General features: G+C 65.0%; 45 protein-coding genes and 10 pseudogenes (2 of these 55 running past the window's edge). 23 read left to right on the top strand and 32 right to left on the bottom strand.

Going from position 1 to position 57410, the window contains the following annotated elements:
* A protein-coding gene (locus FOM02_RS42220) for a TonB-dependent receptor (RefSeq protein ID WP_051378474.1) crosses the window boundary here: on the bottom strand, positions 1-1336 show its 5' portion. It extends 596 nt beyond the left edge of the window; 1336 of the gene's 1932 nt are visible here — the first part of the coding sequence; its start codon is at positions 1334-1336; its stop codon lies off the left edge, out of view.
* Positions 1337-1625: 289 nt separating this feature from the next.
* Here FOM02_RS42220 and FOM02_RS42215 point away from each other — a divergent pair, with 289 nt between their 5' ends.
* On the top strand, positions 1626-1829 hold the full coding sequence (locus FOM02_RS42215; protein ID WP_159073914.1) for a hypothetical protein: 204 nt from the start codon (positions 1626-1628) through the stop codon (positions 1827-1829).
* 180 nt (positions 1830-2009) lie between these two features.
* Here the strand turns inward: FOM02_RS42215 and FOM02_RS42210 are convergent, their stop codons facing one another.
* Together FOM02_RS42210 and ndk are read right to left on the bottom strand one after the other, a co-directional pair.
* Positions 2010-2870, bottom strand: a complete 861-nt coding sequence (locus FOM02_RS42210; protein WP_027557607.1) for a TerC family protein — start codon at positions 2868-2870, stop codon at positions 2010-2012.
* Between the two features lie 47 nt (positions 2871-2917).
* The gene (gene ndk / locus FOM02_RS42205) at positions 2918-3340 is read right to left on the bottom strand and encodes a nucleoside-diphosphate kinase (RefSeq protein WP_027557606.1); all 423 of its coding nucleotides are present in this window, start codon (positions 3338-3340) and stop codon (positions 2918-2920) included.
* Positions 3341-3666: 326 nt separating this feature from the next.
* Here ndk and FOM02_RS42200 point away from each other — a divergent pair, with 326 nt between their 5' ends.
* From FOM02_RS42200 to FOM02_RS42190, 3 genes are all read left to right on the top strand, one after another.
* Positions 3667-3921 (top strand): hypothetical protein, encoded by a 255-nt coding sequence (locus FOM02_RS42200; RefSeq protein WP_027557605.1) that lies wholly within the window; start codon positions 3667-3669, stop codon positions 3919-3921.
* A 246-nt stretch (positions 3922-4167) separates the two neighbouring features.
* Positions 4168-4341, top strand: coding sequence for a hypothetical protein (locus FOM02_RS42195; RefSeq protein WP_167336514.1), 174 nt, complete (start codon positions 4168-4170; stop codon positions 4339-4341).
* A gap of 70 nt (positions 4342-4411) precedes the next feature.
* Complete coding sequence (locus FOM02_RS42190; protein WP_265441052.1) at positions 4412-6274, top strand: ABC-F family ATP-binding cassette domain-containing protein; 1863 nt, start codon at positions 4412-4414, stop codon at positions 6272-6274.
* A gap of 71 nt (positions 6275-6345) precedes the next feature.
* Here FOM02_RS42190 and FOM02_RS42185 read toward each other — a convergent pair whose 3' ends face one another.
* From FOM02_RS42185 to FOM02_RS42150, 7 genes and pseudogenes are all read right to left on the bottom strand, one after another.
* Entirely contained in the window at positions 6346-7797 is a 1452-nt protein-coding gene (locus FOM02_RS42185) for an HlyD family type I secretion periplasmic adaptor subunit (RefSeq protein ID WP_027557603.1), read from the bottom strand.
* Positions 7784-9916, bottom strand: coding sequence for a type I secretion system permease/ATPase (locus FOM02_RS42180; protein WP_027557602.1), 2133 nt, complete (start codon positions 9914-9916; stop codon positions 7784-7786). The genes FOM02_RS42185 and FOM02_RS42180 overlap by 14 nt, the downstream gene beginning before the upstream one ends.
* A 150-nt stretch (positions 9917-10066) precedes the next feature.
* Positions 10067-12912: pseudogene (locus tag FOM02_RS47425) on the bottom strand (beta strand repeat-containing protein).
* 301 nt (positions 12913-13213) lie between these two features.
* Entirely contained in the window at positions 13214-13495 is a 282-nt protein-coding gene (locus FOM02_RS42165) for a GNAT family N-acetyltransferase (RefSeq protein WP_199820226.1), read from the bottom strand.
* Positions 13496-13733: 238 nt separating this feature from the next.
* Positions 13734-14263 (bottom strand): annotated as a pseudogene (locus tag FOM02_RS42160) (hypothetical protein).
* Between the two features lie 127 nt (positions 14264-14390).
* A complete protein-coding gene (locus FOM02_RS42155; RefSeq protein WP_027557599.1) occupies positions 14391-14843 on the bottom strand; it encodes a DNA polymerase III subunit chi in 453 nt (150 codons plus the stop codon).
* 6 nt (positions 14844-14849) lie between these two features.
* A pseudogene (locus FOM02_RS42150) lies at positions 14850-16348 on the bottom strand (leucyl aminopeptidase).
* A 337-nt stretch (positions 16349-16685) separates the two neighbouring features.
* Between FOM02_RS42150 and lptF the strand changes: the two are divergent.
* From lptF to pdxA, 5 genes and pseudogenes are all read left to right on the top strand, one after another.
* A pseudogene (gene lptF, locus FOM02_RS42145) lies at positions 16686-17854 on the top strand (LPS export ABC transporter permease LptF).
* Positions 17851-18948 carry an LPS export ABC transporter permease LptG gene (gene lptG / locus FOM02_RS42140; RefSeq protein WP_027557596.1) on the top strand — a complete coding sequence of 366 codons (1098 nt, stop codon included), beginning with the start codon at positions 17851-17853 and terminating at the stop codon, positions 18946-18948. The pseudogene lptF and the gene lptG overlap by 4 nt, the downstream one beginning before the upstream one ends.
* A gap of 77 nt (positions 18949-19025) precedes the next feature.
* The gene (locus tag FOM02_RS42135; RefSeq protein WP_231164347.1) at positions 19026-21434 is read left to right on the top strand and encodes an LPS-assembly protein LptD; all 2409 of its coding nucleotides are present in this window, start codon (positions 19026-19028) and stop codon (positions 21432-21434) included.
* A 68-nt stretch (positions 21435-21502) separates the two neighbouring features.
* Positions 21503-22438, top strand: a complete 936-nt coding sequence (locus FOM02_RS42130) for a SurA N-terminal domain-containing protein (RefSeq protein ID WP_027557594.1) — start codon at positions 21503-21505, stop codon at positions 22436-22438.
* Positions 22438-22629, top strand: a pseudogene (pdxA, locus tag FOM02_RS42125) (4-hydroxythreonine-4-phosphate dehydrogenase); the annotation flags it as partial. The gene FOM02_RS42130 and the pseudogene pdxA, both read left to right, overlap by 1 nt.
* Positions 22630-22724: 95 nt before the next feature.
* On the opposite strand, the pseudogene FOM02_RS42120 reads toward pdxA, so the two are convergent.
* Positions 22725-23438: pseudogene (locus FOM02_RS42120) on the bottom strand (thiolase domain-containing protein); the annotation flags it as partial.
* Positions 23439-24494: 1056 nt separating this feature from the next.
* Positions 24495-27986 carry an indolepyruvate ferredoxin oxidoreductase family protein gene (locus FOM02_RS42115; protein WP_027564360.1) on the bottom strand — a complete coding sequence of 1164 codons (3492 nt, stop codon included), beginning with the start codon at positions 27984-27986 and terminating at the stop codon, positions 24495-24497.
* Positions 27987-28280: 294 nt separating this feature from the next.
* On the opposite strand from FOM02_RS42115, the gene FOM02_RS42110 reads away from it, so the two are divergent.
* The gene (locus tag FOM02_RS42110) at positions 28281-29483 is read left to right on the top strand and encodes a c-type cytochrome (protein ID WP_265441048.1); all 1203 of its coding nucleotides are present in this window, start codon (positions 28281-28283) and stop codon (positions 29481-29483) included.
* Between the two features lie 65 nt (positions 29484-29548).
* Here FOM02_RS42110 and FOM02_RS42105 read toward each other — a convergent pair whose 3' ends face one another.
* Entirely contained in the window at positions 29549-30193 is a 645-nt protein-coding gene (locus FOM02_RS42105) for a trimeric intracellular cation channel family protein (protein ID WP_027564362.1), read from the bottom strand.
* A 166-nt stretch (positions 30194-30359) separates the two neighbouring features.
* On the opposite strand from FOM02_RS42105, the gene FOM02_RS42100 reads away from it, so the two are divergent.
* The gene (locus tag FOM02_RS42100; protein ID WP_027564363.1) at positions 30360-30785 is read left to right on the top strand and encodes a hypothetical protein; all 426 of its coding nucleotides are present in this window, start codon (positions 30360-30362) and stop codon (positions 30783-30785) included.
* Between the two features lie 171 nt (positions 30786-30956).
* Here FOM02_RS42100 and FOM02_RS42095 read toward each other — a convergent pair.
* The 3 genes and pseudogenes from FOM02_RS42095 to FOM02_RS42085 all read right to left on the bottom strand — a co-directional run bounded on the left by FOM02_RS42095 (position 30957) and on the right by FOM02_RS42085 (position 32500).
* Positions 30957-31765, bottom strand: a pseudogene (locus FOM02_RS42095) (isocitrate lyase/PEP mutase family protein).
* 51 nt (positions 31766-31816) lie between these two features.
* Entirely contained in the window at positions 31817-32167 is a 351-nt protein-coding gene (locus FOM02_RS42090; RefSeq protein WP_027564365.1) for an antibiotic biosynthesis monooxygenase family protein, read from the bottom strand.
* Between the two features lie 24 nt (positions 32168-32191).
* Positions 32192-32500, bottom strand: coding sequence for an NIPSNAP family protein (locus tag FOM02_RS42085; protein WP_027564366.1), 309 nt, complete (start codon positions 32498-32500; stop codon positions 32192-32194).
* 216 nt (positions 32501-32716) lie between these two features.
* On the opposite strand from FOM02_RS42085, the gene FOM02_RS42080 reads away from it, so the two are divergent.
* Positions 32717-33415 carry an ArsR/SmtB family transcription factor gene (locus tag FOM02_RS42080; protein ID WP_027564367.1) on the top strand — a complete coding sequence of 233 codons (699 nt, stop codon included), beginning with the start codon at positions 32717-32719 and terminating at the stop codon, positions 33413-33415.
* A 425-nt stretch (positions 33416-33840) separates the two neighbouring features.
* A pseudogene (locus FOM02_RS47420) lies at positions 33841-34115 on the top strand (GCG_CRPN prefix-to-repeats domain-containing protein).
* Between the two features lie 155 nt (positions 34116-34270).
* Here the strand turns inward: FOM02_RS47420 and FOM02_RS42075 are convergent.
* On the bottom strand, positions 34271-34564 hold the full coding sequence (locus FOM02_RS42075; protein ID WP_027564370.1) for a twin-arginine translocation signal domain-containing protein: 294 nt from the start codon (positions 34562-34564) through the stop codon (positions 34271-34273).
* A 115-nt stretch (positions 34565-34679) separates the two neighbouring features.
* Entirely contained in the window at positions 34680-34994 is a 315-nt protein-coding gene (locus FOM02_RS42070) for a hypothetical protein (protein ID WP_027564371.1), read from the bottom strand.
* Positions 34995-35101: 107 nt separating this feature from the next.
* Here FOM02_RS42070 and FOM02_RS42065 point away from each other — a divergent pair, with 107 nt between their 5' ends.
* From FOM02_RS42065 to FOM02_RS42045, 5 genes are all read left to right on the top strand, one after another.
* The gene (locus tag FOM02_RS42065; RefSeq protein WP_027564372.1) at positions 35102-37060 is read left to right on the top strand and encodes an alpha/beta hydrolase domain-containing protein; all 1959 of its coding nucleotides are present in this window, start codon (positions 35102-35104) and stop codon (positions 37058-37060) included.
* 176 nt (positions 37061-37236) lie between these two features.
* A complete protein-coding gene (locus tag FOM02_RS42060; RefSeq protein WP_027564373.1) occupies positions 37237-37887 on the top strand; it encodes a glutathione S-transferase family protein in 651 nt (216 codons plus the stop codon).
* Between the two features lie 347 nt (positions 37888-38234).
* On the top strand, positions 38235-38879 hold the full coding sequence (locus FOM02_RS42055) for a DUF1326 domain-containing protein (RefSeq protein ID WP_027564374.1): 645 nt from the start codon (positions 38235-38237) through the stop codon (positions 38877-38879).
* 51 nt (positions 38880-38930) lie between these two features.
* On the top strand, positions 38931-39752 hold the full coding sequence (locus FOM02_RS42050; RefSeq protein WP_027564375.1) for a DUF2182 domain-containing protein: 822 nt from the start codon (positions 38931-38933) through the stop codon (positions 39750-39752).
* A 109-nt stretch (positions 39753-39861) separates the two neighbouring features.
* Complete coding sequence (locus FOM02_RS42045) at positions 39862-40014, top strand: hypothetical protein (RefSeq protein ID WP_167336495.1); 153 nt, start codon at positions 39862-39864, stop codon at positions 40012-40014.
* Between the two features lie 9 nt (positions 40015-40023).
* Here FOM02_RS42045 and FOM02_RS42040 read toward each other — a convergent pair whose 3' ends face one another.
* Entirely contained in the window at positions 40024-40371 is a 348-nt protein-coding gene (locus FOM02_RS42040) for a hypothetical protein (RefSeq protein WP_027564376.1), read from the bottom strand.
* A gap of 122 nt (positions 40372-40493) precedes the next feature.
* On the bottom strand, positions 40494-42026 hold the full coding sequence (locus FOM02_RS42035; protein ID WP_027564377.1) for an acyl-CoA carboxylase subunit beta: 1533 nt from the start codon (positions 42024-42026) through the stop codon (positions 40494-40496).
* A 149-nt stretch (positions 42027-42175) separates the two neighbouring features.
* Between FOM02_RS42035 and FOM02_RS42030 the strand changes: the two genes are divergently transcribed.
* Both FOM02_RS42030 and FOM02_RS42025 read left to right on the top strand, forming a co-directional pair.
* Positions 42176-42580, top strand: a complete 405-nt coding sequence (locus FOM02_RS42030) for a DUF4260 domain-containing protein (protein WP_027564378.1) — start codon at positions 42176-42178, stop codon at positions 42578-42580.
* A gap of 130 nt (positions 42581-42710) precedes the next feature.
* Positions 42711-43304: a hypothetical protein gene (locus tag FOM02_RS42025; protein WP_027564379.1), complete on the top strand. Its 594-nt coding sequence runs from the start codon at positions 42711-42713 to the stop codon at positions 43302-43304.
* A gap of 236 nt (positions 43305-43540) precedes the next feature.
* Here FOM02_RS42025 and FOM02_RS42020 read toward each other — a convergent pair whose 3' ends face one another.
* The 5 genes and pseudogenes from FOM02_RS42020 to FOM02_RS42000 form a co-directional block, all read right to left on the bottom strand.
* Positions 43541-44197, bottom strand: a complete 657-nt coding sequence (locus FOM02_RS42020) for a carboxymuconolactone decarboxylase family protein (RefSeq protein ID WP_027564380.1) — start codon at positions 44195-44197, stop codon at positions 43541-43543.
* A 66-nt stretch (positions 44198-44263) separates the two neighbouring features.
* A complete protein-coding gene (gene blaOXA, locus FOM02_RS42015; RefSeq protein WP_035729596.1) occupies positions 44264-45082 on the bottom strand; it encodes a class D beta-lactamase in 819 nt (272 codons plus the stop codon).
* 75 nt (positions 45083-45157) lie between these two features.
* On the bottom strand, positions 45158-45421 hold the full coding sequence (locus tag FOM02_RS42010) for an EscU/YscU/HrcU family type III secretion system export apparatus switch protein (RefSeq protein WP_011088117.1): 264 nt from the start codon (positions 45419-45421) through the stop codon (positions 45158-45160).
* Positions 45418-46721: pseudogene (locus tag FOM02_RS42005) on the bottom strand (flagellar hook-length control protein FliK). The gene FOM02_RS42010 and the pseudogene FOM02_RS42005 overlap by 4 nt, the downstream one beginning before the upstream one ends.
* 54 nt (positions 46722-46775) lie before the next feature.
* Complete coding sequence (locus FOM02_RS42000; protein ID WP_027564383.1) at positions 46776-47570, bottom strand: ATP12 family chaperone protein; 795 nt, start codon at positions 47568-47570, stop codon at positions 46776-46778.
* An 88-nt stretch (positions 47571-47658) separates the two neighbouring features.
* Between FOM02_RS42000 and FOM02_RS41995 the strand changes: the two genes are divergently transcribed.
* On the top strand, positions 47659-48105 hold the full coding sequence (locus FOM02_RS41995) for a hypothetical protein (RefSeq protein WP_027564384.1): 447 nt from the start codon (positions 47659-47661) through the stop codon (positions 48103-48105).
* A gap of 124 nt (positions 48106-48229) precedes the next feature.
* Here the strand turns inward: FOM02_RS41995 and FOM02_RS41990 are convergent, their stop codons facing one another.
* The 3 genes and pseudogenes from FOM02_RS41990 to FOM02_RS41980 form a co-directional block, all read right to left on the bottom strand.
* A complete protein-coding gene (locus FOM02_RS41990; protein ID WP_027564385.1) occupies positions 48230-49468 on the bottom strand; it encodes an RluA family pseudouridine synthase in 1239 nt (412 codons plus the stop codon).
* 52 nt (positions 49469-49520) lie between these two features.
* Positions 49521-50872: pseudogene (locus tag FOM02_RS41985) on the bottom strand (replication-associated recombination protein A).
* On the bottom strand, positions 50869-52278 hold the full coding sequence (locus tag FOM02_RS41980) for a DegQ family serine endoprotease (protein WP_027564387.1): 1410 nt from the start codon (positions 52276-52278) through the stop codon (positions 50869-50871). Before FOM02_RS41980 ends, FOM02_RS41985 begins: the two are co-directional and overlap by 4 nt.
* Positions 52279-52590: 312 nt before the next feature.
* Between FOM02_RS41980 and FOM02_RS41975 the strand changes: the two genes are divergently transcribed.
* Positions 52591-54222, top strand: a complete 1632-nt coding sequence (locus FOM02_RS41975) for an OprO/OprP family phosphate-selective porin (protein WP_027564388.1) — start codon at positions 52591-52593, stop codon at positions 54220-54222.
* 174 nt (positions 54223-54396) lie between these two features.
* Here the strand turns inward: FOM02_RS41975 and FOM02_RS41970 are convergent, their stop codons facing one another.
* A complete protein-coding gene (locus FOM02_RS41970; protein ID WP_027564389.1) occupies positions 54397-54774 on the bottom strand; it encodes a winged helix-turn-helix transcriptional regulator in 378 nt (125 codons plus the stop codon).
* A gap of 133 nt (positions 54775-54907) precedes the next feature.
* Here FOM02_RS41970 and FOM02_RS41965 point away from each other — a divergent pair, with 133 nt between their 5' ends.
* Positions 54908-55921, top strand: a complete 1014-nt coding sequence (locus FOM02_RS41965) for a zinc-binding alcohol dehydrogenase family protein (RefSeq protein WP_027564390.1) — start codon at positions 54908-54910, stop codon at positions 55919-55921.
* Positions 55922-56026: 105 nt separating this feature from the next.
* On the opposite strand, the gene FOM02_RS41960 is transcribed toward FOM02_RS41965, so the two are convergent.
* The 3 genes from FOM02_RS41960 to FOM02_RS41950 all read right to left on the bottom strand — a co-directional run.
* Positions 56027-56320: a DUF1330 domain-containing protein gene (locus FOM02_RS41960; protein WP_027564391.1), complete on the bottom strand. Its 294-nt coding sequence runs from the start codon at positions 56318-56320 to the stop codon at positions 56027-56029.
* Positions 56321-56329: 9 nt separating this feature from the next.
* Complete coding sequence (locus FOM02_RS41955) at positions 56330-57118, bottom strand: SDR family NAD(P)-dependent oxidoreductase (protein WP_027564392.1); 789 nt, start codon at positions 57116-57118, stop codon at positions 56330-56332.
* A 155-nt stretch (positions 57119-57273) separates the two neighbouring features.
* On the bottom strand, positions 57274-57410 hold the end of the coding sequence (locus FOM02_RS41950; RefSeq protein ID WP_028146250.1) for a c-type cytochrome. 700 nt of this gene lie beyond the right edge of the window; the window shows 137 of its 837 coding nt (coding positions 701-837); the start codon falls outside the window, past its right edge; the stop codon is at positions 57274-57276.

Genomic DNA, 57410 nt, shown 5'->3' with positions numbered 1-57410 from the left:
CTCCGGAATTGCTCGCCGTCGTCGGTGCGATGTCGCCTTTGCTCAGCCCTTCGATGTAGTTGGCGTAGAGCGAAACGTTGCTCCAGGGCTTGACGACGACGCCGACCATCGGCGTGAACGCCGTCTGATCGTAGGAGGCGGTGACGGCGCCTGTCGTGGTGTTGTAATTGTTCGACTTGACGCCCTGCTGCCGCACGCCAACGGTCAGCTGAAGACGCTCCTGGAAAACTGACAACGTGTCTGCCAGCGCAAGGCCGGTCAATTCGGTGTCCGACAGCTTCGGAACGGTCGCGGGCGCTGGAACGAGCTGCTCGGGACGGGCGATCGGCGCATAGGTATTGGACAGCACCGGCGTCCCGGACACAGAGCCCCGTCCGATCTGGTCTGTGTAATAGCTCCCCTGGAAAGTCACGGCGTGACTGATCGCGGCGGTGTCGAACCGGGCCCGCACACCGGCGTCGGCCACGTCCCTGTCGATGTCGAATTTGAAGTGCCCCGGTGTCGACGTGGTGTTGCCGGCCGCGTTCAGGATCGTCGGCGTGCCGAACAAGCGATCGACCTGGGTCCGGCCGCCACCGCCATCGGCGAACACCGTCACGGAATCCGTCACGTCGTATTCGGCCCGCGCCAGCAGCGAGTTGTCATGAACCTTGGCCCATTCCCAGGCCTGCGTGACATTGCGCCTGCCAACTGGCGCGGTCGGGACGGCGACGCCTGTTGCGACCAGAAACGGCCTGGTGGGCGCGTCGAACTTTTCCTCCTGATCGATGAAGTCGAGCGACGCCCTGAATCTCTCACCGCGATAGTCGAACGCCGCGGAGCCGACATGTGCCTCCCGGCTCTGATTGTCGAGCGGCGTATCGCCATTGTGATAGCTGCCGTTGACGCGAATGCCGAATTCGCGGTTCTCGCCGAACCGGCGGCTGACGTCGAGATGGGTACCGAACTGCGAGCTCGTCGCGTAGTCAGTCGTCACGCGCGTGAGATCGACATCCCCGGCACGCTTCGGAACGATGTTGATGGTGCCGCCGACGCTGCTGTTTGGGGCCATGCCGTACAGCAGTGCGGTCGGCCCCTTGATGATCTCGATCCGTTCGACGTAGTCGGTGAACACGCGGTAGTTCGGCGCGACACCATAGACGCCGTTGAAGGCTATTTCTCCGACATTGCCCTCGCCGATAGGAAATCCGCGGATGAAGAAGGAGTCGAGAATGCCGCCGGTCTGCCCCGTGAAGCGAACCGAGGGGTCGTTGCTGATGACGTCGGCGACCGTCGTGGCCTGTTGATCCTCGATCTTCTTGGCGGTGTAACTCGTGATGTTGAACGGCGTATCCATGAAGTCCTTGTTGCCGAGCAGGCCGACCTGGCCCCCGCGGGCGACCTGCCCGCCTGCGTAGGACTGCGGGAGTGCGCCCGGTTTCGGCGCGGCGGGATTTCCTTCCGCCTGAACCGCTGGCCGCTCAGTTGCGCGCGAACCGGCGCGAGCCGCCGTCCGGCCCGGATTGGAGCGGGGACGCGCGCGCTGCTTCGGCGCATCGCCGACAACGGTCACCGCCGGTAGCGCGGTCTCGCGCTCCGCCGCGGGCGCCGCGCCCTGCGCGTTGACGTGCTGCGGCAGGCCGGCAGTGAACAAGGCGATGGTGGCGACTGAGGCCGCGAAGGCTGTCGGTCTGGAGAACCTCGGAAGCACGGTGACGGTGGACGCAAGAACAGCAATGGGACGGCAAATGACTCGCGATGGCATCGCACCAGCTTCCGATTTCATGAACATGAACGACGGAGCGACGTGCCGCGGGCAGCATTATCGAGTCAACGAAAGTGGCTTTTGATTTCAGCAGTTTATAATGAGATAAACTCTAGATCGCCCGGAGGTTGCGAACATTGTGATTCACGCTGCGACATGTCGAAGCGCGTCACGCGAGACTGCTTGACGGGAGAGTTCGCGGGGAGCTGCGGTGCTCGCCGGCGCGTGAGCCGGCAAAACCGATCACGCAACTACGCTTGGGGGATTATTCAGCCGACGCCTTGGCGTGGCGCTCGGAGGATTCGAGCGCGGCCTGGCCGAGGCTGCGCCGGCGCCAGATGGTGCCGACGACCAGCACGACGACGACGCCGAGCGCTGCGCAGAGATACTCGCCGCCACTTCCGCCATGGCCGAATTGCAGCGGGATGCGCATGCCGGTGAGCATCTTGTCCAGGGAGGCGCCGAGCGGCCCCTCGAACAGCGTGTGCAGCCTGGGCGCGACGCCGGGATCGGTCGCGATCACCTCGCCCGCGATCCAGCCGAGCAGCGCAGCACCAGCCCACACCAGCACCGGCAGCTTGGCCAGCAGCGCCATGATCAGCGCCGCACCGGCGACGATCAGGGGAACGCTGATGGCAAGGCCGAGGATCAGCAGCGGCACGCTGCCATTGGCCGCCGCCGCGACCGCAATGACGTTGTCGAGGCTCATGACGATGTCGGCGACGACGACGATCTGCACGGCCTGCCACAGATGCGAGGCGGACTCGACGCCCTCCTCGTCCTCATTTTCAGGCACGAGCAGCTTGGCCGCGATCACGATCAGCGCGAGACCGCCGACGAGCTTGAGATAGGGCAGCTCCATCAGGCTGGCGACGATGCCGGTGAAGATGATCCGCAGCAGCACGGCCGCGCCGGCGCCGAGGATCATGCCCCAGAGCCGGTGCCGCGGCTTCAGGCCGCGGCAGGCGAGCGCGATCACCAGCGCGTTGTCGCCGGAGAGCAGGATGTTGATCCAGATGATCTTGCCGACCGCAATCCAGAAGGTCGGTTCGGCCATCTCATTGCGGAACTGGGTGAAGAATGCCCCGATCGTAGCGGGATCGAAGATCTGCCAGAGCCAGTTCACAATACGTCCTTTCGCCCCGTCGCCTTGTTAACGCGTCAGCCGAGAGATCAGCCGACGATCTCGTTGCCCGAGAAGAACTGCGCGATCTCGATCGCGGCGGTCTCCGCGGCGTCCGAGCCGTGGGCCGAGTTCTCGCCGATCGACTTTGCGTAGAGCTTGCGGATGGTGCCGTCGGCGGCCTTGGACGGATCCGTCGCACCCATCGCGTCGCGGTACTTGGCGATCGCGTTCTCGCCTTCCAGCACCTGCACGACCACCGGGCCCGAGGTCATGAACTCGACGAGCTCGCCGAAGAACGGGCGGGCCTTGTGGACGGCATAGAAGGTCTCGGCCTGTTCCTTGGTCATGCGGATGCGCTTCTGCGCGACGATGCGCAGGCCCGCCTTCTCGATCACGGCGTTGACCGCACCGGTCAGGTTACGCGCGGTCGCATCGGGCTTGATGATCGAGAAAGTGCGTTCGATGGCCATAATCTTGTCCTTGAAGAAGAAAGCGGAGGTTTTCGAGTTGCGGGGCTTATATCGGCGCCTTCGCGTTACGGCAAGCGACCGCCCAAACGGCCGCACAGGCGCTTCGCCGCAGGGCCGGTCCCCAGGATTTAAGCATGGATTACAACAATTTCACCCAGATGAACCCAATCTGAAACCCCCGTCAGGATTGGGTTCAGCTTCGCCGGCGTAAGGTCGGGCCTATCGAAACCGAAGCCTGATCCCAAAGCCGATCATTTGGCAGACCGTTTCGGCGGCCCTTTCATCGACGCGATAGCCCCGCGCCGGCAGTCTTTGAGGAGATCACCATGTTGAGGAAACTTTCGCTTGCCGCCGTCGCTGCGGTCGCGCTGGGTGCCGCGCTGGCACCGACCTCCGCCTCCGCTCACTGGCATGGCGGCTGGGGCTGGCACGGCGGTGGTGGCGGCTGGCACCACGGCTACGGCTGGGGCGGCCCGCGCTTCTATGCCCCCGTCTCTTACGGTTATGGCGGCTGCTACGTGCGCCGGCTGGTCCCGACCCCCTGGGGACCCCGCTGGCGACTGATCAACCGCTGCTACTGAGCCCGACAGCACCTTAAGCCCAAGTAAAGCCCCAAGCACCTTCCCCCTAGGTACCTTCCCCCCAGGGTACCTTCCAAGCGAAGCCCCGGCGTCCCCCCCTGCGCCGGGGCTTTGTATTGATCGGATAGCGTGCGCATTCATACAATTTTTACTAGAATGCCGGGCATTCCCCACGGCCAGCGAAACAATTTGGGGGGCCAAGGACTTGGTACCGTGTCTTTACTTTGAGAACACGGAACCTCTGCGATGGCTGGGCCTTCTGCCAATGACAGCGAACAGATCGACCGGCGCACCAGCCGCTCGATTTGCGATGCCGTGGGCGAACGGCTCCAGCAGAGCATCCGCCCCGAACCGCGGCTGCCGACGCATCTCGAGCATCTCCTCGACGAGCTGAGGCGGCGCGACCGCGATCCGCATTGATTTGATTCGGACCGCTTGTGGTCACGGAAAAACGGGTTGCGTTCGAGGCGCCTTGCGGTGACAAGGCCACATGCTTTCCATCACCGACCTCTCCATCCGCCTCGCCGGACGCCTTCTGATTGACCAGAGTTCCGTGCAGATCACGCCGGGCTCACGCGTCGGCATGGTCGGACGCAACGGCACCGGCAAGTCGACGCTGTTCAAGGTGATCCGCGGCGAGCTCGCGGCCGAGCACGGCACAGTGACCCTGCCGCCGCGCTGGCGTGTGGGCAGCCTCGCGCAGGAAGCCCCGAACGGCCCGGAGAGCCTGATCTCCGTCGTGCTCAAGGCCGATCTCGAACGCGACGCGCTGCTTCACGAAGCCGAAAGCGCAACCGATCCGCACCGCATCGCCGAGATCCAGACCCGGCTCGTCGATATCGACGCGCATTCGGCGCCCGCACGCGCGGCCGCGATCCTCTCCGGCCTCGGCTTCTCCGCCGCCGACCAGCTGCGTCCCTGCGCCGAATTCTCCGGCGGCTGGCGCATGCGCGTCGCCCTTGCCGCGACGCTATTCGCCGTCCCTGACCTCTTGCTGCTCGACGAGCCCACCAACTATCTCGACCTCGAAGGCACGCTGTGGCTGGAGGATCATCTCGCGCATTATCCGCGCACGGTGATCGTGATCAGCCATGACCGCGACCTGCTCGATAGTTCGGTCGACCAGATCCTGCATTTGGAGCGCGGCAAGCTCACGCTCTACAAGGGCACCTATTCCTCCTTCGAGGAGCAGCGCGCCGCGCGCGAGCTGCTGGATGCCAAGGCCGTCAAGCGCCAGGAAGCCGAATGCGCGCGCCTGCAAGCCTTTGTCGACCGCTTCAAGGCCAAGGCCTCGAAGGCCCGGCAGGCGCAGTCCCGCGTCAAGATGCTGGAGCGGCTGAAGCCGATCACGGCGCTGGTCACCGAAGACGTGCGCGAGATCAGCTTTCCCGCGCCGGAGAAAATCCTCTCGCCGCCGATCATCGCCGTCGACAACGCCTCCGTCGGTTACGACCCGGCAGCACCGGTGCTCGGCCGAGTCACCTTGCGCATCGACAATGACGACCGCATCGCGCTGCTCGGCGCCAACGGCAACGGCAAGTCGACACTTGTAAAACTGCTCGCCGGGCGCCTTGCGCCCTTCTCCGGCAAGGTGACGCGCGCCGACAAGCTGTCGATCGCCTATTTCGCGCAGCACCAGCTCGACGAATTGAACGAAGACGCCTCAGCCTACGACCACGTCCGCAAGCTGATGGGTGATGCGCCCGAGGCAAAAGTGCGGGCGCGCGCCGGCGCGATCGGCTTCTCCGGCAAGGCCGCCGACACCAAGGCCGGCAAATTGTCGGGCGGCGAGAAGGCGCGCCTCCTGCTGGGCCTTGCGACCTTTTTCGGCCCCAACATGATCATCCTGGACGAGCCGACCAACCATCTCGACATCGACAGCCGCGCGGCACTGGCCGAAGCCATCAATGAATTCCCCGGTGCCGTCATCATGGTCTCGCACGACCGCTATCTGATCGAGGCCTGCGCCGACCGGCTCTGGATCGTCGCCGACCGCACCGTCACCAATTACGACGGCGATCTCGACGAGTACCGCCGCCTGGTGCTGTCCGCGCGCAATGCCGAAGAGCCGGCGCGCGAGCGCAATGCGCCGAGTGAAAAGCCGCAGCGTCCGAAGTCGGACAATCGCGGCTCGCTGAAGAAGCGCATCGCCGAAGCCGAGGCCGAGATCGCGCGCGTCACCGACATCATCGCCAAGATCGACACCGCCCTCGCTTTGCCCGACATTTTCACCCGCGATCCCAAGCAGGCCGCCCAACTCTCGAAGGCGCGCGCCAACGCCGCGGACGCGCTGGCGCGGGCGGAGGAGCAATGGCTCGAGGCGAGCACGCAGTTCGACGAAGCCGCCACCTGACTTCAAGGCCCGCAAAACAACCCCATGCACGGTACCGAAGCCATTGAATAGGCTTAGCTAAACGGAAAGGCCTAGCGTTCTCGCATGATCTCATGCCGGTAGCGCTGCAATGGCGACAAAAGGTAACTGAGTATGGTGCGTGAGCCGGTCTGGATCTCCACCGTCACGGCCATTCCCGGCGACAGGCTGACCAGGCGGTCGTCCACCTGCATCTGGGTGCGATCGAGCGAGATGCGGGCGCTGTAGCTGAGCTCCTGCCCGGTGGGCTCGCTGCTGTCATGCTGCTGCCCGAGCGCGCGGTCGCCGCGCTCCGGCGGGCGGTCGCGGATAATGGCGTCCTGCGAGACGCTCAGCACGCGGCCTTCCAGCAGGCCGTAGCGGGTAAAGTTGAAAGTGTCGATCTTGATCGCGGCGCCCTGCCCGGCCTCGACGAAGCCGATGTCGCGGTTGGAGATCATCGCCTCGACCTCGAGCCGCGTATCCGACGGCACGATCACCAGCAGCGATTGCGCCGGCGTGACGACGCCGCCGACGGTGTGGACCGCAAGCTGCTGCACGACACCGTCAACCGGTGATGCCAGTTGCTGCAAGCTGGTCCGCTGCTCCGCCTTGATCAGGTCGCGCGCAACGCTATTGGCCTTCTGCTCGCTCTTGGCGAGCTCGTCGGAGATGGTCTTCCTGTACTCGGCCACGGCTTGCGTGCGGGTCTCGCGGATCGCGGCGACAGCGGACTCAGCTTCCTTCAAGCGGCTGTTCTGGACGCGAAGCTCCTCCTGCTGCTCGATCTGGAGCTGAAGCGTCTCGTAATAGGTCAGCTTCGAGCCGATCTCCTTCTCCATCAGCGTCTTGCGGATCTCGACGCGCTGCTGCGTGACCGGGAGCAACGCATCGAGCTTGTGGATCGTCGCCGCGATGGTCTGATGCTCGGCGTCCTTCTGCGCCTCCTGGCGCGCAAGCGCCGCGAGCTTGGCACGATGCTCGCCGACCTGGCTCGCGAGCAGCTGCCGCTGCGTCGCGACCAGCGCGGGGTCGGCGTCCGCGGGTACGACGAGATCAACCGAAGCATCTTCGCCAGCCGTCAGCGCGGCGCGCAGGCGCGCGATATTGAGACGCTCGGCCATGAGATCGTCATGCAGGCGATCGCGCTCGGCGGCATTCACGGTTGGATCGAGCTCGATCAGCACATCGCCGGATTTGACCGCCTGCCCGTCCTGCACGTGGATCGCACGCACCACGCCGGTCTCGAACGGCTGGACCACCTTGCTGCGCCCGCTCGACACGACCTTCCCGGTCGCGGACGCCACGATGTCGATCGTGCCCCAGGCGGACCACGCCAGCGCAGCGCAGACCAGAAGCATCAGGGCGATCGCGATGGCGCGGCCGATCGGCGACGGCGGTGTCTCGGTGATCTCCAGCGCCGCCGGCAGGAACGCGATTTCCTCGCCGCGCCGGGTATTTGCTTTCCTGAAGGGAACGATGGTCTGTTCCGACTTTCGGGCCGGCACGGTGCTAACCGACCTCATAGAGGCCTCCCTGAAGGCGGTGCAGGGCTGCATAGCGGCCGCCGGTCTTGATCAAGGCGTCATGCGTGCCGTCCTCGACCAGACGTCCCCGCTCCAGCGTGAAGATGCGGTCGGCGCCGCGCACGGTGGACAGGCGATGCGCGATGATCAGAACCGTGCGGCCCTTCGCGATCTCCTTCATGTTGTCGTGGATGATCCGCTCGCTCTCATAGTCGAGCGCGCTGGTGGCCTCATCGAAGATCAGGATGCGGGGATTGCTCACCAGTGCGCGGGCGATCGCGATGCGCTGGCGCTGCCCGCCCGACAGCGTCGAGCCGCGCTCACCCACCACGGTGTCGTAGCCTTCGGGGAGCTCCAGAATGAAGTCGTGCGCGCCCGCAAGCCTTGCCGCCGCCATGATGCGCTCCATCGGCAGGGCCGGATCGGCCAGCGCGATGTTGTCCCGCACCGAACGGTTGAACAGCGTGTTCTCCTGCAGCACGACGCCGATCTGCCGCCGCAGCCAGGCCGGATCGGTCATGACGAGGTCCATGCCGTCGATCAGCACGCGGCCGCCCTGCGGCAGGTAGAGCCGCTGCACCAGCTTTGCGAAGGTGCTCTTGCCCGAGCCCGACGAGCCGACGATGCCGACGGTCTGGCCCGCCGGAATGTCGAACGAGACGTCGTGCAGGATTTCCGGTCCATCGACCCGGTAGCGGAACGCGACGTGCTCGAAGCGGATGTTGCCCTGAAGCGGCGGCAGCCCGGCACGGCCGGCGGAGTAAGCCGGCTCCGCCGCGCTGTTGAGGATGTCGCCGAGCCGCGCGATCGAGAGCCGTGCCTGGTGGAAATCCTGCCAGACCTGCGCCAGTCGCAGCACCGGCGCCGAGACTCTGCCTGCAAAGATGTTGAAGGCGACGAGCTCGCCGACGGTCAAGGCGTCACCGATCACGAGCCGCGCGCCGACATAGAGGATGGCGGCGGTGACGACCTTGCTGACGAACTGCACGAGCTGGCTCGCGGTGTTGCCGAGGCTGCTGACGCCAAAGCTCGCCGAGACGTAGCCGGCGAGCTGCTCTTCCCAGCGCCGCTGCATCTGCGGCTCGACCGCCATCGCCTTCAACGTCTCGATGCCGCTGACGCTTTCGACCAGGAACGCCTGGTTCTCGGCGCCGCGGCGGAATTTCTCCTCCAGCCTGCGGCGGAACAACGGCGTCGCCACCGCCGAGATCGCGATGTAGAACGGGAACGAGCCCAGCACGATGCAGGTCATGACAGGCGAATAGGCGAACATCACCGCCAGAAACACCGAGGTGAAGACCAGGTCGATGAGCAACGTCAGCGACGATGAGGTGATGAAATTGCGGATATTCTCGAGCTCGCGCACCCGTGCCACGGAATCGCCGACGCGCCTTGCCTGGAACCAGGCCATCGGCAGCGCCAGCAGATGGTGGAACAGCCGCGCGCCGAGCTCGACGTCGATGCGGTTGGTGGTGTGCGCGAACAGATAGTTGCGCAGGATCCCGAGCACCGTGTCGAACAGCGAGACGACGACGAGGCCGATCACCAGCACGTCGAGCGTGGACAATGAGCGGTGCACCAGCACCTTGTCGATCACGACCTGGAAGAACAGCGGCGAGACCAGCGCGAACAGCTGAAGGAAGAACGAGGCGGCCACCACCTCGCCCAGCAGCCGCCGATACTTGCCGATCGCGCCGATGAACCAGGTGATGTCGAAGCGGCGTCCAAGGTCGGAGAGCCCAGCGCGCCGGGCCATCAGGATCAAGCTGCCGTCCCAGAGCGCGACAAGCTCGTCGCGCTCCATGAACACCGGCCGCTGCGCCTGCGGCGACTGCACCAGCACCTTGTCGGCCGTGGCTTTGGCGATGACCATGAAGCTGCCGTCACGCAGCATCGCGATCGCCGGCAGCGGGGTATCCGACAGACGCTTCCATTCCGTTCGATAGGTTCGCGCCTTCAGTCCGAGCGACCTGGCGCAGCGGACGATGTCCGCTGCGCCGAAACGTGTCGTACCAAGCCGGTGCCTGAGCTGGTCGCGGTCCGCCGCGACACCCTGCAGATGCAGCAGGGTGAGCAGCGCGTCGAGACCCGTGTCAGGCAAGACCATGTTCGTCGTCATGGGTGTTCTCCGGAGCGGAGCAGCTGGAGCGGGATGTCTATGGGTTGAGTTGAATTTGGCCTGCAGCAGCGCTTTCCCCGTTCCCTCCCCCCTTGCGGGGGAGGGAACGCACCTTCGTCGACGCGCTAGTTGAGGCTCACCCGATCGCTGTCAGGCGTGCTGCGGCGGGGCTAGCGTCTGGGTCTGCGCCGTGTGCGGATCGGCCAGCGGCATCTCGCCGTGGCCGTCGCCTGCGGGAGCGAAGCTTGCCGCCATGGCCTGGTTGAGCAGCATCGCTGCGGCGAATGCTCCGCCCTGGATCACGACATTGCTACCGCTGCCGCCGTCGAGGACGTCAGCACCTCCGCCGCCGATCAGGACGTCATCGCCTGCCCCGCCGGTCAACGTGTCGTTGCCGGAACCGCCGATCAGGACGTCGTCGCCGTTGCCGCCATTGGCGACGAGCTGGATGCCGCCGTGCAGGCCCGAGGCCGTGATGACATCGTCGCCGTCGAGACCGTTGATGACGATCCTGTCGCCCGCACCGGCATCGGTGATGTTGATGTCCTGGCCAAGCCCCGACACCGTGATGATGCCGTCGTGCTCGGTCACCGTGATGACGTCACTGCCGCTGGTGCCGTTGATGTTCACCGTGTCGGCGGCACCGTCATTGGCGCCGAGGTCGAGGTTGATCTGGTTCACGCCGGTCCCGGAGAGATCGCCGACCGTGATGTTGTCGGCGCCACCCAGGGCGTTGAAGTTGATGTGCTCGACGCCGTTGAGATCCATCGCGATGGCGGCGACGTCGCGGGTGAACAGCACCCGGCCGCCATTGGCCGAGATGTTGATGTTCTCGCTGATATTGGCACCGTTGAACTGCAGGGTGTCGGTGCCCTTGCCGCCTTCGACGACGTCGCTGCCGTCGCCGGGATTCCAGACGAAGGTGTCGTCGCCGGCTCCGAGATTGGCGACATCGTTGCCGCGGCCGCCGTTCACGATGTCATTGCCGGCGCTGCCGGTGATCGTGTCGTTGCCGTCGCCGCCGTTGATGTCGAGGCTGAACGGCTGCCCCGCCTTGATCGTGGACGCGTTGATGACGTCGTTGCCCGCACCGCCGTTGACGCTGAGCACGTCACCGGCATCGGAGTGAGCGATCGTCACCTGCGCCGCAAGGCCGTTGACCACGATCGAGCTGCCCGAGGTCGTCACCGAGATGTTGTCGTCTCCGGCACTGCCGTCCACCGTGACGCGGTCGGCAGCTCCATCGCCGCTGGTGCTGCCGGGGCCGGCGCTGAGGTCGATGGCGACCTGGGTCACCCCGGTCCCGGTCAGGTCGTTGACGGTGATATTGTCGGCCCCGCCGGCAGCCGCGATCTGCACGTGCTCGACGCCATCCAGATCCATGACGATGGCACCGACGTCGCGGGTGAGCAGCGTACGGGTTCCGTTCGCCGAGATCGACATGTTCTCGGCCACATTGGAGCCGTTGAAAACCAGCGTATCCGTACCTGCGCCGCCCTCAACGGTGTCGCTGCCATCGCCGGGATTCCACGTGAAGAGATCGTCACCCGCACCGAGATCGGCGACGTCGTTGCCGCGGCCGCCGGTGACCTTGTCGTTGCCGTCACCACCGATCAGGAGATCGCGCCCTGGCTGCCGGTGATGGTGTCGTTGCCCGCACCGCCGTCGATGGTCAGTCCGATCACCGCGGGAAGCGCGGACGCGTCGATGACGTCGTTGCCGCCGAGCTCCTGGATCACCAGACGGTCGTTGGCCCCTTCCGCATTCGCGATCGTCACGACTTCCGGCAGGCCTGTCACCGTGACCGTGGTGCCCACGGCCGTGACCGTGATGTGCTGGTTGCCGTTGGTGCCGTTGACGGTCACTGTATCGGCCGCGCCGTCGCCTTGCGTGCCCCCGGGCGTGGCTCCGAGATCGACCAGCACCTGCTTGACGCCGGTGCCGGTGAGATCGCCGACGTTGATGTTGTCGGCGCCGCCGCGCGCATCGAATTCGATCTGCTCGACGCTGTTGAGGTCCATCGTGATGTTGGCGACGTCGCGGGTGAAACGCACCCTTCCGCCATTTGCCGAAATGTCGATCTTCTCGTTGATGTTGGCACCGTTGAACAGCAGCTTGTCGTTGCCCGATCCGCCTTCGACCGTGTCGCTGCCGTCGCCTGGATTCCAGATGAAGGTGTCGTCGCCCGATCCGAGCTGGGCGACATCGTTACCGCGTCCGCCATTGGCGATGTCGTCACCGGAGCCGCCGATCAGCAGGTCGTTGCCGTCGCCGCCGGTGATCCTGTCGTTGCCGGCGCCGCCGTCGAGCGTCAGCGAGATCAGTGGAGCGAGCCCGTTGCCCGCGGTGATGACGTCGTCGCCGCCGCCGGCGTGCAGCACCAGATTCTCCGTCGTCCCGATGTCGAGCGAAAACGGCGCAGCACCGGTGCCGTCAAATCGCACGCGCGTGCCGTTCGCCACAATCGTGAACGTCTCGGAATCATTGCTGCCGTTGACCTGCGCCGTGTCGATGCCGTCACCACCCTCGAACAGATTGGTGCCGCCGCCGGGATTCCAGATCATGAGGTCGTTGCCAGCTTCGCCGAACAACTGGTTGTCGCCGCTACCGCCGTCGAGCGTGTCGTTGCCCGCTCCGCCGAACAGCAGATCGTTGCCGCCGCCGCCCTTGATCGTATCGTCACCGGCCTGGCCGAACAGGAGATCGGCACCCGAGCCGCCCGTAATCTTGTCGTTGCCGTCGCCGCCGAAGACGTGCACCGCCGGCATCGGGCCGTTGGATTCGTTGACGGTGATCGTGTCGTCGCCGCCTTGACCGAAGACGTCGATCTCGTTGGTGTTGGCGACGGTGGGATCGCCACCGGCCGTTTTCACAGAGCCGTTGTTGACCAGGATGCGACCGGACTTGTCGCGGCCGATCACAACGCCGTTATTCGTACCGTCGCCGAAGATGGTGAGCTGGCCCGTAACCGGGGAAAAAACAGAGGTAACAGACATCCAAATGATCCTTCAAATGATCCTTCGATCGATCTCGCCCCTCATCTCAATGCGTAGCAGCCGCACATGTGACAATCCTGAAGCGTCGCTTGAGACGCGCGTGATTATTCTGGAGATTTCCTCCAGTTTTGCTTCGCGCTACGTTCCACGGCGGATGCAATGACTCTCACGTGAGAGTCGCGCGATCATGCGTAACGGCGGCGTGATTTCACGAGCGTGTTCGACGAGGCTGGGCGGCTCGCGCGCAGCGCAGGAACAATGGCTGGAGGCGAGCGCGCAATACGATGAAGCTGTTGGGTAGCTATTGCTCTATGGGACTTGGTTGACGCACGTAATAGATGTCCCACTCCGCTTCGTGCGTCCGCTCGAAGCCGTGTCGTTGATAAAAGCGATTCGCTTCGCTGCCACGCAGTGCATCCAGGCGGATCGAGATACGCTGCGAATCGGCATCTGCGAAGATCTGTCGAAGCACCGCGGCTCCGATCCCCTTTCCCTGTTCAGGCAGGATGATGAAGCGGCACAGCGCGGGCTCGAAGGTTGCCAAAAAGCGATCGCGCGCGCTGCGGATCAAAGCGTCCGACATGCTCCAAGCTCTCGCGCATCGCGGCGATGCGGATGGCCACCAGCTCGTCAGCGTCGGACTGCGTCGTGGGCGCGAAAGTCAGACTCATTGGAAAGCCTGTTAGGCCGCACCACCTCCGGAGCTACACCGCACGTTAGTCCGTGCTACCGAGCCGAGTCCCGGCTAGGCGTAGCGTCATTCCGCCAATGCTTCGTATCGCCGGGGCATGCCGCGCCGCGTCCGGGACACGAGCATTCACTTACGCCGACTTCTTCTTTGGCTTCGGCTTGGTCGCCTTCGGCACGACCTGCGGCTCGGGATTGCCCTCGATCGAGGACAGGCGGCCGGACGTGAAGGTGTAGATGCCCGCGCGCGGGCCGGTGGTCCAGGTCACCACGGCGACGCGGCGGCCGCCGGCATCGTTGGAGAGATTGACGTTCGAGGGCGCGCCGATACCGCGCACGACGTCGCATTCGGTGTGGCCGAGCGCAACTGTGCCGCCCACCGGCGCCGGCGCCGTCGTCGACGCATTGGCATCGGAAGGTCCGGCGGCGGCGCCATGCCGGGACAGGCGCCGTCGGCGCTGACCAGATCCTCGGCCGTCACCGGCTTGTCGGGCGTCAGCGGCGGCGATTCGATCGAGATGCTCTTGATGAAGAGGCGGCCGGGCCGTTGGAACCACTCGGCGTCCTTCGACAGCAGATCGGTCCCGCCCGAACAGCCCGCAACCAGCGGTGCGAGGGCAGCGAGCGCAATTATGAGCGAGCTGGGAAGCTTTTGATGTCGCACGATAAACTAAATTCCCCGCGTGAAGGACGACCCCTAAGCACTTGTCCCACCATCACTTTGCGGCACGAAATTGACCAAAGCCAGTATCGCCCGAAAAGTGCAAATTATCATTAATTGCGATCGACCGCTAATTCCGGCGCTGCCACCGGCCCCGCTCGTCGGCCTGCCAATAGGTGACATCAAATCCCCGCGCCTTGCAATCCGTCCAAGTACTGCGGGCCAAAGCGAGCGCATCCGGATCGTCGCCGTTGAACAGCAGCACCATGCGTTCATAGCCCTGCGCGTCCTGCGGCAGCGCGGCATTGTCGATCAGGAAGCGGACATTGGCGCCGTTCGGATTGTCCTCCGCGATCGCCAGCAGGATCGGCTGATCGGCGGCATCGTTCACGCGCCATGTCGCATGCGGCAGGAAGGAATCGTCGCGATAGGTCCATAAGTGCGCGTCGAGCGCATCGGCGCGCTCCTCCGAGGTCGACTGCACGACGACACGCCAGCCGCGCTCGAGCGATTTCTCGAGAAGCGGCGGCAACACATTCTCCACCGTCATGTTTTGCAGATGGTAGAACAGCACTTCAGTCATCGCGGATCATTTGCGCTCGTAGTGATCTGCCACCAGCCGATCCAGCAGGCGGACGCCATAGCCGCTTCCCCAGCTCTGGTTGATGTCGGTCTTCGGCGCGCCCATGGCGGTGCCGGCGATGTCGAGATGCGCCCAGGGGGTGCCGTCGACGAAGCGCTGGAGGAATTGCGCCGCGGTGATCGAGCCGCCGTGACGGCCGCCGGTGTTCTTCATGTCGGCGAACTGGGAATCGATCAGCTTGTCGTATTCGGGGCCGAGCGGCATGCGCCAGACCTTCTCCCCGCTCTCGATGCCGGCGGCGTGCAGGCGTTCGGCCAGCTCGTCATTGTTGGAGAACATGCCGGCATGCTCGGTGCCGAGCGCGACCATGATCGCGCCGGTGAGCGTGGCGAGGTCCACCATGAATTTCGGCTTCACCCTTTTCGCGACGTACCAGAGCACGTCGGCCAGAACGAGGCGCCCCTCCGCGTCGGTGTTGATGATCTCGATGGTCTGGCCCGACATCGAGGTGACGATGTCGCCGGGGCGCTGCGCATTGCCGTCGGGCATGTTCTCGACGAGGCCAATGGCGCCGACCACGTTGGCCTTCGCCTTACGCGCCGCTAGCGCGTGCATCAGGCCGACGACGCAGGCAGCTCCCCCCATGTCGCCCTTCATGTCCTCCATGCTGCCGGCGGGCTTGATCGAGATGCCGCCAGTGTCGAAGCAGACGCCCTTGCCGACGAAGGCGACCGGCGCCTCGCCCTTCTTGCCCCCGTCCCAGCGCATGATCACGGTGCGGCTTGGCCGCGCCGAGCCCTGGCCGACGCCGAGCAGCGCGCCCATGCCGAGCTTCTGCATCGCCTTGACGTCGAGCACCTCGACCTTGACGCCGAGCCTGCGGAGCTGGCCCGCGCGGCGCGCGAATTCCTCGGGGTAGAGCACGTTCGGCGGCTCGTTGACGAGGTCGCGCGCGATGACGACGCCGTCGACGACGTGGCCGGCCGAGGCGAACGTCTTCTTGGCCGCGCCTGCATCGCCCACCGCGAGCGAGATTTCGGCGCGCAAGCCGCGCTCCTCGCCGTCCTTCTTCTTGGTCTTGTAGCGGTCGAACTTGTAGGCCCGCAGCCGCAGGCCCGAGGCGATCGCCACCGCCTGCTCGCTTGTCATGGCGCCATCAGGCAATTCCGCCATGATGGTCATGGCAGTGGCCTCGGCAGACAGCTTGCTGGCGGCGACGCCGCCGAATTTGAGGAAATCGTTGGCCTTGAGGCTTGCCGCCTTGCCGGCGCCGATCACGACCAGGCGCGTGGCCTTCACCCCCTCCGGCGCCAGGATGTCGAGCGCCGCGCCGCTTTTGCCCTTGAAGCCGGCGGTGGACGCGGCCCGCTTCACCAGATCGGTCGCGCCGCCGAGCGCTTGGCCGTCGCGGGGCCGAGCTTCAGACCGTCGTCACAGAACACCACCAGGATGCCACGGGGTGCGGCAGACAACGGGACAAAGCCGACCTTGATGGCATCGGACATGAGTAACTCCTTCAAAACATCAGGCTTTTCGCCCTTCTTCGGCTCCCGCAGCGGGTCGGAGCTGAATGGCGATTCACTGGACTTTTCGCACTATGGGCCAGCGGCGCGGCAGATGCCAAGCACCGCCGTGGCCGCCAAGCCACAACGAGCGAAATATTAACCATATGCTGAGGGTGCCACGGGGCAGCCATTTTGTTGACGGATCAAAGGGATGGTAGTGAGTAAGTAAGCTGGCGGAAGAGCTGTTGGTCCGACCTTGGGGATCCCCTTGCGGGATTGGTTGGACGGATGCCATTCCGGCCTGCGTGGGGACTTGGTGGGATTCGTGCGGTAGCGCATGGGGTCAATCGATAGGTATATCTTCCGCACGACGCTGGCGTCGTTTGCGCTGGTCCTGGTCAGCCTCACCGGCGTGATCTGGATTACGCAGGCGTTGCGCGGCATCGACCTGATGACGAGCCAGGGTCAGACCATCCTGACCTTCCTCGGCATCACCAGCCTCGTCGTGCCCGCACTCGTGCTGATCATCTCGCCGATCGCGCTGATGATCGCGATCTCGCACACCCTGAACAAGCTCGCGACCGATTCCGAGATCATCGTGATGAATGCCGCCGGCTTCTCGCCGTTCCGGCTGTTCTATCCGTTCTTGTACGCCACCTGCGTGGTGGCGGCGCTCGTCGCCTTCATCGCGGCTTACCTCGCCCCCGACGGCATGCGGCGGATCAAGCAATGGGACGCCGAGATCACCGCCGACGTGCTCACCAACATCCTGCAGCCCGGCCGCTTCGCCCAGCTCGACAAGAACCTGACGATCCGGATCCGCGAGCGCCAGCCCGGCGGCATCCTCGCCGGCATCTTCATCGAGACCGCCGCGATCCGAACGAGCGCGTCTCGATCGTCGCCGAGCACGGCGAGGTCGTGAAGAACGAGAACGGCTCGTTCCTGGTGCTGAAGGACGGCAATCTCCAGCGCTTCGAGGCCGGCAAGCGCGATCCCGCGCTGGTGGCGTTCGGCCGCTACGGCTTCGACATGTCGAAGTTCGGCAACCAGGGCCGTGACGTCACCCTCGGCATCCGCGAGCGCTATCTCTGGGAGCTGTTCTCGCCGTCCGAGGATGACCCCGTCTACAACCAGATTCCCGGGCAGTTCCGCTCGGCCCTGCATGACAGCCTCCTGGCCCCGATTTATCCGTTTGCCTTTGCCGTGCTGACCTTCGCCTTCCTCGGCGCACCTCGCACCACCCGCCAGAGCCGCAATTTCTCGATCGGCTCCTCGATCCTCGCGGTGTTCGGCCTGCGCATGGCGGGCTTTGCCTGCTCGGTGATGGCAGTGAAATCGCCGGCCCCGGTGCTGGTCCAATACGCGATGGTTTTCGGCGCCATCGGCGTCGGGCTGTGGATGATCGTCGGCGGCATCGTGGTCGAGCCGCCGCCTGGCCTCTTGGAAGCCATCAACAGGTCGAACGCGCGCATCGCGCGACTGTTCGGACGGCCGGCCACCGCATGAGCATGCTCACCAACACGCTCGGGCGCTATTTCGCCGGACGCTTCGTCGTCGCGGCGCTCGGCGTGTTCGCCAGCATCTTCCTGCTGCTGGTGCTGGTCGACTACATCGAGATGGTGCGCAAGACCTCGGGCCTTGCATCCGCCTCCGCGCTCATGGTGGCCGAGACCTCGTTGTTCCGGGTGCCACAGCTGCTGGAGAAGCTGACGCCGTTCTGCATGCTGATCGGCGCCATGACCTGCTATCTCGCCCTCTCCCGCCGGCTCGAGCTCGTGGTCGCGCGCGCCGCCGGCATCTCGGCCTGGCAGTTCATCTCGCCCGCGCTCGGCAGCGCGCTGCTGATCGGGGTGATCGCCACGGTCGCCTACAATCCGATGTCGGCGAACTTGCGCGAACTCTCCAAGCGCATGGAGGCGGAGCTGTTCGGCTCGGCGCCGGGCGGCGGCATCCAGGACGCCACCGGTTTCTGGCTCAACCAGGTCACCAGCGACGGCCAGACCATCATCAATGCCGCGCGCAGCGAGCAGCAGGGCGTGCGGCTCACCGGGCTCACGCTGTTCCGATTCGACACAGATCAGCACTTCAAGGAACGGATCGAGGCGCGTGAGGCCACGCTCGAGTCCGGCCACTGGCTGTTCAGGGGCGTCCGCCGCTTCACGCTGGACTCACCGCCGGTCGACCAGGCCACGTTGGAGATTCCGACGACGCTGACCGAGGCGCAGGTCCGCAACAGCTTTTCCACACCCGAGACTGTGTCCTTTTGGCAACTACCGAGCTACATCCGCTCGTCGGAAAGCTCGGGCTTCGCGACAGCAGGATACCGACTCCAGTATCAAAAGCTCCTGGCGCAGCCGTTTTTGCTGGCTGCCATGGTGATGCTCGCGGCCTCCGTGTCGTTGCGCTTCTTCCGGATGGGCGGCGTGCAGAAGATGGTTTTGAGTGGCGTGGGCGCAGGCTTTCTGCTCTACGTTCTATCGAAAGTGACTGAAGACTTGAGCAAGGCTGAGTTGATGCATCCGATCGCTGCGGCGTGGTTGCCCGTGGTGGTGGGCGGCCTCACCGGCTTTTTGGCCTTGTTGTACCAGGAGGACGGTTAGTGACTGCCGTCCGTCGAGGACCCGTGTCTCGTTTGACGCGGCGCACCGTGGTGCGCGCGAACGGATGCGGCTTGTCCATGCGCAGGCTCCTGTTCGCCATCGTCACGGCTGCCTCGCTCGGCGGCCTGATCGACGTCGCCGCGGTGGCGCCGGCTGCGGCCCAGGGCTTCACCTACAATCCGCTGCCGCCGCGTCCGAAGCCGCCGAAGGTCGCCAACGACAACCAGATGCTGGTTCAGGCGACCGAGGTCGATTACGACTACAACAATTCGCGCGTCTCCGCGGTCGGCAACGTCCAGCTGTTCTACAACGGCACCAGCGTCGAGGCCGACAGGGTCATCTACGACCAGAAGACCAAGCGACTGCATGCCGAAGGCAACATCCGCATGACGGATGCCGACGGCAAGATCACCTATGCCGAGATCATGGATCTCTCCGACGACTACCGCGATGGTTTCGTCGATTCGCTGCGCGTGGATACCGCCGATCAGACCCGCATGGCGGCAAGCCGCGCCGACCGTTCCAGCGGCAATTACACGGTGTTCGAGAACGGCGTCTATACGGCCTGCGCGCCGTGTAAGGACGATCCGAAGAAGCCGCCGCTCTGGCAGGTCAAGGGTGCCCGCATCATCCACGACCAGCAGGAGAAGATGCTGTATTTCGAGACGGCGCAGCTCGAATTCTTCGGCGTGCCGCTCGCCTACATGCCCTATTTCTCGACGCCCGACCCGACCGTGAAGCGCAAGACCGGCTTCCTGATGCCGGGCTTCACGTCGAACACGCCGTTTGGCTACGGCGTCGAAGTCCCGTTCTACTGGGCGATCGCGCCCGACATGGACATGACCTTCAACCCGCGCATCACGACCAGGCAGGGCGTGCTGTTCCAGGCCGAATACCGTCAGCGCCTGATGGACGGCGCCTATCAGATCCGCGTCTACGGCATCGACCAGCTCGAACCAAGCGCGTTCGCCGGTCTGCCCGGCGACCGTCAGTTCCGCGGCGCCGTCGACACCAAGGGCCAGTTCGCGCTGAACGACAAGTGGGTCTGGGGTTGGGACGGCGTCCTGATGTCCGACTACTATTTCTTCTCGGACTACCGGTTGTCGCAGTACCGCGATCCGCTGGGCTCGTTCCTGTACCTGCCGACCGACGCGCTGTCGCAGCTCTATCTGACCGGCGTCGGCAATCGCAGCTTCTTCGACGCGCGCACGATGTACTGGCTGAGCTACTCGGGCAACCAGAGCCAGGTGCCGGTCGTCTACCCCGTGATCGACTATTCGAACGTGCTGAACTATCCGGTGTTCGGCGGCGAGTTCAGCTACAAGACCAATTTCGTGAACCTGTCGCGTGACAGCGCGGTGTTCGATCCGATCACGACGATCGCCAACACCAACAGCCTGTGCACGACCGCGTCGGCCGATCCGCTCGCGCGCACGCCGTCGCAGTGCCTGTTGCGTGGCTTCCCGGGCACCTACACCCGACTGACCGCCGAAGCGCAGTGGCGCAAGTCCTTTACCGACCCGCTCGGCCAGATCTGGACGCCGTTCGCCAGCCTCCGCGCCGACGCGATCAATTCCGACGTCTCCAACCAGCCGGGCGTGGCGAACTACCTGCCCACCGGAGACACCCAGGCGTTCCGCCTGATGCCGACGGTCGGTCTCGAATACCGCTACCCCTTCATCAACGTTCAGCCCTGGGGCTCGACCACCGTCGAGCCGATCGCGCAGATCATCATCCGGCCGAACGAGACCTATGCCGGCAAGCTCCCCAACGAGGACGCCCAGAGCATGGTGTTCGACGCCTCGAACCTGTTCGCCGTCGACAAGTTCTCAGGCTACGACCGCGTCGAGGGCGGCGGCCGCGCCAATGTCGGCGTGCAGGCGACCACCCAGTTCGACCGGGGCGGCGCGGTCAAGGTGCTGTTCGGGCAGTCCTACCAGCTGTTCGGCCTGAACTCCTTCGCGGTCCAGGACTCCATCAATACCGGTCTTGATTCCGGCCTCGACAAGCCGCGGTCCGACTATGTGGCGAGCGCCGCCTACTCGCCCAACAGCACCTATACGTTCAGCGTCCGCTCCCGCATGGACGAGCAGACCTGGAACGTGCAGCGCTTCGAGGCCGAAGGCCGCGCCAACTTCAATCGCTGGTCGATGAGCGTGATGTACGGCAATTACGCGGCCCAGCCAGAACTCGGCTATCTCACCCGCCGCGAGGGCATCCTGACCTCGGGCTCGATCAAGGTCGCGGCCAACTGGGTGGTGACAGGCTCGGCGCGCTGGGACCTCGAGGCCAACAAGATCAACCAGTATGTGCTCGGCGCCGGCTATGTCGACGATTGCTTCGTGCTGGCGGCCAACTATGTAACTTCGTATAGCTATTCGGCGGGCACCACGCCGCCTACGCTGAGCCACGCGTTCATGTTCCAGATCGGCCTGCGCACGCTGGCGACGTCGACAGGCAGCAGCAGTTCCGCCGGCCTCCAGTGAACGGTTTGAAGTCCCGGCCGCGTTTGCCTCTTCCCGGGCTTGCGACGGCGGGCATGCGAGCGACACTCATGACGACCCCATTGCCAGTCTTCCGCTTCCTCCTCGCCATCAGTGCCGGACTGGTCCTGACCGGCCTGCCCTCGCCCTCGCGGGCGCAGAACATCGTCGTCATGGTCAACGGCGATCCGATCACCGATTTCGACATCGAGCAGCGCTCCAAGCTCGACCAGCTGACGACGCAGAAGACCCCGAGCCGGCAGGAGGTCATCAACGAGCTGATCGACGACAAGGTGAAGATCAAGGAAGGCAAGAAGTACGGCGTCGACCCCGGTGTCTCCGACATCAACCAGTCCTACGAGGGCATGGCGCAGCGCATGCGCATCTCGTCGGAGCAGCTCACCAAGTCGCTCGAGACCAAGGGCGTACGCCCCGAGACGCTGAAGGGCCGCATGAAGTCCGAGATGGTCTGGACCAGCCTCGTGCGCGGCCGCTTCAAGGAGAAGCTGATGGTCGGCGAGAAGGACGTTGCCGACAAGGTGCGCGAAGGCGGCAACGAGAAGCTCCAGATCGAGGGCACCGAATACAAGATGCAGCCGATCGTGCTGATCGTGCCGCGCGGCTCGTCCCAGGCGTTCATCGAGACCCGGCACAAGGAGGCCGAGGGCTATCGCGCCCGCGTCGGAAGCTGCGAGGAAGCCAATTCGCTGTTCCGCTCGACGCCGAACGCCACCATCCGCGAGAGCGTCACCAAGACCACCGCGGACCTGCCCGAGGCGCTGCGCAAGGTGCTCGACGACACGCCGGTCGGCCATCTGACCCCGCCCGAAGTGACCAGAGCCGGCATCGAGATGGTGGTGCTGTGCTCGCGCAAGCCGACCACGATCGACACGCCGAAGAAGCGCGAGATCCGCGAGAAGATGTATCAGGAGAAGTACGAGAAGACCCAGAAGGCCTATCTCGACGAGCTCCGCAAGGCCGCGATGATCGAATATCGCAACCGCTGATGGCCAGCGCTCCGACAAAGCCCCTCGCCCTGACCCTGGGAGAGCCCGCCGGCATCGGCCCCGACATCACCATCGCCGCCTGGCTCCGTCGCCGCGAGCTGAAGCTGCCTGCCTTCTACCTGCTCGGCGACGAGGCCAGCCTCGCCCGCCGTGCCAAAGCGCTCGGCGCCGATGTCAGGATCGCCGCGGTGAGAGAACGCTAGGCGCTGGTGCAGTGCATCAGGATCCGCGTCGGCTCGCGCGTCCCCGCTCCCCCATCAGGCGTAGCAGCCTCCGGCCAATCTCCCATGGCCTCGCCATGGCCGATCAGGCGGACCAGCGGCTTCTTCAGGCTCTTGGCGATTTCCGGCGTCGTCACGATCAGCGCGCCGCCGCCATCGGAGACGACGCAGCAATCCATGCGATGCAGAGGATCGGAGATCATCGGCGAGTTCAGCACATCCTCGACGGTGACGACGTCCTTGAGCATCGCATGCGGATTGTATTGCGCGTGATGCGAGGCCGCGACCTTGATCCACGCGAGTTGCTCGCTGGTGGTGCCATAGTCGTGCATGTGGCGCATGGCACACATGCCATAGGCATTGTGCGTGGTCGCGCCGTAAGCGGACTCGAAATCGACCTCCGCGCCGGCCGCACGCGGCGGCATCACGCCGGTACGCGGCTTGCCGGCGAGCGTGATCAACGCGATCGAGCACTTGCCGGCGGCAATGGCTTCGGCGGCGTGGCCGAGATGAATGATGTAGGAACAGCCGCCAGTCTCGGTGGAATCGACGTGGCGCAGCTTTTTGGTGTTCAGGCCGAGATAGTCGACCATCGGCCAGGCGCCGCCGGGCGCGTCGCCCGCGCAGAAATAGCCGTCGACATCGTCCTTGCTGATCCCGGCATCCTCGATCGCGCCCTTGGCGACCTCGGCGTGGAGCTGGGCGGTGGATTTGTCCGGCGCATGCCGGGTCGGGTGTTCATAGATCCCGGCAATGTAGGCCTTGCCCTTGATGGTCAAAACAGAGGTCTCCGCTCGCGTTTCTTCTTGGCTCTTTTTTCTGAACCGCACCGGCCTGATTGGCAAGCGCGGAAATATTCCGTCGCGCGAGAGGGCAGCGGGTTGGCGCAACTCTCCCGACCCGTCATCCCTGAGAGCCGGGCCGTTCGAGGCTCGCCGAAGAAGCTCGCACCTCAGGATGACGGTTAAGCAGGGCTAGCTGTCTCAACATCGTCATTGCGAGCGCAGCGAAGCAACCAGGAATTTTTCCGCGGATGCATTTCTGGATTGCTTCGCTGCGCTCGCAATGACGGCCAGACACGGCTCCGCACCCTCGCGGCGGGTTCGCCCGAGTTTTGCTTCCGTCTGGCTTCCCTCTCGAACAGAGGGCGCAGGGAAGACCGGGTGCCGGCTGGGCACCCACGGTCCGCTGTGTGCGAATGCGCGAAGAACAGATGCACAGCGGCATACAGGTGAAGCCAAACATCCGGCCTTCCCTGCGCAGTGGCTTTACGGCTTATGCCGCGCTCTCCCCGGGGAGCGATGCACTATTGCCCCCGTCGCCTTGCGAGCGATATCACACGACCTCAAGACAAACGCCAATCAATGAGAACAAAGCAAGAACAAAGGAGCCGCGCTCTCCCCGGGGAGCGATGCACTATTGCCCCCGTCGCCTTGCGAGCGATCGCAAGACTTGACGCACAGACCCCGGGCGTCAGGACCACACGATTTTGCCGTACGCGAGACCGCGCCCGTCGTGCCGCGAGACAATCGCTCGCGTGACGCAGCCCGCGTCCACCGCCGCTCACCCCGCGTTTCGTGACGATCGCGATACGCCCCTCCGAGGGATGAGGTGGCGGACAGATACGATAATTCCGAATTTCGGTAAAGCGGAATATTTTTGAGCGCAAGGATTGACCCGCGGCATGGGTGTTTTGCCCGACGGGCAACGCAAGGGATGGTGTGTAGCCGGCGCCGTAGGGTGGGCAAAGGCGCAACGCGCCGTGCCCACCATCTCGCCGAAATCAATCCCGAAGACGTGGGCACGCTTTGCTTTGCCCACCCTACGGGACTGCCCTACTCGGCTGCAATCTGCCTTGGCGCGGGCGGCGGGCTCGCGAGATCCGCGGCGAGCTGGGCATAGCGGGCCTTGGCGTCTGCCACCGCCTTCTCCTTCACCGGACCGTAGCCGCGGACGCGGTCGGGCAGTGACAAGAGTTCAACCGCTGTATCGATCGTGACCGGCGACAGCAGGCCGAGCACGGTGGCGACGTCCTTCTCGTAGCCGGCGATCAGGTCGCGCTCGAGCTTGCGGTCGGCGCTGCGGCCGAAGATGTCGAGCGGGGTGCCACGCAGGAATTTGAACTTTGCCAGCACGCGGAACGCCTTCAGCATCCACGGGCCGAAGGCGCGCTTCTTGGGACGACCGAGCGCATCGATCCCGGATGCCAGGATCGGCGGGGCCAGGTTGAAGCTGAACTTGAAGTCGCCCTCGAACTGGTCGCGCAGCTGCTGCTCGAAAGCGCCGTCGGTGAACAGGCGCGCGACTTCGTACTCGTCCTTGTAGGCCAGCAGCTTGGCGTAATTCACCGCGACCGCGCGCGGCAGCGCTTCGCCGTAATCGCCTTGCTTCGCGGCATCGCGGACCTGGTCGATCAGCTTGCGATAGCGTTTGGCAAGGCGGCCGTTCTGGTAGGCGGTCAGATGCTTGGCACGGTGCTCGATGACTTCGTCGAGTGTCATGGCATCGAGCGTCTTCGGCGCGACCACCTCGTCCGTGCCCTTCAGCATCTCGGCAAGGCGCGCGGGATCGGCGACTGCGAGGCGGCCGAGGCGGAAGGCCTCCTTGTTCATCTTGATCGAGACGCCGTTGACCTCGATCGCCTGCTCGATCGCTTCAGCCGACAGCGGCAGCAAGCCCTTCTGATAGGCGTAGCCCATCATCATCATGTTGGTGGCGATGCTGTCGCCGAGCAGCTGCTCGGCGGGCTTGGTGAAGTCGAAGAACGCCGAGTCCTTATGCAGCGCCGTCTCGAGCAAGCCGGTCAGCTTGCGGGTTTGGAAATTGAAGTCGCGGTTGAGGATGAAGTCAGCGGTGGGAATGACGTGGCTGTTGATGATGCCGCGGGTGCGGCTGGTATCACACAGCGAGATCGTGTCCTTGGCGACCGCGACCACCTCGTCGGCGGCGAGCACGAGATCGGCAGTGCCGGTGACGATGCGCGAGCAGGTCACCTCGGCCGGATGGTCCGACAGACGCACGTGGCTGAGCACCGCCCCGCCCTTTTGCGCGAGGCCCGACATGTCGAGGATCATCGAGGCCTTGCCCTCGATATGGGCGGCCATGCCAAGCAGCGCGCCGATCGTCAGCACGCCGGTGCCGCCGACACCGCCGACCGCGATGTTGTAGGGTTTTTCAAGCGTCGGGCGCGAGGCCGGCTCGGGCAGCGCACCGATATCGGCGAGCTCGGCCGGCGCGCGATGGCGCGGTGCCCCGCCGTCGATGGTCACGAAGGACGGGCAGAAGCCTTTCAGGCAGGAATAGTCCTTGTTGCAGGACGACTGGTTGATGGCGCGCTTGCGGCCGAACTCGGTCTCCAGCGGCTCGACCGAAATGCAGTTCGACTGCACCGAGCAGTCGCCGCAGCCCTCGCAGACCGCCGGATTGATCATGACGCGGCGCGCCGGATCCTCCATCAGGCCGCGCTTGCGGCGGCGGCGCTTCTCGGCGGCGCAGGTTTGCACGAAGACGATCGCGGAGGTGCCCTTGAACTCGCGGCACATCTTCATGACGTTCTGGAGCTCGTCGCGGTGATATTTCTTCACGCCGGGCGCGATGGTGTCGGCGGGATAGGCGTCGGGGTTTTCCGAGACGAGATAGATCTCGCGGATGCCCTCGGCGTGGAGCTGGGCCATGATCTTCTCGGGCGATAGATCACCGTCGTGACGCTGGCCGCCGGTCATGGCGACGGCGTCGTTGTAGAGGATCTTGTAGGTGATGTTGGCCTTGGAGGCGACCGCCTGGCGGATCGCGAGAATGCCGGAGTGGAAATAGGTGCCGTCGCCGAGGTTGGCGAAGATATGGTTCTCGTTGGTGAAGGGCGCGATGCCGACCCACGGCACGCCCTCGCCGCCCATATGGGTGAAGGTCTCGGTCGAGCGGTCCATCCACAGCGCCATGAAGTGGCAGCCGATACCGGCGAGCGCGCGGCTGCCTTCGGGGACCTTGGTCGATGTGTTGTGGGGGCAGCCGGAGCAGAAATACGGGGTGCGGGAAACCGGCGCGACCGCCTGCATCTGGGTGGCCTGGCGGCCGTTGAACCAGTCGGCCTTGGCGCGGAGCATCTCCGCGATCTCGGGATTGAGATTAAGTCGAAGCAGGCGTTCGGTCAGTGAGGTCGCAAGCGAGGCGACGCTGAGCTCGGCGGCGAAAGTGAGGAAGCGCTTGTCGTGCTCGTCCATCTTGCCGACGATGCGCGGGCGCACGTCGTCGCGCCAGTTGAACAGCTCCTGCTTGACCTGGTTCTCGACGATCTCGCGGCGCTCCTCGACGATGAATATCTCTTCAAGGCCGACGGCGAAGTTGCGCACGCCTTCCGGCTCCAGCGGCCAGGGCATGCCGATCTTGTAGAGGCGAAGGCCGATTTTTGCGGCAACCTCCTCGGTGATCCCCAGCTCGCGCAGTGCCTGTCGGACGTCCTCGTAGCTCTTGCCCGAGGCCATGATGCCGAAGCGGGCGTTCGGCGAGTCCATGGTGATGCGGTTGACCTTGTTGGCGCGCGCAAAGGCGATCGCGGCAAAGCCCTTGTAGTCCTGCAGGCGGCGGTCCTGCTCGAAGCGGTCATCGGGCCAGCGCAGATTGAGCCCGCCGGGCGGCAGCTCGAAATCGGTCGGAATGATGAAGGGCTTCATCTCGTCGGTGAGATCGATCTCGGCGGTGGTCTCCACCGTCTCGGTGATCACCTTCATGCCGACCCAGCAGCCGGAGTAGCGCGACATCGCGATGCCGAGCAGGCCCATCTCGATCATCTCGTGGATGCTCGAGGGATAGAGATACGGCATCAGCGCCGAGATGAAGGCATGGTCGGACTGATGCGGGACGGTAGAAGACTTTGCGCCGTGGTCGTCGCCGGCCAGGCACAGCACGCCGCCGTTCTTGGCGGAGCCGGCGGCATTGCCGTGGCGGAACACGTCACCGCAGCGATCCACGCCGGGGCCCTTGCCGTACCAGATGCCGACCACGCCGTCGTACTTGGCGCCGGGCGAGAGGTTGAGCTGCTGGGAGCCCCAGACGGCGGTCGCCGCCAGGTCCTCGTTCACGCCGGGCTGGAACTTGATGTTGTACTCTTCGAGATGCTTGCGGGCGGCGAAGAGCTGCTGGTCGTAGCCGCCGAGCGGCGAGCCGCGATAGCCGGAGATGAAGCCCGCTGTGTTGAGGCCGTTAGCGCGGTCGCGCCGGATCTGGGCCATGGGAAGGCGGACCAGGGCCTGGATGCCCGTGGTGAAGACATGTCCGGTTTGCTGGGTGTATTTTTGGTCGAGACTGATCGGACCCTGGTTGATTCCCATGCTGTCCTCGTTTTGCCGCCCTGTTCAGGCCCTTGTTGCTTTAGGTCGCTTAAGCCGTTGCTTGCCCGTTGTTTTTAGCTAGGGCGCGCCGACCACCTTCGCCACTCTATGTCGGATATTTCACGCTCCGCATCACAAATCTGGACCAAAGGGAGCGCCGGGTAAAAATCGCAATTTCGTGGCCGGAAGCACACCGGGGATTTTCAATTTGTGTCACCATACCCCCGTCGTCGCGAAATGAATCGATGCCCGATCCTACGGGATGCGGGCCATTGGTCGCAGGAGAGACCGGGCATGCGGACGATTCTGGCTGTGATCGCGTTGTGCAGTGCAGTTGCGAGCGCGGCTTTCGCCGCCGATCCATCGCCGGAGCTGATCGCCTATGGCAAGGCGCTGGTCGAGGCCGGCGGCTGCGGGGGCTGCCACACCGCCGATCCGGCGAAGCCGTTTGCGGGCGGCAAGCGCATCGACACGCCCTTCGGCGCGGTCTATGCGCCGAACCTGACGCCCGACCGCGACACCGGGATCGGCGCCTGGGCGGATGCCGATTTCACCCGCGCGCTCCGCACCGGCATCGCGCCTGACGGCTCGAACTATTATCCGGCGTTCCCCTATCCCTACTTCACGAAGATGACCAAGGACGACACGCTGGCGATCCGTGCCTATCTCGGAACGCTGGCACCGGTGGTGAACCGCAACAAGCCGCCGGAGCTGCGCTGGCCGTTCGGCTATCGCCGCCTGATGCGGGTCTGGAACGCCTTCTATTTCAAGCCTGGCCTGTTCGAGCCGGACCAGAGCCAGAGCGCGGCGTGGAACAGAGGCGGCTATCTCGTCACCGGGCTCGCCCATTGCGGCGCCTGCCATACGCCGAAGAATTACTTCGGCGCGGACAAGCAGGCTCAGGTCCTCTCCGGCAACGAGGTCGGCGGCTGGTACGCGCCACGGCTCGACGGCGCCGCGCGCACCGGGCTGAAGTCATGGAGCGTCGAGGACATCACCGAGTATCTCCAGAGCGGACGTAACGCCAGGAGTCATGCCGACGGGCTGATGGCCGAGGTGGTCGTCAACTCGACCTCGAAGATGAGCGATGCCGACGTGACGGCGATCGCGGTCTATTTGAAGAGCCTGCCGCCGTCGCGGCGCGAGACCATCGTGACGCCGCCTGAGGATGCCGAGATGAAGGCCGGCCAGGCCGTCTACGCAAAGCTCTGCATCGCCTGTCACGAAGCCGACGGCTCCGGCGCGCCGCGGATCTATCCGCCGCTGCCGGGCAATGCGCTGCTGCAATCGGTCAACCCGTCCTCGACCTTGCGCCTCATCCTCGACGGCGCCCATACCGTGACGACACCGCGCGCGCCCAATACCGGCGAGATGCCTGCCTATGCCGAGCAATTGTCGAACGAAGAGATCGCGGCGGTGACGAACTACATCCGCAATTCCTGGGGCAACGCGGCACCGCTGGTGACGCCGGCGCAGGTCGCGAAGGCAAGGAAGTGAGGGGCGAATGGGGAGTAGTGAGTGGCGAATGGCCAGATCTATTCGCCATTCGCGCGCGACAGCGCTTACCTCCCCTCGTCCTCCGTGAAGACGAATTTCGGCATCTCCCATTTGTAGCGCACCGCCAGCAGGCGGAAGCTGATGCCGAGGACGAAGGTCAGGATGGTCCAGAGCTCGGCGTTGAGCTTGAGGCCGAAGGCGGTGGCATAGAACAGACCGGTCACCACCGAGACGCTGGCATAGAGCTCGGAGCGGAACAGCAGCGGCACGTCGTTGCACAGCACGTCGCGCAAGATGCCGCCGGCACAGCCCGTTACCATGCCGGAGACGATGACGATCGGCAGCGAGGCATCCATCTGCCAGGCGACGTCGCAACCGGCCATGGTGAAGACGACAAGGCCGATGGCATCGAGCACGATGAAGGCGACCTTGAGCCGGTGCACGAGGCGGGCGGTCAGGATGGTGAGGAAGGCGGCGCCGCCGGCGAGCGCGAGATAGATCGGGTGCTGCACCCAGACCAGCGGATAATGCCCGAGGAAGAGATCGCGCAGCGTGCCGCCACCGAGCGCGGTGATGCAGCCAAGGAAGCAGACGCCCAGCCAGTCCATGCTGCGGCGGCCGGCAGCGAGCGCGGCCGTCATACCTTGCGCTGCGACCGCGACCAGCGACAGGAAATGCAGCACGCTATCGCTCGGCGGCAGGCTCCACATGATCTTGTTCCCTTCCTCCGCTGGTGGAACTCACGCTTTCGGTTCCCCAGGCGAACAGGTTCCCGATTCCCGCAGCCGGGGCAACATGCGACGAAAGCATAAAGGAGGCGGAACGGAATCTCGCAGCTGAGGGTTGTCCCGGCGTCATAACCGAGGAGACCAATCGATGGCTGACGACCGTTTTCCCAACGATCCGTACCGCCCGAACCTCGCCGACGATGAGTATCTTCGCGCGGCGCGCCGGGATGCCGACCTTCAGGCCGATCCCGAGCTTGGCGAAGGCCCCGCCTCCAGCGGCAAGGTCGCGCTGTTCGCGGTGGCGATCGCCCTGGTGCTGGGCGCCGTGTTCTATGGCTTGAACAACACGACCACGGGCAACCAGGCGAGCAACACGCCGGCGACACAGACTGCGCAGCAGTCGCAGCCCGCCAATCCGGCTGCACCTCCCGGCATGCGCGACGTGACGCCGCGCAACAACGCCGCGCCGGGCGTGACCACGGGCGCCGCGCCGAGCAAGCCGGCCGCGCCGGCAGATACGCCTGCGGCAAAGCCAGCGCCGGATACGCAGACTCCGTCTGACGGCGCGAAGTAAGACGTAACACGATAGCTGTCGTCGCCCGGCTCGACCGGGCGACCCAGTACTACGAGACGGTTGTGATAGAGCCGAGAAGCCTCGGCGTACTGGATGCCCCGCCTTCGCGGAGCATGACACGAGAGGATGAGAGAGCGGCGGGACTCAACATCCCGCCGCTTTCGTTTGCCTTCAGCTGAACATCTTGTTGAGCTCGCCGCCGGAATAGCCGCTGCCGAGCTCTGCAAAAGTCCCCTTTTCCGCCATCTCCTTTGCGGCGCGCATGAAGCCGCCCCAGGCGGCGCGGGCGAGCGAGCCGCCGACGCTGATGCGGCGCACGCCGAGATCTTCGGCTTCCTTGAGCGACAGGCCGGGACCGCCGATCAGGAGGTTGAACGGCTTCGGTGCGACAGCCTTCACCACCGCGGCGATGTCCTCGCGTGTCTTCAGCCCGGCGCGTAGAGGCAATCCGCGCCGGCGTCCGCATAGGCGGTCAGCCGGTCGATGACGAGCTTGAGGTCGGTCACGCCCCACAAATAGGCCTCGCAGCGGCCGACCAGCAGCGTGCCGCTGTCGCCGATCGCCTTGCGCGAGGCCTTGATGCGCTCGACCGCGAGCGCGCGCTCGTAGATCGGCTTGTCCTTGTCGCCGGTGGAATCCTCGATCGAGAGGCCCGCGACGCCGGTGCGCACACCGCGCTCGACATTGTCGGCGACCTTGTCCGGCTCGACGGCGAAGCCGCCCTCGAAATCCGCATTCACGGGAATGTCGACCGCCGAGCTCAATGCTGCCAGATGTTGACAGACATCCTCGACGGTGACGTGGTTGTCGGCCTTGCCGATGGTCCAGGCAAAGCCCGCGCTCGATGACGCGATCGCCTTGAAACCGAGATGCTGCAAGGCTTTCGCGCTGCCGACATCGACCGGATTGGGCAGGATGAAGCAGCCGCTTTCGTGCAACTTCCTGAACGTCGCACGCTTGTCGGCGGTGGTCACATGCATGTTTCTCTCCCTTGTTGGCCGCGCAGACATGGGGATGCGTCGCGGCCGGCGCTAGTGCGCGTCGTGCACCGCGCGGCTGTCCTTCGGCGCCTGCTCGCGATCATTCATGCCGTAATCGCGGATGACGCTGGCGATGCGCAAATGATAGTCGGCGAAGATCCGCGCCCTGCCCTTGGCCTGGGTACGGCGATGCTCCATCGTGTTGCGCCAGGCCTGGACTGCTGCCTCATCGCGCCAGAACGACAACGAGAGGATCTTGCCCTTCTCGGTCAGGCTCTCGAAGCGCTCGACCGAGATGAAGCCGTCGATGGTTTGCAGGAGCGGCTTCAGATCGGCGGCGAGATCGAAATAGTCCTGGCGATGTTCCGGCTTGGGCCAGACCTCGAAAATCACGGCGATCATGGGCGTCTCCTTAGCGTTGGTGGCCTACACTACCACCTTGCGCAGGAACGTGCGCTCCTCCGCGAGGATGAATTTGTTCTCCTCCGCGAAATGGAAATTCGCCATGCCTTCGGAATCCTGCCGCAGCCTCGCGCGATAGGCCTCGTAGGCGGCAAGGCTCTCGAAGGTGATCAGCGCGAAGGCGATGTTGTTGGTGCCCTCATGCGGCATGAAATAGCCAATGAGGTCGCCGCCGCATTTCGGGATGATGGTGAGCCAGCGTTTTGAATATTCCTCGAACTGCGCGCGCTTGAACGGATCGAGCTGGTAGCGGATGAAGACGGTGACGGACATGATAGGCTCCTGATTTGTCTTCGTCATTGCGAGCGCTGGTCTCGTAGGATGGGCAAAGCGAAGCGCGCCCACGTCCTTTGTCCGCAACGACGATTGGTGGGCACGCCGCTACGCTCCTTTGCCCACCCTACGGCGCTGGATTGCTTCGCTCGCAATGACGACGTAGTGAGAGGCTACGCCCTTGCCCGACCACAATGCTTCGGCTACCATCGAAGCATGAAATCAGGTCCCGACATCGCCATGGTCGCCTCGCTGGTCGGCGATCCCGCCCGCGCCAACATGCTCACGGCGCTGATGAACGGCCGCGCGCTCACCGCAAGCGAGCTTGCGCAGGAGGCCGGCATCACGCCGCAGACTGCGAGCTCGCATCTGGCAAAGCTCGAGGCCGGCGGCCTCGTCGAGCCGGAGAAGCAGGGCCGGCACCGCTACTACCGTCTCACCGACGACGACGTCGCCGGCGTGCTTGAGGGCCTTGCGGGCCTTGCCGCACGCACCGGCCATATGCGCGTGCGCACCGGTCCGAAGGATCCGGCGCTGCGGCGGGCGCGGATCTGCTACGATCACCTTGCCGGCGATCTCGGCGTGCAGATGCTCGACACCATGCGCGAGCGAAATCTGGTCAGGCAGAAGAAGCAGGACATCGAGCTGACGGCCGACGGCGAGCGTTTCCTCGCCAAGAATTTGCAGATCTCGGCCGACATGCTCAGCCACCCGCGCCGCCCGGTCTGCAAGGCCTGCCTCGACTGGAGCGAGCGGCGCCACCATCTCGCCGGCACGCTGGGCGCTGCGATGATGCAGCGGTTCGCGGAATTGAAATGGGCCGCGCGCGATCCCACGCCCGGCAGCCGCGTCGTGAATTTCACCCGCACCGGCGAGAAGCAGTTCGCGGCGCTGTTCGGGAATGGGAAGGATTAGTCACGCAACCGTCGTGAAATCACACGTTCGCGTGTGAATGCGGGCTCTCGTCATGGCCGGGCTTGACCCGGCCGTCCATCGCTTTAAGCGCACTGTCGTTCCGGGATGGTCCGAAGGACCAGACCCGGAACCTCGAGATTCCGGGTTTTTCCGGAAAGATCATGCGTAAACAACAACCTAAAGCGCGATGACGATTCATCCAGATCTCATCGCGCTTAGCGACAGATGAGTGTCGCCTCAAGCAGCATGCAGGGAACGTTCATGCCGCATTCAGGTCATGATTGGCAGGTTTGCATCGCGATGCACGTTGCTTCCCCGATTTAACGTGTCGAATCGTGTCTTTTGATTCATTGTGCGCCGCAAGCGCCAAGCCCTGAAGATTCGCCCCCCCAAAGCCCTGCCCCAAGGACGAGAAGGAAGACCAAATGAAATATCTCTTCGCCGCCGTCATGCTCGCCAGCGCGGTTGTTGGTTTCAGCGAGGCGGCCAGCGCTGCTGGCGGCTGCGGCCCCGGCTGGTATCGCGGCCCCTATGGCGGCTGCCGTCCGATGGCCGCACGTGGGCCGGTCGTCGTCGAATTCACGTGCCCTGCTCTTCCAGGGCCGCGAGTGTTGGAAACGCTAACCGTCATGTCGTGGTGCGCCCGCGCGTTTGCCCCTATGGCTTCCGCTGGTGGGGTGGCCGCTGCCGTCCGATCTGATCTCGTCTTTTCGCACTGCGAAGTGGCCGCGCAGGACAGCCTGCGGCGGCCACTTTGTTTTGAAGGCCCTTCAACCCATCATCTCACCCCGGCGTCGAATCAAAACGGGGACCGCGAACCGCGATCCCCCGTTCAAGGCCTGGCTTGCGCGAAGCTTACCAATGATGACGACGCCAGTGTCGGCGGCGCCAGCCCCAGTGGCGGTGACGCCAGCCCCAATGGCGGTGATGCCAATGGCCATGACCATGGCCCCAGCGAACCTGCTCGGGCTTGAGCTGCGCGGCTTCATCGCTGGTGGTGACGGCGGGATGGGCGTCGGGATTGCCTTCCGGCATGCGCGCCGGGCCAACCGGCTGCGGCGACAATGGCGCGGCCTGCGCGGTCGCTGCGAAGGCAGCGGCGCCCGCCGTCACACCCAATGCAAGTTTCAAAAAGTTCCGACGCTCCATGACATATCCTCTGGTCTTTCGCGCAAGTGATGCAGAGGAAGTGTCGCGATCACGACATGAACCAGAGCTGAATCGCGCATTCAGGTTCGTTGCGAACGTGACAGGATTTGCAGACCTACTTCACAAACTCCTGCGCCAGCACCAGCGTCTCGCGCGAGCGCTTCACATCGGGCCAGTCCCGCTTGAAATCGGCGACGAGCTGCTTCAGAGCATCGCCCTTCAGCATCGCCGCGAGCGCTGCTTCGTCGTCGAACTGATACATGGCCTGGTGCAGCGAGGGATCGTCCAGGCTCCAGAACCGCCAGGCTTTGCTCACGCCGAACGCCTTCACCGCGTCGGGCACATGCTCGGTCTCGTACCACCGGTCGAAGGCGGCGCGCTTGTCGGCATCGGCGACGATGGCGCGGACGACGAAGTAGGCAGCGGGCATCGGGTTTCCTCCTGTTGTTTGGCCTCAGCATAGACGGTTATAGTGGCGGCAACAAAAAGCCCGCGCGGCGGATTTTACGCTGCGCCTACCTAAGGGAAGGAACGGCCATGCGCAGGATCATCTCGGGTCTCGTTGCGATCACCTGCCTGTGGCCGGCGGTATCAGTCGCCGAAATCGTTCGCTTCGATGTTCTGGAACGCGTGCCCGCCTTTGACGGGCGCAGCTTTGGCAATGTCGGCACCTATGAACGCATCACCGCGCGCGCGACCTTCGCGCTCAACCCGGCCGACGATCGCAATGCCGTCATCACCGACCTTGCGCTCGCGCCGCGCAATGCCGACGGCAAGGTCGAGGCCACCGCCGACGTCGTGATCCTCAGGCCCAGCGATCCCACGCATGGCAACGGCACGCTGCTGCTGGAGGTGCCCAATCGCGGCCGCAAGCTGGCGCCCCAACTGTTCGACGATTCCGCCCAGCCCGGCGCCAACAATGCCGACAAGGCCGAGGATGCCGGCATCGGCTTCCTGCATCGCCAAGGTTTTACGATGGTCTGGGTCGGCTGGCAGGGCGACATTCCCTCCAAGCCCGGCCAGATGGCGCTGGCCGCACCGGTGATCAAGAACATCAGTGGTCCCGCGCGCGAAGAATTCGTCCTCGACAACACGACCAATCCCGCGCGTGCCACGCTGACCTGGCCGGCGGCTGAGGCCGCCAACCTCCACGTCACCGTGCGCGCCGCCTGGGCCGATGCGCGGCAGACGCCATCAGGCCTTTCGGCAAAACTCGTCGATCCCACTGCGGTGGAGATCACGCGCCCTGATGGCTTTGATGCCGGCGCGCTCTACGAGATCACCTACACCGCGCGCGATCCGGTGCCGCTCGGCATGGGCTATGCCGCGGTGCGCGACGTCGTCAGCTTCCTCCGCCATGACGAGACGCAGGCCAACCCGCTGCTCAATGGTTTGCATCCATCGGTGAGCCGCGCGATCGGCTTCGGCGTCTCGCAATCCGGCCGCTTCCTGCGCGACTTCCTCTATCTCGGCTTCAACGAGGACCTATCGGGCCGCACCGTGTTCGACGGATTGATGCCGCATGTCGCGGGCACGCGGCGGATGGCGACCAATGTCCGCTTCGGCCAGCCCGGCCGCAACCCGCGCCATCTCCAGGACCCGGCCTGGCAGGCCGATCTCTTCCCGTTCACCTATGCGAGCCTCAGCGATCCCTATTCGGGCAAGACCGACGGCCTGCTCCGCCGCTGCTCGCTCTCGGCGACCTGCCCGAAGGTGATGCAGACCGACAGCGAGCACGAATGGTGGGCCTCGCACGCTTCGCTCCTGGTCACCGATCTCGCCGGCAACCATCTCGATCTTCCCGACAATGTCCGCGCCTACATGATCTCGGGCACGCCGCATTTTGCGGAAGCCGCCGACGTGATGAAGAAGGGCGTGCCGGCGATGTCGCTGCCGCAGAACCCTGTTCATGCGGGCATGCCGATGCGCGCGCTGCTCACCGACCTCAATGCCTGGATCAGCGACGGCGTCAGGCCGCCGGCAAGCCGCGTCCCTATGCGCGCCCACGGCACGCTCGTGCCGGCGCAAGGCGCCGTGCCCACCGATATCCCCGGCCTGCCCTATGCCGGCATCCACACGCTCGCCGCCTTCTCCGACCAGAGCGTGCTGCCGCCGAAGGAGATCAGCCGCTATCCCGTGTTCGTGCCGAAGGCGGATGATGACGGCATGGCCATCGCAGGCATCCGCCAGCTCGCTCTCGCCGTCCCGCGTGCGACCTACACGGCATGGAATCCGCGCGCGCAGGGGTTTGGGCCGACAGCGCTCTATCCATTGCAAGGCGCGGTGGTGCCGTTCGCGCCGACGGAAGCCGCGCGGAAGGAAGTGCATGATCCCAGGCTGTCGATTGCGGAGCGCTATGCCGACGACGGCGCGTATGTCGCCGCGGTGAAGCGCGAGGCAGCGCGGCAGGTGGCGGAGCGGATTTTGCTGCCGGAGGATGCCGAACGCGCGGTGGAGGCCGCGAAGCAAGGCAAGCTGGCGAAGCTTGGGCCATGAGCACCGGCCCGTAGGATGGGTAGAGCGCAGCGAAACCCATCATTCCACCCGCGGGAATAGCGTTGATGGGTTTCGCTTCGCTCTACCCATCCTACGAGATCGCCTTTTTTTCTGTCCCCGCTGTCGGAACGTCCGCTCCTCATCCGTCCTATGCCCAGACAACACGGAGCCCCCACATGCCCAATCTCATCCTCACCACCTTCGACTGGGTTCCCGAGATGCCCCGCGGCTTCGTGCGCGACCTTCGTGTACGCTGGGCGCTGGAAGAAGCAGCCCTGCCCTACCGCGTCGCGAGCGTGCCGTTCAACCCGCGCGATGCCGCGCACTTCGCGCATCAGCCGTTCGGCCAGGTGCCGTGGCTGACCGACGGCGACCTCTCGATCTTCGAGAGCGGCGCGATCCTGCTGCATCTGGGTCAGCGCAACCCCGAACTGATGCCGACCGATCCCCGCGGCCGTAACGAAGCGATGGAGTGGGTGTTCGCCGCGCTCAATTCGGTGGAGATGCCGGCCCTGCCCTGGACGATGTTCAAGTTCACCGGCAGTTTCGATGGCTCGCCTGCCGTGAAGTTCGTCGACGACTTCCTGAAACTCCGCCTCAAGCACATGGAGACGGTGCTTGCGACGCGCGAATGGCTGGCGGGGTCCTTTTCCGTCGCCGACATCCTGATGTCGGACGTGCTGCGCGTCGTCGATAAGTTCGGCGGCTTGTCGGAGCACCCGGCCTGCCGCGACTACGTCGCGCGCGCCACGGCTCGCCCGGCGTTCGCCAAAGCCCACGCCGACCAGCTGGCGCATTTTGCCGCGGCCGATGCGGCGCGACGATAGAACGGAACAGCTCGTAGCTCTCAGGATGGGTGAAGCGAAGCCGTAACCCACCTGGGTCTGCCCGAACGAATGGAGACGTGGTGGGTTACGCTGGCGCTAACCCACCCTAAGCGCGATGGCATGAAGATGAATCACCATCGCGCTTTAGGTTATTGTTTGAGCACGATCTTTTCGGAAAACCGCTACGCACTTTTCCGGATCATGCTCTGCGCACCTCTACGCCTCGCCGCTTCACACCAACTTCATTGGCGCATTGCCTTGCGGTTCCCGCGCACGCGGCGTAGCCTTCCACCACAGGTAGCTCGTTCGAAAGTGATCTGTCGGGTTCGGCCTAGCGGGAGGGAGCGATGGTGGACCAGGTCTCATCTCAGGTCTCGTGGCAGCTTTCCGGTGACTATTTCGAAAATTGCAGTTGCAGCATTGTGTGCCCGTGCCTCGTGTCCGCGGGTGCCCCGCTGACCGCGCGACCGACCGAGGGCTTCTGCAACGTGCCGCTGATCTTCCACATCGAGACCGGCCGTTACGGCGATGTCGCACTCGATGGACTGAACGTCCTGGTCATTCTCCATGCGCCCGGAGTCATGGCTGACGGGGACTGGTCGCAGGCCACCTATGTCGATCAGAGCGCCGACGATCAGCAGACCGAGGCGCTGGCCGCGATCTTCAGCGGCGCGGCCGGTGGTCCCATGGCCGCGTTCGTACCGCTGATCAGCAAGAACCTCGGCGTGAAGAAGGTCCCGATCTCATTCCGGATCGACGGCAAGACGCGGTCTGCGGAAATCCCGGGCATTCTGCACATGTCGGTCGATCCGTTGCCGACCATGCACCCGAGCGGCGAAATGTGGGCCAACATCGGCCACCCCGTCAGCCCCGACAGGATGGTGATGGCGGTCGGCGCCGCCGGCAATACATACAGCGATCATGGCATGCGCTGGGACAATTCCGGCAGGAACGGCCTCTATGCGCCGATCCAGTGGTCGAACCAGGCTTGATGCCACTCCTGATGTGACGGTCTGCGGGAAGGCCGGCAACACGCATCACAAATGACCGACAGCGCTCTCGAAACCGTGCTGCGCCGCGATCGCTGGATCGTCGGCGGCGCGATTCTGATCATCGTCGCGCTGGCATGGGCCTATGTGCTTTGGCTCGCCAACGACATGGACATGGGCGGCATGGACATGACCGGCTTCCGCATGATTCCGGCCGGGATCGGAATCATGTTGCCCGCCGGCGAGCCGTGGCGAACGATCGAGTTCGCCTACGTGTTCCTGATGTGGGCGGTGATGATGGTCGGAATGATGGCGCCCTCGGCCGCACCCATGATCCTCATGTACGCCAGCGTCGGCCGGCGAGCGAAGGCACAGGCCAAGCCGTTCGCGGCGACGGGCTGGTTTGCGGCCGGTTATCTCCTCGCCTGGACCGGCTTTTCACTTGTCGCAACCCTTCTGCAATGGGGGATCGATCGCGCAGCCCTTCTCGACTCCCGGATGACGCTCGCCAGCAACCTCGTCGGCGCAATCGTGCTGATCGCAGCCGGGATCTATCAATGGACGCCATTCAAGGACGTCTGCCTCGTCCAATGCCAGTCGCCGTTCCTGTTCCTGATGCGCCACGGCGGCTTTCGTGACACGCCGCGAGGCTGCCTGCTGCTGGGACTTCGGCACGGAAGCTATTGTGTCGGCTGCTGCTGGCTCTTGATGGCACTCCTGTTCATCGGCGGCGTGATGAACGTGCTCTGGATCGCGCTGTTGGCGCTGCTCGTTCTATTGGAGAAGCTGACGCCGGCCGGACGATGGATCGCGCGCGCTGCTGGCATTGCATGTGTGGCCGCGGGCGTTTGGCTGCTGACGTCCTCGCTGCGGTGATGCGTTGCGCGCGAGACATTCAGCGCACCATTAACCCGTTGTTATCCATGTCCCCACCACCGCCGGAACGAAGCAATTTGCTTCAAATTATTCCTGCCAGAGGTGACACATGGCCCGCATCGACTATCTCAAAGAGCAGGTTGCCCGCGCCGAACGCCTGGCGAAGACCATCCTCGACCAGGAAACCGTGGAGCGGCTGCAAACCTTCGCCGCCGAATGCCGCGCGGAATTGATGGTGCTGACGCTGCGCCCTGCAGCGTGACGCGGTGCGTCACATCAGCTTCAGCGGTGCATCGGCGACCAGGCGCAGATCGATCGTTCCAATCAGCGCCGCGCGCCGCGCCTCCGCGGCACTGATCGCCTCGTCCGTCTGCCGCAACGTGCTGATGTTCGAGCCGAGCGACACGATCCCGCCCAACACCAGCGCGATCGATCCGAGCGCGGCGGTTTGGCCAGTCCCGAACAGCCCGAGGATCGTGATCAGCAGCAGCGCAGCACCGCTGCCGATGGCGATCTTGGAGGCCAGGATATACTTCCGGCATCGCTCGGCGATCTCGGCTAGCCGCTCGATCCGGTCTTCGATGTCGGAGATTTCGTCGGTCGGATCGTCTTCGGTCATTGGGTTTTGATCAAGGATGCCGGATCAGAAACGAACCTGGTAGCCCGCATGAGCGAAGCGCGTACAGCAACTGCTGAACGAGAACCCGGATTTCGCTACGCTCCATCCGGGCTACGTCCACCTCACAACGGCAAATTGTCGTGCTTCTTGGCCGGCGCTTCCACCTTCTTGTCCTTCAGCATCGCCAGCGCCCTTGCGATCCGTTTCCGCGTCGAGTGCGGCATGATGACGTCGTCGATGTAGCCGCGCTCGGCCGCGATGAAGGGCGACAGGAAGCGATCTTCGTATTCCTTCGTTCGCGCCGCGATCTTGTCGGGGTCGCCGATGTCGCTGCGGAAGATGATCTCGACGGCGCCCTTGGCGCCCATCACCGCGATCTGGGCGGTCGGCCAGGCGTAGTTCATGTCGGCGCCGATTTCCTTGGAGGCCATGACGTCGAAGGCGCCGCCATAGGCCTTGCGGGTGATGATCGTCACCAGCGGCACGGTGCACTGCGAATAGGCGAACAGCAGCTTTGCGCCGTGCTTGATCAGGCCGCCATATTCCTGCGCGGTGCCCGGCAGGAAGCCCGGCACGTCGACGAAGGTGACGATCGGGATGTTGAAGGCATCGCAGAAGCGGACGAAGCGCGCCGCTTTCCGCGAGGCATCGCTGTCGAGCACGCCGGCCAGCACCATGGGCTGGTTGGCGACGAAGCCGACGGTACGGCCGGCGATGCGGCCAAAGCCGGTGACGATGTTCTTGGCGAAGGCATCCGCGATCTCGAAGAAGTCGCCCTCGTCCACGACCTTCAGGATCAGCTCCTTCATGTCGTAGGGCTTGTTCGGATTGTCGGGGATCAGCGTGTCCAGGGAATCGTCGAGGCGCTCAATGGAATCGAAGCTCGGCCATTCCGGCACGCCGTCGGTGTTGTTGGACGGCAGGAAGTCGATCAGGCGCCGCATCTGCAAGAGCGTCTCGACGTCGTTCTCGAACGCACCGTCGGCGATCGAGGAGCGCGTCGCGTGCACCGAGGCGCCGCCGAGCTCTTCGGCGGTGACGACCTCGTTGGTCACTGTTTTCACCACGTCGGGGCCGGTGACGAACATGTAGCTGGTGTTCTTCACCATGAAGATGAAGTCGGTCATGGCAGGCGAATAGACGTCGCCGCCGGCGCAGGGGCCCATGATGACGGAGATCTGCGGGATCACGCCGGAGGCGAGCACGTTGCGGCGGAACACGTAGGAATAGCCGGCGAGCGCGGCGACGCCTTCCTGGATGCGGGCGCCGCCCGCGTCGTAGAGGCCGATGATGGGCGAACGCGCCTTCATCGCCATGTCCTGGAGCTTCGTGATTTTCAGTGCGTGGGTCTCGGACAGCGAGCCGCCGAACACCGTGAAGTCCTTGGCGAAGACAAACGTCTTGCGGCCGTTGACGGTGCCCCAGCCGGTGACGACGCCGTCGCCGGGCACCTTGGTCTTCTCCATGCCGAACTCTGTGGAGCGGTGCTCGACGAACATGTCGAACTCCTCGAACGATCCCTTGTCGAGCAACAGCTCGATGCGCTCGCGTGCGGTCAGCTTGCCGCGGGCGTGCTGCGCCTCGATGCGCTTCTCCCCGCCGCCGAGCTTTGCGCCGGCACGACGATCTTCAAGGGCGTCCAGGATATGTTTCATTTGCTCCCGCCAGTTCTTAACTAAGCCACGCTTGCCGGGGGTTCTAACACGGCATTTTGCGGAGCGGGAAGCGGCTTTCGGCGCCGCAGGGCTGCCCTGCCACAGCGTGAAAGCGCAAGGAATTACAGAGTTTTGCCTGGGAGGCGACGATGGACGAACAAGCTGCCGAGACCGGGGCTGCGACAGGTGGCGTCAACATCCTGCTCCGCCTGGAAGGCCTGACCCTGTTCGTTGGCATGGTGATGCTGTACGCGGCCTGGGGCGGCTCCTGGCTCGTGTTCGCCCTGCTCTTCTTCGTGCCTGACCTGAGCTTCCTGGCCTACCTCGCCGACGCCAAATTCGGCGCGATGGTCTATAACGCCGCCCACAGCTACATGGCGCCGGTGACGCTGATGACGCTGGGCTTCGGCTTCGCCTCGCCCCTCACCCTCTCCATCGCCTTGATCTGGCTCGCCCATATCGGCATCGACCGGGCGCTCGGCTATGGCCTGAAATATTCGGCCGGGTTCGGCTTCACCCATTTAGGGCGGATCGGCCGGCAGAAGGACGCCTGACCCCAAATTTGGCGGGCCTCGCCGGTTGACCGGGCCGGCCGATTCAGGCTTGCTCGGGTCCTCGATCAGGCGCCGAATGTTGCGTGAGCCCAGTCGGTACGGCGGCGGTCATTACGCCCTGGCATCCCCCATGTCCGCGACGGTCGTCCCACTGCCGCCGAACTCATCGTCCGAAACCGTCGATTTCCTGCGGCGCATGGCCAGCATGGTGTCGGGCCGGAACGGCGCCATGCTGCTGCGTGCGGCCGCGCTGATCGAGTCGCTGGCGCAGCGGGCGATGTCGGCCGAGCGGCTCTATCACGAGACGCAAGAAGAGAACACGCGCCATGTCGAGCTGCGCGAGGCCGCCGAGCTCGCCTCCGACTCCATGGTCGGCCAGATCGAGGCGATGCGCGCGCAGCTTGTCGAGGTGACCGCGGCGGCTGCCGCCGAGCGCACCGCCTTCAATGCCGAGCGCGTCAAGCTGCTCGGCCTGATGCAGGATGCGGAGAGCCACATCCGCAAGCTCACTGCCGAGCTGGAGAGCTTGCGCGCCTCGGTCGACAGTTTCAACGACACCGTCGTCTCGGTGCCGATCGAGGTGCTGCGGCTGGCGCGGACCCAGTTCGACTATCTCTCCAGCGGCTTTGCCAGGCGCGGCGACGTGATCTCGCAGGCGATGAGCGAGATCGGCGGCTTTGCCATCGACCAGGCGCTGACGGCGAAGAAGACCGACAAGGCCTGAAACATTTGGAGCCGTCATACCCGGGACAGCGGCCTACTCGGCGTCAACACGGTTTTGCAGGCGCTGTTCAAGCTGGGTTAGGTGCGGAAGCAGCTCGGCTTGCACCGATGCCGTAGGGTGGGCAAAGCGGAGCGTGCCCACCAATCGCGGTAGCACATAGAGAGATGGTGGGCACGGCGCGATGCGCCTTTGCCCACCCTACGGCATCGCAATTTTGTCGCGGGTTCTCGCGCCTCTTACGGCTCACCCGGCCTGAACGGCTCCTGCTTGTCCGGCGGCACCGTTTCCTCCGCCATCGCCAGCAGCATCGCCACCATCACGTAATTGCCTGAGACCGCGGTGAGGTCGACGATCTGCTGATCGCTAAAGATCTTCTTCGCCCGCGCATAGGTCTCGTCGGTGACCTTCTTGGTCGTGGTGATCTCGGTGACGAAGTCGTAGACCACAGCCTCGTCCTCGGCCATCTTCGACGGCCGCTTGTTGGCCTTCAGCTCCGCGATGATGTCGGGCGACAAACCCGCCTTCGCGGCGAGCGGCGCGTGCGCGAACCATTCCACCTGCGAGCGCCATTGCCGTCCGATGATCAGGATCGCGAACTCGTTGAGCTTGGTCGGGACCGAGGTCTCCCAGCGCAGATAGTAGAACAGGTCGAACAGGCGCTGGCCAAGCACGGGGCTGCGGATCATCGGATTGTAGGGCCCGCCGATGCCGACGCTCGACACCTTCATGATCTGCTCGCCGAGCGGCTTCTGCTTGGGGTCGAGCTGGTCCATGGTGAGCTGCGGAAAGCGCGGCTCCTTGCTGGTGGCGGGTGCGGTAAACGTCGTGGCAGCGAGCCAGCCGCCGGCCGCGGCCAGCGTGAGCGACGACAGCCAGAGTGGCGTTGAGTTCATTGTTATCCTCCCGGTTTTCTTTCTTGGCCGAAAGGATGCTAGTCGAGCGGCGCCGGCGCGACAGCGCTAGATCGCGCCGATCTCGGCAAGGCAGGCTTGCGTCAGGCTCATGCGGGCCTCGATGTGGCGCAGCTCCTTGCAATCGATGTTGAGCGCGAACACCGTGTGCGCGTCGCCCTTTTCGGCCCAGCCGACCATCCAGCCCAGCGACGGCTCGCCGCGCTCGGCGCCCAGGAGGCCCGACTTGGCGCGGATGACGCTGTCGCCGACCTTCGTCACCGGCAGGATGTCGGCGACGAGATCCTGGCTGCGCTTTGAGATCGGCAGCGCGCGGCGGCGCAGCCGGTCGACGAAATCGATCTGCTCGATCGGATCGATGCGCAAATTGCCGGTGAGCCAGAACTGGTCGATGCCGCCGCCGATGTCGCGATTACCGTAGTCGAACTCGTCGACATATTTCTGCATCCGCTCCTGCCCGATCCGGCGCGCGATTTCCTGATAGACCGGCACCGCACTCACCGCGATCGCGCTGCGCAGCGTGTGGTCCTTGTTCCAGGCCTCGATCGGCCGCTTCACGCCGTCCCACGGGAAGACGTCCTTGTCCGGATCGGCGACAACGCCGGTCTCGAGCGCGATCAGCGAGTTCGGAATCTTGAAGGTCGAGGCCGGCAACTTCCCCTCGCCCGAACGTTCCTTGTCGCTGGCGACGATCAGATAGTCCTCGACCTTGTAGCCGACGAAGGTGCCTGACGTGCCGAGATCGGTGAAGCGTTTTGCCAGGCTGTCGCGGATCTCGTTGCGCGGTGGCGCGACATGAGCGAATGCGCGCTGCGGCAGGATCGCGGCTGCGGCGAGAAGGCCGAGGGTGGAACGGCGGGAGAGCAAGGGCGGTATCCGTTAAGCAATGAAGACAGGCGCGACCATGCCGCCGCTACGTGGTGAAACGATGACAGGTTGTTCCTAGCGCCCCCGCCCCGACAGCCGCAGCACGAACACCAGCACTTCGGCGACGGCCTTGTAGAGGTCGGGCGGGATCTCCTCGCCGAGCTCGACCTTGGAGAGCGCGCCCGCGAGGATTTCGTTCTCCTCGATCGGGATGTCGTTGGCTTTCGCGATCTCGACGATCTTTTCGCCGATCGTGCCCTTGCCCTTGGCAACGACGACGGGCGCGCCAGAGCCCTTCTCGTAATGCAGCGCGATTGCGAGCTTGGATGGATCGCTCATGTGGCGCGATCCAGGAAATGGCCGGCGCGGGCCGGTGCGGGCTGCGGCGGCGTGCCGTCGCGGACCAGGATGTCGCCGGGCTTGAGCTCGGCCCGCATCAAGGCCTGGTTGAGCTCACTGACGCCGGCGCGGAGCTGCTGCGCGGTCGCCGGCCGCTCCGCCCACATCCGCACGAAGGTCTTGTCGCCGTTCAGCGTGATCAGCGCGTGCACGGGACCGGCCGGCTCGACGTTGAGCGTGAAGCGCGCGCGCCAGGCGCGCTTGGCGGGATCGGCGGACTCATTGCCGCCGTCGCGCGAGATCTCGAACTGCGCCATCGCGGTGCCCTGCGGCGTCGCAAACGGGATCTCGAAATTCCACTGCGGCACGGTCGGGTCGATGCGATGGCCGGATGCATCGGTGCGGTCGGGAAGCGAAGCGACCTGCAGCAATGTCTGCCGCGCGATCGCGGCATCGGTGTCGTCGAGCAGGCGATGCACTGTTGCGGAAAGCGGCGTGTCAGGCGCGAGCGACGGCGAAGCGACCGCCTGCGCTGCCGGCAGCGCACCGCGGAACGGCGGCGGCGGTGTGCTCAACATACTGGCGGAGGGCAGGACGCGCCTGCTCGCCTATCATTTCGCAGCGTCTGGCGCAACACCAGCAGCGCGGCCTTCAGGTCCGGCACATTGCCTGACGACGGCGTTGTACCAGCGGCGAGCGAAGCTTCGAGAAACAGCCCGGACTTCTGGAACGCGGATTCGATATCGCCGCCGTCGAGGGCGGTGTTGAGCGGCGTCTGCTGCGCCAGCACGTCGAGCACCGCCTGCTTCAGGCCGACAGGCAGATCGCTGCCGGTGACGACGGAGGCGAGATTGGCGAACAGCGGCGCCTGGCTGCCCTGTTTTGTGACCGCTTCGGCCGAAGCGGCGGTGACGGCGACCTGCTCCAACGGCGTGAGCGTATTGCGTGCCGCGGTCGTGGACGGCGCCAGCGACGGGCTGTCCACCCGCGAGGCCGCAGCCGGCGTCAGCGTGATCTGATCGGCGCTCGCCTCGCCTGCCCCGTTCATGACGGCAAGACGGATGGTGCCGTCGTTCTGCGACACCGCGAGCTGGAGGTTTTGCCCCGGTGTCAGCGACACCTCGGACATCACGTCCATCGAAAGGTTGGCGATCGCGATCCGCACCAGATTGTCGGCGAGCACGCTGACGACTTTGGCGTCGACGACGCTACCGGCCTGAAGCACGAGATCGGGCGTCGCCGCATCAGCCACAGGGCTGGCGGCACTGACCGGTACGATCGAGCTTATCGGTGTCGGCATTTTGGGGCCCAGGGAATGCGCCTCCCACCCTAGGGCCCCGTCGTAAACCTCTCGTTAAGGACCTGTGGCCGCTGGCCGCTTCAAGGCGGTCAGAACCGCCACGGCGGCCTCGAAATCCCTGAGGCGGGTAGCGCGGCGGGCGGCCGCCTCCTCGTCCACGCCCCACTGATCGATATTCCAGTCCTCGTCGACATGGGCAGCGGCCCAGACCTGGCCGGCATCGCGCGCGCCATGGGCCAGCGCCAGCGCCAGCAGCGCTGAGCCGGTCAGGGTCGTCACCACATGGAGGGCTGCGACCGACCAGGGATCGCTTGGCAGCGCATCGCGGGCCGCCTTCAGCGCCTCGTCCGGCTGCTTCACATGCATGATGCCCTCGGACAGGATGAAATGCGCGCCCAGCGTTTCCGAGGCCCAGAACAGCACGGGATCCCAATGCGCGGCCTCGCGGGCGACCAGCCCTTCCGGGTGGCCGGCGCGATAGAACAGCAAATCGGACTCGAAGTATTTTGCGAGGTCGTCGCTGACGAGCTCGACGCGGTCGACGACGCCCTCGACCACGCTGTTGGCGATCCGGGTCAGCGGCATGGTCACGGGATCGATCGCCTCGCCCTGGGCCGCCCATTCGCCGGCCACGGCATCGGCCAGCGATCGCGAGGGGATCACCACCTGGCGGCCGGACGGCGTGCGGATCGGCTTGCCGTCGAGCGTGATGGCAAAACCGCCCTCGGCCTCGGTGACGCCGGTCTCCTTGTAGAAGCGCTTGCGCAACGGCGTGCGCGCGGAGGCACGCGCCGAGTCCCGCGGATCCGGCGGGGGCTGGCTTGCTGCTTCTTCGAACAATTCGCGCATGTGAGTTTTCGGTCCCGGTCGCTGGATGCTAGGCTTTTAAGATAAGCGTTTAGGCCAGTACTTGCAGCCGATAAAGCGAGCGGCAGGCATGAGGGAACTTGCGGGCATCGTGGCCCTGTTCGCCGCGCTTTGGCTGGCCGCGGCGGAGGCCGGCTTTCGCACCCCGGAATCGCTGGTCCGCAACGTCTATGCCCATTACGGCCAGGGCGCGCCGGAGCTGTCCAAAGGCCTGCCGCGCGATGCCGCCACTGCCCGGCAGTTCTTCGATCCTCCCCTGCGCAAGGCCTGGAGCGCGCCGCGGGCGGAGCCCTATGACTTCCTGGTGCAGAGCCAAAGCTGGAAGCTCGGTCCGGTCGCGATCGCTATCATCCGCAGGCAATACGACAAGACCTATGTCGCGGCGAATTTCGACAATCGCGGCCGGCCGGTGACGCTGAACTTCATCCTGGTCAACGGTCCCGAGGGCTGGCTGATCACGGATGTCGAAAGCCCGCATGACAGCTTGCGGATGTTTCTGGAGCAGTTTCGGAATTGAGCCCCGCCGTCATGCCCCGCGAAGGCGGGGCATCCAGTACGCCGCGGCGTCTCGATTCAACAATGACTGTCTCTGGAATACTGGGTCGCCCGGTCAAGCCGGGCGACGACACCGGAGAGCGCCCCTACTCCTCCGGCGCGTTCTCGATCGGATCGAACCGGCTCGCATCCAGCCCGAGCAGATTCCACGACTGCTGCATGTGCGGCGGCAGCGGCGCGGTGGCGTCGATCACGCCGCCGCGCGGATGCGGGATGACGATACGGCGTGCCAAGAGATGCAGCCGGTTTTGCAGGCCGCCCGGCAGCTGCCAGTTCTCGATGTTGAAATATTTGGGATCGCCGACGATGGGGTGGCCGATATGCTCCATATGGGCGCGCAGCTGATGGGTGCGTCCCGTCACCGGCTTCAGCGACACCCAGGTCAGCTTGTTGCCGGCGGTCTCAACCACCGCGTAATACGTCACGGCGTGGCTGGCGCCCTCATCGCCATGCTGGGCGATGCGCATGATGGTGTCGTCCTCACCCTCCTCCTTGGCGAGGAAGGTCGAGATGCGGCCCTGCTTCGGCTTCGGCAGGCCCGGCACCAGCGCCCAGTAGACCTTTCGTGCCGACCGCGAGCGAAACGCGCCGGTCAGATGCGAGGCGGCAAAGCGCGTCTTGGCGATCAGGAGGCAGCCCGACGTCTCGCGGTCGATGCGGTGCACGAGGCGCGGCTTCTGGCCCTTCGAATCGCGCATCACCTCCAGCATCTGGTCGATGTGCCGCGTCATGCCCGAGCCGCCCTGCACGGCAAGGCCGGCGGGCTTGTTCAGGACAAGGACGTCGTCGTCCTCATAGATCGTCATCTCCTTCAGCGCCTTGAGCGTCTTCTGCGCGGCCTCGGAGAGCTCGCCGACGACCTTCGGCGCGTCGAGCTTCAGCGGCGGAATGCGGACGCTCTGGCCCTCCTCCAGGCGGTCCTTGCTGTCGACGCGCTTGCCGTCGACGCGCAGCTCGCCTTTGCGGACGACGCGCTGGATGTGGGAGAACGACAGGCCGGGAAAGCGCGCTTCGAGGAAACGATCGACGCGCATGTTGTTCTCGTCAGCCGTCACGGTGACGGTCTGCACCTTGGTCGGCAGCAGCGCCTCGACGGGCTTTTCGGGCGCAGGCCTTTCCGGCGCAGCTTTTGGCGGACGCCGCTCGGCACGCTCGGGGCCACGCCGCTCGGGACGCTCTCCGGCAAAGCGCGGCGGCTTGCTGCCGGGCTTACCGCCCGGCCGCGGCCCGGCCTTCTTCGCGCCGCGCGCCTGATGCGGACGTGAGTCCTCGCGCTCGTCACGCGAACGGGGCTTTGGATTCATTCTCTTGATGCGGCGGCTCATGCTTGCCTGCGTACCCTAAAAGCGGCCTTCCGTCACGACGAAATGGCCACCTCTAGCGCGAGCCGCCCCGCTCCTTGCGCAGCTTGGCCCAGTAATCCAGCCGCTTCCTGATCTCGCGCTCGAAGCCGCGCTCGGGCGGGTCGTAGAAGGTCTGCCGGCCGAGGGCCTCCGGGAAGTAATCCTGACCGGAGAAGGCGTCGGGGGCGTCGTGGTCGTATTCGTAAGCTGCGCCGTAGCCTTCCGATTTCATCAGCTTGGTCGGGGAATTGAGGATGTGCTTTGGCGGCAGCAGCGAGCCAGCCTGTTTTGCAACCTGCATCGCCGTGCCGAAGGCGGTGTAGACCGCGTTCGATTTCGGCGCGGTGGCGAGATAGACGACGGCCTGCGCGATCGCGAGCTCGCCTTCGGGATGGCCGAGGAAGTCGAAAGCGTCCTTGGCGGCATTGGCGATGACCAGCGCCTGCGGGTCGGCCAAGCCGATGTCCTCCACCGCCATGCGCACCACGCGGCGGGCCAGGAACAGCGGGTCCTCGCCGGCGTCCAGCATGCGCGCGAGATAATACAGCGCGGCGTCGGGATCGGAGCCGCGCACCGATTTATGCAGCGCCGAGATCAGGTTGTAATGGCCGTCGGCGGACTTGTCGTAGATCGGCGCGCGGCGCTGCAGGATGTCCTGCAACTGCGCGGCATTGAAGATCTCGTCCGCCCGCGCCGAACGCCAGACCTCTTCGGCGAGCGTCAGCGAGGCGCGGCCGTCGCCGTCGGCCATGCGCACCAGCACCGCCGCACCAGCACCGCCCTCGCCTCGGCATCGAGCGGCAGCTTCCTGCCCTCGACCGCCTCGGCATGCGCGAACAGCTTCTCGATCGCGGCGGCATCGAGCGAGCGAAACACCAGCACGCGCGCGCGGGACAACAGCGCCGCGTTGAGCTCGAAGGACGGGTTCTCGGTGGTGGCGCCGACCATCACCACCGTACCGTCCTCCATCACGGGCAGAAACGAGTCCTGCTGGGCGCGATTGAATCTGTGCACCTCGTCGACGAACAGCAGCGTGCCCTTGCCCATCTCGCGGCGGGCCCGCGCGGCGTCGAACGCCTTCTTGAGGTCGGCGACGCCGGAGAACACCGCGGAGATCTGCTCGAAATGCAGATCGGTGGCGTCCGCGAGCAGCCGCGCCACCGTGGTCTTACCGGTGCCGGGCGGGCCCCAGAACACCAGCGAGCCCAGCGTGCGCGTCTCCAGCATGCGCGTCAGCGCGCCGTCGGGCCCGAGGATGTGATCCTGGCCGACGACCTCCGACAGCGCACGCGGGCGCAGCCGGTCCGGCAGCGGATGCGGCGCCTCGTGGTCGAGCCCCGCCGCGGCAAAGAGGGTCGGCGTCTCCTGTGGTCGCTTCGGACTCATCCGCCCAGCGTGACGTTGATCTGCTGGCCGCCGCGCACCACCGTGATGCGCCAGATCCGCGGCCGCTCGCCTGCGGCCTTTTCGAGGTCGCCGGTCTTGCTGATCTTCTGGTTGTTGACCGCCAGGATAATGTCGCCCTTCTGGAAGCCGACACTCGCAGCCGCGCTGTCGCCGCCGAGATCGGTGACCACGACGCCTTCGGTGTCGGCGTCCAGATGCAGCTCGTCGGCCACCGCCGGGGTGATAGTCGAGACCTTGGCGCCCTGGAACGGCGAACGCGCGGTGATGACGAGCTCGTTGCGGCCGGAGTCGGGCGCGGTCTCCAGCGCCACCGTCAGCTTGAGCGGCTTGCCGCCGCGCTGCACGTCGATCTGCGCGGTGCCGCCGAGCGGACGGGTGGCGAAACGGTAGTCGAAGGCGTTGGGATCGTCCACGGTCTGGCCGTCGATCCCGGTGATGAGGTCCGAGGATTTCAAACCGGCCTTCGCCGCGGGGCCGCTCGCGACGACGCTTGCGACCAGCGCGCCGGTCGGCGAGCGCAGGCCGAGGCTCTCGGCGATCTCGGGCGTCACCGCCTGAAGCTTGGCGCCCAGCCACGGCCGCTTCACCGCCTTGCCGCCGCTCTTGGCGGAGGCGACGACGACGCGCACCATGTTGGACGGGATCGCAAAGCCGATGCCCTGCGAGCCGCCGGAGCGCGAATAGATCGCGGTATTGATGCCGGCGAGCCGGCCGTTCATGTCGACCAGCGCGCCGCCGGAATTGCCGGGGTTGATCGCCGCATCGGTCTGGATGAAGAACTGGTAGTCGGTGATGCCGACCTGCGTGCGCGCCAGCGCCGAGATGATGCCGTGGGTCACGGTCTGGCCGACGCCGAAGGGGTTGCCGATCGCCATCACGACGTCGCCGACCATCAGCTCGTCCGAATTGGTGAGTTCGAGCGCGGGAAACTTCTCCTTGGTGTCCTTCAGGCGCAGCACGGCGAGATCGCTGCGGGAATCCTTCAGCACGATCTCGGCCTCGAACTCGCGCTTGTCCGACAGCGACACCTTGACCTGGTCGGCGCCTTCGATGACGTGGACGTTGGTGACGACGAGCCCGGCCGCATCGACGATGACGCCCGAGCCGAGCGAGCGCTGCACCTGCTCCTGCTGCTGGCCCGGCACGCCGAAGAAGCGGCGGAAGATCGGGTCATCGAGCAGCGGATTGCGGTTCTGCACCACCTTGGCGGCATAGACGTTGACGACCGCCGGCTGCACCCGCTGCACGATCGGCGCATAGGACAGCCGTAGCTCGGCCTGCGAGGACGGAACGCGGCGGTCCTGTGCGGCGGCCGGATTGAAGTGGGCTGAAAACGCTATGCACAACGCCGTGATGATAGCTGCGGGACGGATCGATCGAAACATTCCTACCTCTCGGAAAAGACGACGGAATATAGGCGCGTTCGCCGGGCAATAGAAGGGCGCTGGGGCAATATTGCGCCCTCCTCAGGTGTGTCCGGCCTGCAAGCACGGCGTGCGAAATGACAATCCGCCTGGGGTGGTGGATTGGCATGATGCGCATCATCCAGCATGCTACCCGGTGGCGGATTCGGTTGCGACGAAATTACATCAGTGGGAACCCGCGCAACCGAGGCGCGCCGTCGCGGGGCAGTCATCGACCATTCCTAGGCTCTCGCCTGCGACTTGGGGAAGTTCGTCAACCGATGGAGTGATGACGTGAGCAGGACAAGAATTGCAGCCGCGGCGATTGGTTTCGCCGGCGCGCTGGCGGCCTCGCAGGCCCAGGCCCAATCGGCCAGCAGCAGCGAACAGGAGATCGCGCTGCTGAAGCAGCAGTTGAAGATGCTGGAGCAGAAGCTCGACAAGCTCCAGAGCCAGACCGCGGCGAACACCGCGGCCACGGCGAAAGCGAAGGCCGAGGCGAAAGCCGAAGCGAAGGCCGAGGCACGCTCGGAGGCGAAGGCGGTCGTCGCCAATGCCAATGCGGCGATCCCGCTCAAGACCCCGCCGCCTGCGTCCGGTGTCGTGGTGACGATGCCGAACAACCGGCCGACCATCTGCACTGCCGACGGGGCGAACTGCGTCGCCATCACGAGCCGCGTGCATTGGGACGTCGGCGGCTACGACTTCCGCCCCAACACGGCGGCAACTGTGCCGCAAAAGCTCGACAGCGGCGAAAACGTGCGTCGCGCGCGTATCGGTGTCGTCGGCAAATTCCTCGAAGACTGGAATTTCGCGCTGATCTACGACTTCGGCGGCTCGTCGGACGGATTTGGCGGCACGGGAGCCGCCGGCGCGACCCCCGTCGGCTTCCTGCCCGGCGGCGGCACATCCGGCATCGAAAACGCGTTTGTGAGCTACACGGGACTGAAGCCGTTCGGCGGCAAGATGGCGATCGAAGCCGGCATCATGGATATCGCCTGGACCATGGATGAGTCCACGAGCTCCAACGACATCGCCTTCATGGAGCGCGCTTCGGTCGGCATCATCGCGCAGAACATCGCCGCCGGCGATTTCCGTTCTGCCGCCGGTGCCCGCTGGTACAACGACGTGTTCTACGCCGGCGCCTACGTGACCGGCCCGACCACGGGTGCCATTCACTCGGCCTCGAGCGTTTCACCTCCCGGCACCAGCGAGCAATACGGCGCAACCGCCCGCGTTGCAGGCCAGGTCGTGAGCGGCAACGACTACTCGGTGCATCTCGGCGCCGACGCCCAGTGGCTGATCCAGCCGCCGCGCAATCTGGTCGCGAACACGCAAACGCTCACGCTCAGCGATCGTCCCGAGCTGCGCATCGATCCCACGACGCTGATCTCGACCGGAGCGATTGCGAATGTGTCGGGCGCACAGGTCTATGGCGTGGAAGCCGCAGCCACCTACGGACCGCTCTGGGTCCAGGGCGAATACTACTGGTTCAACATCGATCGCGATGCCAACACCGCCGTGCCACCGATCGGTACGTCGAGCCTGAAATTCCAGGGCGGCTACGCGCAGGCGGCCTATGTCCTGACCGGTGAAAGCCGCAAGTACAATCCGGGCAACGCGGCCTATGGCGGCGTCAAGCCGAACAATCCGTTCTCGCTCAGCGGCGGCGGCTGGGGTGCCTGGGAGATCGCCGGTCGATACTCAACCGTGGATCTGAACGATCAGCTCGCGACCGCTGCGGGCATCGCCGGCGGGCGGCAAACCGTCTACACGCTGGCGCTCAACTGGTACGTCAACGGCAATGTGCGCTTCATGCTCGACTACCTGCACGGCACGGTGTCGAAGCAGGCCTCGGCGGTGTCGGCGGCGGACACGGGCTCGAAGTTCGACGCGGTCGCGTTGCGCACGCAGTTTGCGTTCTGAGGCTCGCTGTCGTCCCGGGGCGCGCACCAGCGCGAACCCGGGACCCATAGCCACAAGCTGGAGTTTGGCGAGGACTCGGAGCTGCCGGCTCGCGCCAAAACTTCTTCTTGCGGTTATGGGTCCCCGCCTTCGCGGGGACGACACCGAGGGTGCGGCAACAACTTCGCAGCAAAATCACGCCGCCCGCTTCGGCTTCTTCACGACCACCGGCGGCGGCGCGCAGGACAGCCGCTGCTGGTGGCTCTCGCCCCACGCCTTCAAAATATCGATCACCGGCTTGAGGCTCTCGCCTAGCTCGGAGAGGCAGTACTCCACGCGCGGCGGCACCTCGGCATAGACCTTGCGGATGACGAGCTTGTCCTCCTCCAGCGCGCGAAGCTGCTTGGTCAGCATGCGCTGCGTGATGCCGGGCATCCGGCGGCGCAGTTCGCCGAAGCGCTGGGTGCCGCTTTGCAGGTGATAGAGGATCACGCCCTTCCACTTGCCGTCGATCAGGTCCAGCGTCGCCTCGACCGAGCAGCCCGGCCGGCGGGCAAAATCGCGCCGTTTCATGCGTGTTTTCCCAATAGTATCCAAACAGGGACTATATCCCTGAATTTACAGTACTTGCCAAATGGAGGCCAGCGGGACAGTTAGCAAGCCGGGCGCACGTCACAGGCTGGGCGCCAACTGATGGAGACAAGCCATGAAGGCCGTCGGCTACAAAAAGTCGCTTCCGATCGAGGACGCGGATTCACTGATCGATTTCGAGACCGCAAAGCCGGAGCCCAAGGGACGCGACATCCGCGTCGCCGTGAAGGCGATCTCGGCCAATCCGGTCGATTACAAGGTGCGCAAGCGCGCCGCCCCGCCCGAGGGCGAGACGAAGATCTTGGGTTACGACGCGGCCGGCGTAGTCGATGCCGTCGGGCCCGAGGTCTCTCTGTTCAAGCCGGGTGACGAAGTGTTCTACGCCGGCTCGATCCTGCGCCAGGGCACCAATGCCGAATTCCATCTGGTCGACGAGCGCATCGTTGGCAACAAGCCGAAGAGCCTGTCGTTCGCGCAGGCCGCCGCCCTTCCCCTCACCTCCATCACCGCCTGGGAATTGCTGTTCGACCGCCTCGGCGCGGTACCCGGCAAGAGCGTCGATCCGCGCACGCTGCTGATCACGGGCGGCGCCGGCGGCGTCGGCTCGATCCTGATCCAGCTAGCGCGCCGCCTCACCGGCCTCACGGTGCTCGCGACCGCGACGCGCCCGGAGTCGCAAAAATGGTGCCTCGACCTCGGCGCCCATGCGGTGATCGATCACGGCAAGCCGATGAAGGAGCAGATCGAGAAGCTCAAGCTGCCGCCGGTCGCGTTGGTGGCGAGCCTCACCTATACCGACCAGCACTACAAGAGCATTGTCGAGTTCATGGCGCCGCAGGGCCGGTTCGGCCTGATCGACGATCCGCCGGAGTTCACCATGAGCACGTTCAAGGGCAAGGCGATCTCGGTGCACTGGGAATCGATGTTCACGCGATCCTCGTTCCAGACATCAGACATGATCGCGCAGCATCATCTGCTGAACGACGTCGCCGACCTCATCGACAAGGGCGTGCTCCGCACCACGCTCGACCAGACCTTTGGCACGATCAATGCGACCAACCTCAAGCGCGCGCACGCGCTGCTCGAGAGCGGCAAGTCGCGCGGCAAGATCGTGCTGGAGGGGTGGTAGACGCCGCATACCCCGTCATGCCCGGGCTTGTCCCGGGCATCCACGGACGTTGTCGCCTTGGGCGACACGTGGATGGCCGGACAAGCCCGGCCATGACGAATGCCGTTACGGCGCCACGCCCTCGACGAACAGCAGCCGCCGCTCCAGTGCACCGGCGCGGATCTTCAGCGCCTCGGCATATTCCGGCGAGGCGTACCACTCCTTCAGCCTCGCCATCGAGGCGAATTCGACGATGACGATAGCCTTCGGCGGAAGATTGCCTTCCGCAAGCTCGGCCTTGCCGCCGCGAACGAGATAACGTCCGCCGTACTGCGCGATCGTCTTTGCGGCGAGCGAGCGATAGGCTTCGAATCCGTCGAGATCGCGCATCTCGACTTCGGAGATCACGTAAGCAGTCATAGGCAGCTCTTACGCGATCGTATTGACGATACCGCCTTCCGCGCGCAGCGCGGCGCCGTTGGTCGCGGACGCTTCCTTCGAGGCGACGTAGACCACCATATTGGCGATCTCATCGACGCTGGCAAAGCGCTGGATCAGCGAGCTCGGGCGATGCTGCTTGACGAAGTTGGCGGCGGCCTCGTCCACCGACTGACCGTTCTGCCTGGCGAGGTCCTTCACGAAAGTCTCGACACCCTCCGACATGGTCGGCCCGGGCAGCACGGAATTGACGGTGACGCCGGTGCCGCGGGTGAGCTGCGCAAGGCCGCGCGCGACCGAGAGCTGGGCCGTCTTGGTCATGCCGTAATGGATCATCTCGACGGGAATGTTGAGCCCGGATTCCGAGGAGATGAAGACGACGCGGCCCCAGTTGCGCTTGAGCATGCCCTTCATGTAGGCGCGCGACAGCCGCACACCGCTCATGACGTTGACCTCGAAGAAGCGGTTCCAGTCCTCGTCCGGAATGTCGAAGAAATCCTTCGGCTCGAAGATGCCGGCATTGTTGATGAGGATGTCGACCTCGGGAAGCGCCGCGACCAGCGCCTTGCAGCCCGCAGCGGTCGAGACGTCGGCGGCGATGCCGCGCACCTTGGCGCCGGTCCCTTCGAGCTTGCGCACGGCCGCATCGACCTTGTCCTGACCACGGCCGTTGATCACTACGCTGGCGCCGGACGCAGCAAGGCCCTTTGCGATGGCGTGGCCGATGCCGGCGGTCGAGCCAGTCACGAGGGCGGTCTTTCCGGACAAGTCGATCTTCATGCGTCGTCTCCATTGCGGTTGGTGCGGATATCGTGCGCAGCACAGACGGATGCAATCATCCCTCACCGACGCGTGAGGATCGATCGCCACAACAGCAAGCGCCGATTGGTGTGCACGGCGCGCGTCGAGCGCGCGCCTTTGCCCCCCAACGGCACCTATTTCTTCGGCGGCAGCGTCCTGACAAACGCGACGATGGCATCGAGATCCTGTGGCGTCATGCTGGCATAGGCAGCATACGCCATCGGCGGCTTGAGCTTGCGACCGTCACGCGCGATGCCTTGCGTAATCGCAC

This window comes from Bradyrhizobium sp. SEMIA, from assembly GCF_014844175.1.
GTDB classification, from domain to species: Bacteria; Pseudomonadota; Alphaproteobacteria; order Rhizobiales; family Xanthobacteraceae; genus Bradyrhizobium; species Bradyrhizobium arachidis.
Note: the sequence above shows the minus strand (reverse complement) of the source record. Positions and strands in the feature narration are given on the sequence as shown.

Bases quoted from the DNA above. Each gene is read 5' to 3' on its own strand.
- FOM02_RS42155 (WP_027557599.1), bottom strand. From the start codon at position 14,843: ATGACTGAAGTGCTGTTCTACCATCTGCAAAACATGACGGTGGAGAAT.
- FOM02_RS42070 (WP_027564371.1), bottom strand. From the start codon at position 34,994: ATGCCCGCTGCCTACTTCGTCGTCCGCGCCATCGTCGCCGATGCCGAC.
- FOM02_RS42195 (WP_167336514.1), top strand. From the start codon at position 4,168: ATGGCTGGGCCTTCTGCCAATGACAGCGAACAGATCGACCGGCGCACC.
- FOM02_RS42050 (WP_027564375.1), top strand. From the start codon at position 38,931: ATGACCGACAGCGCTCTCGAAACCGTGCTGCGCCGCGATCGCTGGATC.
- FOM02_RS42060 (WP_027564373.1), top strand. From the start codon at position 37,237: ATGCCCAATCTCATCCTCACCACCTTCGACTGGGTTCCCGAGATGCCC.
- ndk (WP_027557606.1), bottom strand. From the start codon at position 3,340: ATGGCCATCGAACGCACTTTCTCGATCATCAAGCCCGATGCGACCGCG.
- FOM02_RS41955 (WP_027564392.1), bottom strand. From the start codon at position 57,118: ATGAAGATCGACTTGTCCGGAAAGACCGCCCTCGTGACTGGCTCGACC.
- FOM02_RS42135 (WP_231164347.1), top strand. From the start codon at position 19,026: ATGCGCAGGCTCCTGTTCGCCATCGTCACGGCTGCCTCGCTCGGCGGC.
- FOM02_RS42025 (WP_027564379.1), top strand. From the start codon at position 42,711: ATGTCCGCGACGGTCGTCCCACTGCCGCCGAACTCATCGTCCGAAACC.
- FOM02_RS42110 (WP_265441048.1), top strand. From the start codon at position 28,281: ATGCGGACGATTCTGGCTGTGATCGCGTTGTGCAGTGCAGTTGCGAGC.
- FOM02_RS42180 (WP_027557602.1), bottom strand. From the start codon at position 9,916: ATGACGACGAACATGGTCTTGCCTGACACGGGTCTCGACGCGCTGCTC.
- FOM02_RS42190 (WP_265441052.1), top strand. From the start codon at position 4,412: ATGCTTTCCATCACCGACCTCTCCATCCGCCTCGCCGGACGCCTTCTG.
- FOM02_RS42200 (WP_027557605.1), top strand. From the start codon at position 3,667: ATGTTGAGGAAACTTTCGCTTGCCGCCGTCGCTGCGGTCGCGCTGGGT.
- FOM02_RS41960 (WP_027564391.1), bottom strand. From the start codon at position 56,320: ATGACTGCTTACGTGATCTCCGAAGTCGAGATGCGCGATCTCGACGGA.
- FOM02_RS41965 (WP_027564390.1), top strand. From the start codon at position 54,908: ATGAAGGCCGTCGGCTACAAAAAGTCGCTTCCGATCGAGGACGCGGAT.
- FOM02_RS42105 (WP_027564362.1), bottom strand. From the start codon at position 30,193: ATGTGGAGCCTGCCGCCGAGCGATAGCGTGCTGCATTTCCTGTCGCTG.
- FOM02_RS41990 (WP_027564385.1), bottom strand. From the start codon at position 49,468: ATGAGCCGCCGCATCAAGAGAATGAATCCAAAGCCCCGTTCGCGTGAC.
- FOM02_RS42090 (WP_027564365.1), bottom strand. From the start codon at position 32,167: ATGATCGCCGTGATTTTCGAGGTCTGGCCCAAGCCGGAACATCGCCAG.
- FOM02_RS42185 (WP_027557603.1), bottom strand. From the start codon at position 7,797: ATGAGGTCGGTTAGCACCGTGCCGGCCCGAAAGTCGGAACAGACCATC.
- FOM02_RS42165 (WP_199820226.1), bottom strand. From the start codon at position 13,495: ATGTCGGACGCTTTGATCCGCAGCGCGCGCGATCGCTTTTTGGCAACC.
- FOM02_RS42130 (WP_027557594.1), top strand. From the start codon at position 21,503: ATGACGACCCCATTGCCAGTCTTCCGCTTCCTCCTCGCCATCAGTGCC.
- FOM02_RS41995 (WP_027564384.1), top strand. From the start codon at position 47,659: ATGAGGGAACTTGCGGGCATCGTGGCCCTGTTCGCCGCGCTTTGGCTG.
- FOM02_RS42010 (WP_011088117.1), bottom strand. From the start codon at position 45,421: ATGAGCGATCCATCCAAGCTCGCAATCGCGCTGCATTACGAGAAGGGC.
- FOM02_RS42075 (WP_027564370.1), bottom strand. From the start codon at position 34,564: ATGGAGCGTCGGAACTTTTTGAAACTTGCATTGGGTGTGACGGCGGGC.
- FOM02_RS42080 (WP_027564367.1), top strand. From the start codon at position 32,717: ATGAAATCAGGTCCCGACATCGCCATGGTCGCCTCGCTGGTCGGCGAT.
- FOM02_RS42040 (WP_027564376.1), bottom strand. From the start codon at position 40,371: ATGACCGAAGACGATCCGACCGACGAAATCTCCGACATCGAAGACCGG.
- FOM02_RS42065 (WP_027564372.1), top strand. From the start codon at position 35,102: ATGCGCAGGATCATCTCGGGTCTCGTTGCGATCACCTGCCTGTGGCCG.
- FOM02_RS42085 (WP_027564366.1), bottom strand. From the start codon at position 32,500: ATGTCCGTCACCGTCTTCATCCGCTACCAGCTCGATCCGTTCAAGCGC.
- FOM02_RS41970 (WP_027564389.1), bottom strand. From the start codon at position 54,774: ATGAAACGGCGCGATTTTGCCCGCCGGCCGGGCTGCTCGGTCGAGGCG.
- FOM02_RS42020 (WP_027564380.1), bottom strand. From the start codon at position 44,197: ATGAACTCAACGCCACTCTGGCTGTCGTCGCTCACGCTGGCCGCGGCC.
- FOM02_RS42055 (WP_027564374.1), top strand. From the start codon at position 38,235: ATGGTGGACCAGGTCTCATCTCAGGTCTCGTGGCAGCTTTCCGGTGAC.
- lptG (WP_027557596.1), top strand. From the start codon at position 17,851: ATGAGCATGCTCACCAACACGCTCGGGCGCTATTTCGCCGGACGCTTC.
- FOM02_RS42100 (WP_027564363.1), top strand. From the start codon at position 30,360: ATGGCTGACGACCGTTTTCCCAACGATCCGTACCGCCCGAACCTCGCC.
- FOM02_RS42115 (WP_027564360.1), bottom strand. From the start codon at position 27,986: ATGGGAATCAACCAGGGTCCGATCAGTCTCGACCAAAAATACACCCAG.
- FOM02_RS42045 (WP_167336495.1), top strand. From the start codon at position 39,862: ATGGCCCGCATCGACTATCTCAAAGAGCAGGTTGCCCGCGCCGAACGC.
- FOM02_RS42000 (WP_027564383.1), bottom strand. From the start codon at position 47,570: ATGCGCGAATTGTTCGAAGAAGCAGCAAGCCAGCCCCCGCCGGATCCG.
- FOM02_RS42035 (WP_027564377.1), bottom strand. From the start codon at position 42,026: ATGAAACATATCCTGGACGCCCTTGAAGATCGTCGTGCCGGCGCAAAG.
- FOM02_RS42030 (WP_027564378.1), top strand. From the start codon at position 42,176: ATGGACGAACAAGCTGCCGAGACCGGGGCTGCGACAGGTGGCGTCAAC.
- FOM02_RS41980 (WP_027564387.1), bottom strand. From the start codon at position 52,278: ATGTTTCGATCGATCCGTCCCGCAGCTATCATCACGGCGTTGTGCATA.